Origin of the sequence: Bacillus pfraonensis (assembly GCF_050768835.1) — a bacterium.
GTDB lineage: Bacteria > Bacillota > Bacilli > Bacillales > Bacillaceae_G > Bacillus_A > Bacillus_A pfraonensis.
This window is the reverse complement of the sequence record NZ_JAHCDO010000015.1, coordinates 1-57,671: the sequence shown is the minus strand read 5'-3', so window position 1 is coordinate 57,671 and position 57,671 is coordinate 1. Positions and strand designations below refer to the sequence as shown.

At 34.9% G+C, this 57,671-nt stretch carries 61 protein-coding genes and 8 pseudogenes (1 of these 69 running past the window's edge); 31 read left to right on the top strand and 38 right to left on the bottom strand.

What is annotated here, in order from left to right; all coding sequences use genetic code 11:
- A protein-coding gene (hutP, locus tag KFD70_RS16355; protein ID WP_000926516.1) for a histidine utilization transcription antiterminator HutP crosses the window boundary here: on the bottom strand, positions 1-414 show its 5' portion. It extends 27 nt beyond the left edge of the window; 414 of the gene's 441 nt are visible here — the first part of the coding sequence; the start codon lies at positions 412-414; its stop codon lies off the left edge, out of view.
- Positions 415-611: 197 nt separating this feature from the next.
- Between hutP and KFD70_RS16350 the strand changes: the two genes are divergently transcribed.
- Positions 612-1,562 (top strand): class I SAM-dependent methyltransferase, encoded by a 951-nt coding sequence (locus tag KFD70_RS16350; RefSeq protein WP_336453068.1) that lies wholly within the window; start codon positions 612-614, stop codon positions 1,560-1,562.
- 131 nt (positions 1,563-1,693) lie between these two features.
- Positions 1,694-2,254 (top strand): class I SAM-dependent methyltransferase, encoded by a 561-nt coding sequence (locus KFD70_RS16345; protein ID WP_336453069.1) that lies wholly within the window; start codon positions 1,694-1,696, stop codon positions 2,252-2,254.
- Between the two features lie 111 nt (positions 2,255-2,365).
- Here the strand turns inward: KFD70_RS16345 and KFD70_RS16340 are convergent, their stop codons facing one another.
- Positions 2,366-2,959 carry an AAA family ATPase gene (locus tag KFD70_RS16340; protein WP_336453070.1) on the bottom strand — a complete coding sequence of 198 codons (594 nt, stop codon included), beginning with the start codon at positions 2,957-2,959 and terminating at the stop codon, positions 2,366-2,368.
- Between the two features lie 259 nt (positions 2,960-3,218).
- Here KFD70_RS16340 and KFD70_RS16335 point away from each other — a divergent pair, with 259 nt between their 5' ends.
- Entirely contained in the window at positions 3,219-3,515 is a 297-nt protein-coding gene (locus KFD70_RS16335) for a hypothetical protein (RefSeq protein WP_336453071.1), read from the top strand.
- A 104-nt stretch (positions 3,516-3,619) separates the two neighbouring features.
- The gene (locus KFD70_RS16330) at positions 3,620-4,051 is read left to right on the top strand and encodes a DUF2621 domain-containing protein (protein WP_336453072.1); all 432 of its coding nucleotides are present in this window, start codon (positions 3,620-3,622) and stop codon (positions 4,049-4,051) included.
- A 26-nt stretch (positions 4,052-4,077) separates the two neighbouring features.
- On the opposite strand, the gene KFD70_RS16325 is transcribed toward KFD70_RS16330, so the two are convergent.
- Both KFD70_RS16325 and KFD70_RS16320 read right to left on the bottom strand, forming a co-directional pair.
- Positions 4,078-4,584, bottom strand: a complete 507-nt coding sequence (locus KFD70_RS16325; protein WP_336453073.1) for a CcdC family protein — start codon at positions 4,582-4,584, stop codon at positions 4,078-4,080.
- An 89-nt stretch (positions 4,585-4,673) separates the two neighbouring features.
- A complete protein-coding gene (locus KFD70_RS16320) occupies positions 4,674-5,381 on the bottom strand; it encodes a cytochrome c biogenesis CcdA family protein (RefSeq protein ID WP_336453074.1) in 708 nt (235 codons plus the stop codon).
- Between the two features lie 657 nt (positions 5,382-6,038).
- Between KFD70_RS16320 and KFD70_RS16315 the strand changes: the two genes are divergently transcribed.
- Positions 6,039-6,947 (top strand): EamA family transporter, encoded by a 909-nt coding sequence (locus KFD70_RS16315; RefSeq protein ID WP_336453075.1) that lies wholly within the window; start codon positions 6,039-6,041, stop codon positions 6,945-6,947.
- Positions 6,948-6,962: 15 nt separating this feature from the next.
- On the opposite strand, the gene KFD70_RS16310 is transcribed toward KFD70_RS16315, so the two are convergent.
- Positions 6,963-7,124: a hypothetical protein gene (locus KFD70_RS16310; protein WP_336453076.1), complete on the bottom strand. Its 162-nt coding sequence runs from the start codon at positions 7,122-7,124 to the stop codon at positions 6,963-6,965.
- Positions 7,125-7,413: 289 nt separating this feature from the next.
- Between KFD70_RS16310 and KFD70_RS16305 the strand changes: the two genes are divergently transcribed.
- On the top strand, positions 7,414-8,559 hold the full coding sequence (locus tag KFD70_RS16305) for a M20 peptidase aminoacylase family protein (RefSeq protein ID WP_336453077.1): 1,146 nt from the start codon (positions 7,414-7,416) through the stop codon (positions 8,557-8,559).
- A 53-nt stretch (positions 8,560-8,612) separates the two neighbouring features.
- Here KFD70_RS16305 and KFD70_RS16300 read toward each other — a convergent pair whose 3' ends face one another.
- The 3 genes from KFD70_RS16300 to KFD70_RS16290 all read right to left on the bottom strand — a co-directional run bounded on the left by KFD70_RS16300 (position 8,613) and on the right by KFD70_RS16290 (position 11,129).
- Entirely contained in the window at positions 8,613-9,557 is a 945-nt protein-coding gene (locus KFD70_RS16300) for an ABC transporter permease (protein WP_336453078.1), read from the bottom strand.
- The gene (locus KFD70_RS16295; protein ID WP_336453079.1) at positions 9,550-10,461 is read right to left on the bottom strand and encodes an ABC transporter ATP-binding protein; all 912 of its coding nucleotides are present in this window, start codon (positions 10,459-10,461) and stop codon (positions 9,550-9,552) included. Before KFD70_RS16295 ends, KFD70_RS16300 begins: the two co-directional genes overlap by 8 nt.
- 92 nt (positions 10,462-10,553) lie before the next feature.
- On the bottom strand, positions 10,554-11,129 hold the full coding sequence (locus tag KFD70_RS16290; RefSeq protein ID WP_336453080.1) for an FtsX-like permease family protein: 576 nt from the start codon (positions 11,127-11,129) through the stop codon (positions 10,554-10,556).
- A gap of 195 nt (positions 11,130-11,324) precedes the next feature.
- Here KFD70_RS16290 and KFD70_RS16285 point away from each other — a divergent pair, with 195 nt between their 5' ends.
- Complete coding sequence (locus tag KFD70_RS16285) at positions 11,325-11,936, top strand: hypothetical protein (protein WP_336453081.1); 612 nt, start codon at positions 11,325-11,327, stop codon at positions 11,934-11,936.
- Positions 11,937-11,957: 21 nt separating this feature from the next.
- Here the strand turns inward: KFD70_RS16285 and alsR are convergent, their stop codons facing one another.
- Positions 11,958-12,860 carry an acetoin biosynthesis transcriptional regulator AlsR gene (alsR, locus tag KFD70_RS16280; RefSeq protein ID WP_336453082.1) on the bottom strand — a complete coding sequence of 301 codons (903 nt, stop codon included), beginning with the start codon at positions 12,858-12,860 and terminating at the stop codon, positions 11,958-11,960.
- A 149-nt stretch (positions 12,861-13,009) separates the two neighbouring features.
- Between alsR and KFD70_RS16275 the strand changes: the two genes are divergently transcribed.
- Together KFD70_RS16275 and KFD70_RS16270 are read left to right on the top strand one after the other, a co-directional pair.
- On the top strand, positions 13,010-13,375 hold the full coding sequence (locus KFD70_RS16275; RefSeq protein ID WP_016131827.1) for a CidA/LrgA family holin-like protein: 366 nt from the start codon (positions 13,010-13,012) through the stop codon (positions 13,373-13,375).
- Positions 13,372-14,049 carry an LrgB family protein gene (locus tag KFD70_RS16270; RefSeq protein WP_336453083.1) on the top strand — a complete coding sequence of 226 codons (678 nt, stop codon included), beginning with the start codon at positions 13,372-13,374 and terminating at the stop codon, positions 14,047-14,049. The genes KFD70_RS16275 and KFD70_RS16270 overlap by 4 nt, the downstream gene beginning before the upstream one ends.
- A 160-nt stretch (positions 14,050-14,209) precedes the next feature.
- Here KFD70_RS16270 and KFD70_RS16265 read toward each other — a convergent pair whose 3' ends face one another.
- On the bottom strand, positions 14,210-15,850 hold the full coding sequence (locus KFD70_RS16265; RefSeq protein WP_336453084.1) for a M20/M25/M40 family metallo-hydrolase: 1,641 nt from the start codon (positions 15,848-15,850) through the stop codon (positions 14,210-14,212).
- Between the two features lie 76 nt (positions 15,851-15,926).
- The gene (locus KFD70_RS16260; protein ID WP_431613244.1) at positions 15,927-16,676 is read right to left on the bottom strand and encodes an IclR family transcriptional regulator; all 750 of its coding nucleotides are present in this window, start codon (positions 16,674-16,676) and stop codon (positions 15,927-15,929) included.
- Between the two features lie 254 nt (positions 16,677-16,930).
- Between KFD70_RS16260 and KFD70_RS16255 the strand changes: the two genes are divergently transcribed.
- Positions 16,931-18,355 (top strand): amino acid permease, encoded by a 1,425-nt coding sequence (locus tag KFD70_RS16255; RefSeq protein WP_336453086.1) that lies wholly within the window; start codon positions 16,931-16,933, stop codon positions 18,353-18,355.
- A gap of 199 nt (positions 18,356-18,554) precedes the next feature.
- Positions 18,555-18,755: a DUF3903 domain-containing protein gene (locus KFD70_RS16250; RefSeq protein WP_336453087.1), complete on the top strand. Its 201-nt coding sequence runs from the start codon at positions 18,555-18,557 to the stop codon at positions 18,753-18,755.
- 304 nt (positions 18,756-19,059) lie between these two features.
- Here KFD70_RS16250 and KFD70_RS16245 read toward each other — a convergent pair whose 3' ends face one another.
- The 6 genes and pseudogenes from KFD70_RS16245 to KFD70_RS16220 all read right to left on the bottom strand — a co-directional run bounded on the left by KFD70_RS16245 (position 19,060) and on the right by KFD70_RS16220 (position 25,268).
- On the bottom strand, positions 19,060-19,650 hold the full coding sequence (locus KFD70_RS16245; protein ID WP_336453088.1) for a DUF2238 domain-containing protein: 591 nt from the start codon (positions 19,648-19,650) through the stop codon (positions 19,060-19,062).
- Between the two features lie 27 nt (positions 19,651-19,677).
- Complete coding sequence (locus tag KFD70_RS16240) at positions 19,678-20,433, bottom strand: sulfite exporter TauE/SafE family protein (protein WP_336453089.1); 756 nt, start codon at positions 20,431-20,433, stop codon at positions 19,678-19,680.
- 119 nt (positions 20,434-20,552) lie between these two features.
- Positions 20,553-20,699, bottom strand: a complete 147-nt coding sequence (locus KFD70_RS16235; protein WP_336453090.1) for a BC1881 family protein — start codon at positions 20,697-20,699, stop codon at positions 20,553-20,555.
- A gap of 705 nt (positions 20,700-21,404) precedes the next feature.
- Positions 21,405-21,968 carry a hypothetical protein gene (locus KFD70_RS16230; protein ID WP_336453091.1) on the bottom strand — a complete coding sequence of 188 codons (564 nt, stop codon included), beginning with the start codon at positions 21,966-21,968 and terminating at the stop codon, positions 21,405-21,407.
- A 30-nt stretch (positions 21,969-21,998) separates the two neighbouring features.
- Entirely contained in the window at positions 21,999-23,042 is a 1,044-nt protein-coding gene (locus KFD70_RS16225) for an NERD domain-containing protein (RefSeq protein ID WP_336453092.1), read from the bottom strand.
- A 618-nt stretch (positions 23,043-23,660) separates the two neighbouring features.
- Positions 23,661-25,268 (bottom strand): annotated as a pseudogene (locus tag KFD70_RS16220) (esterase/lipase family protein).
- A 373-nt stretch (positions 25,269-25,641) separates the two neighbouring features.
- Here KFD70_RS16220 and KFD70_RS16215 point away from each other — a divergent pair.
- A pseudogene (locus tag KFD70_RS16215) lies at positions 25,642-26,160 on the top strand (YxiF family protein).
- A 34-nt stretch (positions 26,161-26,194) separates the two neighbouring features.
- Here KFD70_RS16215 and KFD70_RS16210 read toward each other — a convergent pair.
- The 5 genes from KFD70_RS16210 to tkt form a co-directional block, all read right to left on the bottom strand.
- Complete coding sequence (locus KFD70_RS16210) at positions 26,195-27,958, bottom strand: ABC transporter ATP-binding protein (RefSeq protein WP_336453094.1); 1,764 nt, start codon at positions 27,956-27,958, stop codon at positions 26,195-26,197.
- Positions 27,958-29,709, bottom strand: coding sequence for an ABC transporter transmembrane domain-containing protein (locus KFD70_RS16205; RefSeq protein WP_336453095.1), 1,752 nt, complete (start codon positions 29,707-29,709; stop codon positions 27,958-27,960). The genes KFD70_RS16210 and KFD70_RS16205 overlap by 1 nt, the downstream gene beginning before the upstream one ends.
- Positions 29,710-29,832: 123 nt before the next feature.
- Entirely contained in the window at positions 29,833-30,054 is a 222-nt protein-coding gene (locus tag KFD70_RS16200) for a YneF family protein (RefSeq protein ID WP_003199214.1), read from the bottom strand.
- Positions 30,055-30,132: 78 nt separating this feature from the next.
- Positions 30,133-30,573 (bottom strand): sporulation inhibitor of replication protein SirA, encoded by a 441-nt coding sequence (gene sirA, locus KFD70_RS16195; RefSeq protein ID WP_336453096.1) that lies wholly within the window; start codon positions 30,571-30,573, stop codon positions 30,133-30,135.
- A 157-nt stretch (positions 30,574-30,730) separates the two neighbouring features.
- Entirely contained in the window at positions 30,731-32,731 is a 2,001-nt protein-coding gene (gene tkt, locus KFD70_RS16190) for a transketolase (RefSeq protein WP_336453097.1), read from the bottom strand.
- A 351-nt stretch (positions 32,732-33,082) separates the two neighbouring features.
- On the opposite strand from tkt, the gene KFD70_RS16185 reads away from it, so the two are divergent.
- A complete protein-coding gene (locus KFD70_RS16185) occupies positions 33,083-33,382 on the top strand; it encodes a hypothetical protein (protein ID WP_336453098.1) in 300 nt (99 codons plus the stop codon).
- Here the strand turns inward: KFD70_RS16185 and KFD70_RS16180 are convergent.
- Positions 33,379-33,860 (bottom strand): annotated as a pseudogene (locus KFD70_RS16180) (coproporphyrinogen III oxidase). The gene KFD70_RS16185 and the pseudogene KFD70_RS16180 sit on opposite strands and share 4 nt — an antisense overlap.
- A gap of 156 nt (positions 33,861-34,016) precedes the next feature.
- Between KFD70_RS16180 and KFD70_RS16175 the strand changes: the two are divergent.
- Entirely contained in the window at positions 34,017-35,600 is a 1,584-nt protein-coding gene (locus KFD70_RS16175) for a bifunctional metallophosphatase/5'-nucleotidase (RefSeq protein WP_431613243.1), read from the top strand.
- Positions 35,601-35,643: 43 nt separating this feature from the next.
- On the opposite strand, the gene KFD70_RS16170 is transcribed toward KFD70_RS16175, so the two are convergent.
- Positions 35,644-35,883, bottom strand: a complete 240-nt coding sequence (locus KFD70_RS16170) for a DUF896 domain-containing protein (protein WP_017151388.1) — start codon at positions 35,881-35,883, stop codon at positions 35,644-35,646.
- Between the two features lie 45 nt (positions 35,884-35,928).
- On the bottom strand, positions 35,929-36,585 hold the full coding sequence (locus KFD70_RS16165; RefSeq protein WP_336453100.1) for a YneB family resolvase-like protein: 657 nt from the start codon (positions 36,583-36,585) through the stop codon (positions 35,929-35,931).
- 142 nt (positions 36,586-36,727) lie between these two features.
- On the opposite strand from KFD70_RS16165, the gene lexA reads away from it, so the two are divergent.
- On the top strand, positions 36,728-37,348 hold the full coding sequence (gene lexA / locus KFD70_RS16160; protein ID WP_336453101.1) for a transcriptional repressor LexA: 621 nt from the start codon (positions 36,728-36,730) through the stop codon (positions 37,346-37,348).
- A gap of 29 nt (positions 37,349-37,377) precedes the next feature.
- Here the strand turns inward: lexA and KFD70_RS16155 are convergent, their stop codons facing one another.
- The 6 genes from KFD70_RS16155 to KFD70_RS16130 all read right to left on the bottom strand — a co-directional run bounded on the left by KFD70_RS16155 (position 37,378) and on the right by KFD70_RS16130 (position 41,488).
- Entirely contained in the window at positions 37,378-38,178 is an 801-nt protein-coding gene (locus KFD70_RS16155) for a DUF4097 family beta strand repeat-containing protein (protein ID WP_336453102.1), read from the bottom strand.
- A gap of 5 nt (positions 38,179-38,183) precedes the next feature.
- Positions 38,184-38,726: a DUF1700 domain-containing protein gene (locus KFD70_RS16150; protein WP_336453103.1), complete on the bottom strand. Its 543-nt coding sequence runs from the start codon at positions 38,724-38,726 to the stop codon at positions 38,184-38,186.
- Between the two features lie 4 nt (positions 38,727-38,730).
- Positions 38,731-39,042 (bottom strand): PadR family transcriptional regulator, encoded by a 312-nt coding sequence (locus KFD70_RS16145; protein ID WP_336453104.1) that lies wholly within the window; start codon positions 39,040-39,042, stop codon positions 38,731-38,733.
- A 325-nt stretch (positions 39,043-39,367) separates the two neighbouring features.
- A complete protein-coding gene (locus KFD70_RS16140; RefSeq protein ID WP_336453105.1) occupies positions 39,368-39,790 on the bottom strand; it encodes a YfmQ family protein in 423 nt (140 codons plus the stop codon).
- A gap of 281 nt (positions 39,791-40,071) precedes the next feature.
- Complete coding sequence (locus KFD70_RS16135) at positions 40,072-40,983, bottom strand: DUF2935 domain-containing protein (protein ID WP_336453106.1); 912 nt, start codon at positions 40,981-40,983, stop codon at positions 40,072-40,074.
- Positions 40,984-41,152: 169 nt separating this feature from the next.
- On the bottom strand, positions 41,153-41,488 hold the full coding sequence (locus KFD70_RS16130; protein ID WP_241816275.1) for a YmaF family protein: 336 nt from the start codon (positions 41,486-41,488) through the stop codon (positions 41,153-41,155).
- 164 nt (positions 41,489-41,652) lie between these two features.
- Here KFD70_RS16130 and KFD70_RS16125 point away from each other — a divergent pair, with 164 nt between their 5' ends.
- Positions 41,653-41,832 carry a small acid-soluble spore protein H gene (locus tag KFD70_RS16125; RefSeq protein ID WP_336453107.1) on the top strand — a complete coding sequence of 60 codons (180 nt, stop codon included), beginning with the start codon at positions 41,653-41,655 and terminating at the stop codon, positions 41,830-41,832.
- Between the two features lie 127 nt (positions 41,833-41,959).
- A pseudogene (locus KFD70_RS16120) lies at positions 41,960-42,061 on the top strand (IS3 family transposase); the annotation flags it as partial.
- Between the two features lie 50 nt (positions 42,062-42,111).
- Here the strand turns inward: KFD70_RS16120 and KFD70_RS16115 are convergent.
- Complete coding sequence (locus KFD70_RS16115; protein ID WP_336453108.1) at positions 42,112-43,083, bottom strand: glycoside hydrolase family 25 protein; 972 nt, start codon at positions 43,081-43,083, stop codon at positions 42,112-42,114.
- A 310-nt stretch (positions 43,084-43,393) separates the two neighbouring features.
- On the opposite strand from KFD70_RS16115, the pseudogene KFD70_RS16110 reads away from it, so the two are divergent.
- The 5 genes and pseudogenes from KFD70_RS16110 to cdiI all read left to right on the top strand — a co-directional run.
- Positions 43,394-44,155, top strand: a pseudogene (locus tag KFD70_RS16110) (cytoplasmic protein); the annotation flags it as partial.
- Between the two features lie 31 nt (positions 44,156-44,186).
- A complete protein-coding gene (locus KFD70_RS16105) occupies positions 44,187-44,549 on the top strand; it encodes a hypothetical protein (RefSeq protein WP_336453109.1) in 363 nt (120 codons plus the stop codon).
- Between the two features lie 268 nt (positions 44,550-44,817).
- The gene (locus KFD70_RS16100) at positions 44,818-45,117 is read left to right on the top strand and encodes a contact-dependent growth inhibition system immunity protein (RefSeq protein ID WP_336453110.1); all 300 of its coding nucleotides are present in this window, start codon (positions 44,818-44,820) and stop codon (positions 45,115-45,117) included.
- A 201-nt stretch (positions 45,118-45,318) separates the two neighbouring features.
- The gene (locus tag KFD70_RS16095) at positions 45,319-45,570 is read left to right on the top strand and encodes a CdiA family toxin C-terminal domain-containing protein (RefSeq protein ID WP_336453111.1); all 252 of its coding nucleotides are present in this window, start codon (positions 45,319-45,321) and stop codon (positions 45,568-45,570) included.
- Positions 45,571-45,597: 27 nt separating this feature from the next.
- Positions 45,598-45,978: a ribonuclease toxin immunity protein CdiI gene (cdiI, locus tag KFD70_RS16090; protein ID WP_431613242.1), complete on the top strand. Its 381-nt coding sequence runs from the start codon at positions 45,598-45,600 to the stop codon at positions 45,976-45,978.
- A 208-nt stretch (positions 45,979-46,186) separates the two neighbouring features.
- Here the strand turns inward: cdiI and KFD70_RS16085 are convergent.
- Positions 46,187-46,300: pseudogene (locus KFD70_RS16085) on the bottom strand (N-acetylmuramoyl-L-alanine amidase); the annotation flags it as partial.
- A 290-nt stretch (positions 46,301-46,590) separates the two neighbouring features.
- Here KFD70_RS16085 and KFD70_RS16080 point away from each other — a divergent pair.
- The 5 genes and pseudogenes from KFD70_RS16080 to KFD70_RS16060 all read left to right on the top strand — a co-directional run.
- Positions 46,591-46,677, top strand: a pseudogene (locus tag KFD70_RS16080) (TIGR04197 family type VII secretion effector); the annotation flags it as partial.
- Positions 46,670-46,852 carry a hypothetical protein gene (locus tag KFD70_RS16075; protein ID WP_431613241.1) on the top strand — a complete coding sequence of 61 codons (183 nt, stop codon included), beginning with the start codon at positions 46,670-46,672 and terminating at the stop codon, positions 46,850-46,852. The pseudogene KFD70_RS16080 and the gene KFD70_RS16075, both read left to right, overlap by 8 nt.
- Before the next feature lie 15 nt (positions 46,853-46,867).
- On the top strand, positions 46,868-47,176 hold the full coding sequence (locus tag KFD70_RS16070) for a hypothetical protein (RefSeq protein WP_431613240.1): 309 nt from the start codon (positions 46,868-46,870) through the stop codon (positions 47,174-47,176).
- A gap of 296 nt (positions 47,177-47,472) precedes the next feature.
- Entirely contained in the window at positions 47,473-48,171 is a 699-nt protein-coding gene (locus KFD70_RS16065) for an SMI1/KNR4 family protein (protein ID WP_431613239.1), read from the top strand.
- A gap of 196 nt (positions 48,172-48,367) precedes the next feature.
- Positions 48,368-48,724, top strand: a pseudogene (locus tag KFD70_RS16060) (tyrosine-type recombinase/integrase); the annotation flags it as partial.
- Between the two features lie 118 nt (positions 48,725-48,842).
- Here KFD70_RS16060 and glnA read toward each other — a convergent pair.
- From glnA to hflX, 4 genes are all read right to left on the bottom strand, one after another.
- Positions 48,843-50,177 (bottom strand): type I glutamate--ammonia ligase, encoded by a 1,335-nt coding sequence (glnA, locus tag KFD70_RS16055; RefSeq protein WP_336453114.1) that lies wholly within the window; start codon positions 50,175-50,177, stop codon positions 48,843-48,845.
- A 48-nt stretch (positions 50,178-50,225) separates the two neighbouring features.
- Positions 50,226-50,615, bottom strand: coding sequence for a transcriptional repressor GlnR (gene glnR, locus KFD70_RS16050; RefSeq protein WP_002014475.1), 390 nt, complete (start codon positions 50,613-50,615; stop codon positions 50,226-50,228).
- 174 nt (positions 50,616-50,789) lie between these two features.
- Positions 50,790-52,061, bottom strand: a complete 1,272-nt coding sequence (locus tag KFD70_RS16045) for a methionine gamma-lyase family protein (RefSeq protein WP_336453115.1) — start codon at positions 52,059-52,061, stop codon at positions 50,790-50,792.
- Entirely contained in the window at positions 52,054-53,331 is a 1,278-nt protein-coding gene (gene hflX / locus KFD70_RS16040) for a GTPase HflX (protein WP_336453116.1), read from the bottom strand. The genes KFD70_RS16045 and hflX overlap by 8 nt, the downstream gene beginning before the upstream one ends.
- Before the next feature lie 92 nt (positions 53,332-53,423).
- On the opposite strand from hflX, the gene KFD70_RS16035 reads away from it, so the two are divergent.
- Both KFD70_RS16035 and KFD70_RS16030 read left to right on the top strand, forming a co-directional pair.
- Entirely contained in the window at positions 53,424-54,047 is a 624-nt protein-coding gene (locus KFD70_RS16035; RefSeq protein WP_336453117.1) for a trimeric intracellular cation channel family protein, read from the top strand.
- 248 nt (positions 54,048-54,295) lie between these two features.
- Positions 54,296-54,430, top strand: coding sequence for a hypothetical protein (locus KFD70_RS16030; RefSeq protein WP_001051869.1), 135 nt, complete (start codon positions 54,296-54,298; stop codon positions 54,428-54,430).
- A gap of 42 nt (positions 54,431-54,472) precedes the next feature.
- Here the strand turns inward: KFD70_RS16030 and spoVK are convergent, their stop codons facing one another.
- Complete coding sequence (spoVK, locus tag KFD70_RS16025; protein WP_336453118.1) at positions 54,473-55,429, bottom strand: stage V sporulation protein K; 957 nt, start codon at positions 55,427-55,429, stop codon at positions 54,473-54,475.
- Between the two features lie 119 nt (positions 55,430-55,548).
- Here spoVK and KFD70_RS16020 point away from each other — a divergent pair, with 119 nt between their 5' ends.
- Both KFD70_RS16020 and KFD70_RS16015 read left to right on the top strand, forming a co-directional pair.
- Complete coding sequence (locus KFD70_RS16020; protein WP_336453119.1) at positions 55,549-56,511, top strand: tyrosine-type recombinase/integrase; 963 nt, start codon at positions 55,549-55,551, stop codon at positions 56,509-56,511.
- A 115-nt stretch (positions 56,512-56,626) separates the two neighbouring features.
- Positions 56,627-57,671: collagen-like repeat preface domain-containing protein (locus tag KFD70_RS16015; RefSeq protein WP_431613238.1), on the top strand; the 1,045-nt coding region annotated here is incomplete at its 3' end.

Sequence of the window (57,671 nt, the reverse complement as noted above, 5' to 3'; positions counted from 1 at the left end):
GGCCTCATGCTCAGATCCTTTTACAGGCGCACCTATCGTTCCATAAAGTGCAACAGCAACCCATTCGCCTTCCTTTTTTCCGTCGTATGGTGTACCGCGCACGATTGCAAACCGAAGACCTACTGTACGAAGAACGTCTGCTAACTGAATTTGACCTCTCGTCACTCCGTACAACGCTTCCATGATTGCATGATAAAGTGCATGCGTTTCTCTGTAAACGTCTGTTTCAATAACTTGGTTACTTTTAGCCGCTGTTTCCATTGCTGCGACAACCTTTTGCGAATTCATCGAACCCACTTTCCCCGTACAATATTTCCAACCTTTTGGAATGGATAATACAGGGCTTTCATTCTCGTCCGCAAGTGCGAGCAACATGGCCATACGACCAATTCGATGTGTTCCTTGAAGAAGCATGTGACTCTCTCATTTCTTGTGAATTATTTGAATATTACTTAATTTAAGAATATATGAAAACGGTTTAATCGTCAATAGTCTAAATGATGATTAAATGAATTTTTTTAATACTCTGTTACCATTGTGTACACAATCCATTTACAGAAAATTCCCAAACATGCTATAGTCTCACTAACAGCTGTAAGGGGGACCCGAAATTGGTTAAGAGAAAAGATATTCACTTTCGAATTGACGAAAGATTACTAGGAAGATTTGAAGCCGCACTTCATTATGAAAGTCTAAATAAAACAAATGTGTTAACACATGCTATTCAGCAATTTTGTGTAAAGGTGGAATCAGACAAGTTGAATGATGTAAAAAGGCAATACGCTGTAAGTAACCATTTGCAAACACGGATTAATACTCATAAAAAATATGAGGAAAAACGAATAGACTTAGATAAGATTGTAATAGATCATCTACAATTACAAGGAACAGAAAAAATATTAGAAGTTGGATGCGCTAACGGAAATTTCCTAGCATTGCTACAAAAAGACGGTCATAAGGGACATCTCACTGGTCTAGATCAATCTACAACTATGCTACGAGAAGCTGCTATGAATGGGGTGCAGCAAAATGGAAATATTGAATGGAAATTGGGAGACGCTACCAAACTACCTTTCTCAGCTAATTCTTATGATTGGATCATCGCAAGACATATGCTGTATCACATGACGGATGTTGAAAAAACCATTCAAGAATTCCATAAAGTAATTTCTCCTGGAGGCAGGTTCCTTGCTACAACAAATTCCAAAATCTCGTTATCCCGTATGGATGAGATGTGTAACAAAATGTTAGTCGCATTCGATTTACCTGAAAAATCACCATCAGCTTCTCCATTTTGTTTAGAAAATGGAAAACAACTATTACAATCTGTTTTTGAAACTGTGGAGGAAACGGTTATCCATAATGCACTTTTATTTCATCATGCTACACCTATCATTAACTATATCTCTAGTATGTTTCCATCTTTAAACATACCTGACGACATTCATCTTCATTCAGAAATGAAAGAATGGCTAACCATTGAAATAGAAAATGAATTATCTCTTCATGGAGGAGTATGGCGTGATCCAAAAACACTTGCTATTTATAGATGTACAAAATGAGCTTGAATCTACTTTATAACAAATTCTTTAAATTTATCTTAGGTTGATGATGATATGGTGATACCCTATGAAAGAAAATTTATATAATAAACATAATATAACAATAATAAAAAATATAAGAGGTGAAACTGTTGGCTATCAAACAAGAGGAAATTAAACTGGTAATTGGTGCAGGGGGATATAATAATAACCCTGGCTGGTTACATACGAATGAGGAAGAATTAAATTTATTAAAAAAGGAAGATTGGATAAAAAGGTTTGATCCTAATTCTTTAGCGGCAATTTTAGCGGAGCATGTATGGGAACATTTATCATTTGAAGAAGGCATAGAAGCGGCGAAAGTATGTTATGAGTTTTTAAAGCATGGTGGTTACGTTCGATGTGCCGTTCCTGATGGATTTTTTCCAGATAAAGATTATCAAAAAGGGGTACAAGTTGGGGGCCCTGGACCTAAAGACCACCCCGCAGCTAGTCATAAAATTGTTCATAATTATAAAACCTTAAGAAAAATGTTTGCAGCTGCTGGATTCGAGGTGAAATTACTTGAATATTTTGATGAAGATGGGCATTTTCATTACAATGAATGGAATGGAACCGATGGAGTTATTTTTCGTTCCAAGAAATATGACCCACGAAATCAAGGGGATAAACTCGTTTTTCCATCGCTAATTATAGATGCAGTAAAACTTTAGTTATTAAGCTAAATAGGTATTACTCTTAAAGAAATCCTACCTATAGTAATGAAACAAATTTATTCTTCTTACATATAAAAGCTAGCAAATTGCTAGCTTTTATATGTATTTTCAGTCTATGAATTTTCTCCCCCTCTTTGCATTGAGCCACTTTATAAAATAATACTCTGTTTCTCCTACTGTCACTTCATCAGCATTCACATATGTAACCGGCAAATGTTTATACCACTCCCTTTCCACTTCCACCAATTCTAACTGTTCTTCAAATGTACTGCGTCTTCTCGACGTATCACTCTCCTTTCTCTCCTGCAATTTCTTTTTAGAAATATCCAAATAAAAAATTGCATTCGAACGACATTTTCTTAAATGATACAATTCCTCTTTTAGTTCGTTTTCAATATCCCAATCCACCCCTATCAATTTTGGAAAATGTAGTGTATAAAACTCAATATCTTCCGGACCACGATCAAATATCACAATACTTCCTCGTGCATTTTGAAATTCTATTATTTTTGCTTCCATAAACATTTTTTGATTTGTAATAAACCCCTCTTTTGTGTAAATATCCAAGTTTAATTTTTTTCTCTTCTCTACAATTTCATAAGGATTTTCATATATAATTTGAAAACCTCTTTGCTCTAATCTCCCTGCTAACGTTGTTTTCCCGCTTGCCATTGGTCCTTGAAGTGAAATGATATACGTCATTTTCCCCATCCTTTTTCACTAAAATAAACCTCTTTTTTACAATAAACGGAATTTTACAAACTATCAACAAAATACTTCCCACCTTGTTTCCTATTTCCATCTAGCTTATAATAAAAATAGAGACGATTATGGACGCCTTTTATGTAAGCTTGGAAAGCCAAGCTTACATTATTTTTTGCTTTCCCTTTCATTCAAAACAGGGTATACTAGATTAGAACATATGTTCTTAATGATTACATATAGTAAGGAGATAGAACAAATGGTATACGATACAAAAGTAATTTCTTGGAATGAATCTTTAAAACAACTGCAACGTCGCTATACAAATCAACCAGTGGATCGAAAACAATTTGAAGATGTTGAACTCATGGAGTTCTTCCGCAATAACGACTACATTTCTCTTCCTACACATATTAGCGGCCTATCAACAAAACGTTTTACTTCTTACTCTATTTTCACAACTGAAGATAAAGACCGTAAAGTTGGTACACTTATCATTGAATATTTAGAAGATGATAATGATATATTACGTGTCGAACAACTATACTTCGTTTAATTCATAACGCTTGGTCAAAATGGCCAAGCGTTCTTGCTTTCTATCAATCCCACTGCTTATAATACTAGTAAAAGGAAAACTGCTATCGCAAAGGGGGTATATTCTTGCTCGAAGGATGGTTTAGTTGGTTTATTGTGACTTGGACTGTTATTTTACTAGGCCTTATGTCTATCGGTGGATACTTTATGTTCCGAAAATTCTTAAAACGCCTACCGAAAGAAGACGGCATGTCTATTTTAGATTGGGAGCAGCACTATATTGACCAAACAAGACACTTATGGGATGATGAGCAAAAACAATTATTAGAAGAACTTGTAAGCCCTGTTCCCGAACTGTTCCGTGACGTCGCTCGTTCCAAAATTGCTGGTAAAATCGGAGAACTAGCGTTAAAAGAAAAAGCAAAAAAAATAACTGAAGATTTAATCATTAAAGGATATATTGTAGCAACCCCAAAACGAGATCATAAGTTTTTAATTAAAAAATTACAAGAAAAGCAAATTGACTATTCCCGTTATCAATCACTTTTGGCAAAATAAAAAACCTCAAGGAGTCTTGAGGTTTTTTACGTTAACTTCATATCTTTCTCATTATAAAAACCATCTTCTTTTTCCATTTCCTTTTGCAATTTCGTAAACGAGCGATACATTGCAATTCTCCAAGAGACAATCATTGCAAAAGCAAGTAAGAAGAACATTCCACTTAGTTGTCCTAAATCAAGCGATTGACTTAAATATGTTTTAAAGACAATACGTACCACGAGCAAACCAATTAAAATAAATACGAAAGCTTTGGAACGCTTTAAATAAATATCTTGTCCACGCACTTCAAATTTAGATGTTTTAATCAGAAAAATTGAGAAAAACAAACCGACACAGATTGCTTCTAGCATTTCTGCTGGTGTGAGACGAAATTCCGGAAAAATGTACATCAGTGCTCCCGTACTCATAAAAAACGGAGGGAGAATGATTTTTTTCAATGTTGCTGGTTTCTTTGCTGCTTTTAAACGAATAAACATCGCACCTACAGCCATACAAACAGCAATAATACTTGATAAAAGAACTAAGTTCATACTTTCTCATCCTTTTTTGTGGCAATATGAAAATATAGTTTCATTATATGCTTTTCTGTTAGTATTTCCAACATTTTCACAGAATAATACTAAAAACCGGTAAAACCACCAAATAGGCTTGAAAAATATGCAATAATTTTTGTCATCCAATTAAAGTATAAGAAAATCCCCATAACAATCATGATATATCCGCCTACTTTCACAAACGTCCCACTATGTCGTTTAATCCAAGACATTTTCGTAATAAAAAATGAAAGTATAAAAAACGGTATTGCAAATCCAAGTATATAAGCAATCATATACATCATTGCTGATTCTGGATTCGTGGTAGCTAATCCAATTACAGCTACTAAAATTGGTCCGGTACATGGCGTCCAACCAGCCGCAAATGCTAAACCAATTAAAGTAGATCCTATATAACCACTTGGACGGTTTTTAAATGTAAACTTACGATCTTGCATTAAAAACTTTGGTTTGAATACTCCCACAATTACAAGTCCGAATACAATGATGAATATTGCTCCTAACTGCCTAATTAAGTCTTTGTAATCTTGGAAGAACGATCCAATAAAACTTGTACCAAATCCAATCGCAATAAACACGATAGAAAATCCAAATAAGAAAAACGCTGTATGTATCATACTTCTTTTACGAAGCATTGCATTTTCTTCTTTTAATTCAGAAATCGACATTCCCGTTATGTACGATAAAAATGCTGGATAAAGCGGTAAACAACAAGGGGAAATAAATGATAAAAAACCGGCCCCAAATGCTAAAAAAATATTAATATCTTGCATCCTTTCACTCCTCTCCTCTTCAATTATTGTAGCAAAAACAACAGAAAATACTATGAACAATTCATGAATTCACTATTTACAACTTTTTAATAAGAAAAAAGCTGCACACTGCTATACAAATTTGAAACCGAAATACCCCCCTTCTTTTCAGGAGAAAGAGCATCCCGCCATGCATAGAAGCGGTCAGATCCTTTTCCTGCCCCATGCTAGGTGAAAACAAAGAGAGAAAACAAGTAGCAGTCACCTTTTGTTATCCATAGCCACAGCTTATCTGTCGAAAAATCAAAGTGGATTTATATATTTTTCTGAAGCGTTTTCATTTTTCTTCTATTATAAATAATATGCTGTTACTCATTAACATATCAAAGCTTCTTCCAAACAACAAATGATTTGTATATCACATCTCTGTGTACTATACATTTCCTGTAAAAAAATATTTTTTTCAAATGATAACTTTATACAATCCACTCCTTGTCTTACAATACTTCTATAATTATAAGTTTCAAGATTATGCATAAATATCATACTTTTATTATTATTCTATAAAATGTCACACTTTTCTTTCATTTGACCCTTCATTTTTAATTTTGTATACTTCCATCTAGTTATATATGTCCGTTTTGGAACAACTAAATATATAGGATGGGAGGAATTTTCATGCTTCGTTATTCTCTATTAGTTTTATTAGGAGCATGTAGCTATGGAATTTTAGCTATTTTTGTTAAACTTGCATACGCAGAAGGGTTTTCACTTGGAGAAGTAATTGGTAGTCAATATTTGTTCGGTTGGTTTATTTTGCTTGGAATTACTCTCCTATTTTCTAGACACCGCGTTCCACTTAAACAAATGCTTATTTTATTTGTCGCTGGAACATCTGCAAGTTTCACAGGAATTTTTTATTACGCTTCATTGAAAACTGTACCGGCATCTATTGCCATTATCCTTTTATTCCAATTCGTTTGGGTGGGAATTATCATTGAAGCTGTTGCGACAAAAACATTACCGTCAAGAGAAAAAGTCATTTCCGTTATCTTTTTACTTGCTGGTACATTCTTATCGAGCGGATTATTAGAAAAGTCAGCGGGTGACTTCGATACAACTGGAATCATATTAGGTTTACTATCTGCTGTTACATTTGCAACATACATTTTTGTCAGTGGTAAGGTTGCTGTTGAAGTACCATCCTTACCACGGGGCGTTCTCTTAATGGCGGGTGCTTTAACTTTAGTAATGATAGTATTCCCACCAACATTTATTTTTAACGGAGCTATTTCACAAGGACTTTGGAAATACGGTTTAGGGCTAGGGACGTTTAGTATCGTAATTCCATCCATTGCCTTTACAATCGGAATTCCAAAAATCGGTTCCGGCTTAGCAACTATTCTTGGGGCAGCTGAACTACCTGTTACAACAATTATGTCTGTATTTATTTTAAAAGAAGCCGTACTTTCTTCTCAATGGCTTGGTGTGGCGCTTATTTTGGTTGGAATTGCAATTCCGCAAATTGCGTATACGATGCGCGGGCGTTATCAAAAACATCATACACATAAGAAAGTTGCTGCTTAAACAAAAAGAGGTTTCTCAAGATGAGAAGCCTCTTTTTAATTGTTTCATATTACTTTTAGCTCGATTCGCAATTTCTAACGCACGGTCTGTTTCTTTAGCTGCTTGATTTAATGCCTGTTTAACATTTGTTTCTTCTATTTTCTCCCCTTTTTCATACAAAAAGACCATAAATAACAATAGCGATTTCCAAACATTCCCCGCTGCGTTATACTATGGTCTCTACACGAATTTTGTATGTATTTGTATTTACATGTTTTAGTATATCTTGCTTTTATGAATTTCTTGTAAATAACGATCTTAAAATGTAAAAGATACAATATTTATATGTAAAAAATTATAAAATTAACTCAAAAGATATTTTTATCGATTCGTTCAAAAGAACTAAGTTCCTATATACTTACTAATAAATACATTTTACGAAAACCACCAATTGAAATTTACCTTGAGAAAGAAGGCACATAATATAATGAAACCTATCACAAATCAATTAACAGAAAAACTAATCTCTATCCACCGTCATTTACATCAATATCCAGAACTATCTTACGAAGAATTCGAAACAACAAAAGCGATACGTAACTGGTTAAACGAAGCTGACATAACAATCATTAATTCTGATTTAAAAACTGGCGTGATTGCTGAGGTTTCTGGTAATAAAAACGGGCCCACTGTTGCGCTCCGTGCCGATATTGACGCTCTTCCTATACACGAAGAAACGAATTTATCTTACGCTTCTAAAAACCCTGGAAAAATGCATGCATGTGGTCACGATTTTCACGCGGCATCCATTCTCGGTGCTGCCTACTTATTAAAGGCGAATGAATCTTCACTTAACGGTACTGTTAGGTTCATATTCCAAGCTGCAGAAGAAAGCGGTGACGGGGCACGTAAAGTAATAGAATCGGGCCATTTACAAGATGTCCAAGCAATCTTTGGTATGCACAATAAACCCGATCTACCAGTTGGAACAATCGGTATTAAAGACGGTCCACTAATGGCAGGAGTCGACCGTTTTGAAATCGAAATTAAAGGGATTGGAACACATGCGGCTGTACCTGACGCTGGTGTTGATCCGATTGTCGCTTCTTCCCAAATTGTTATGGCACTGCAAACGATTGTAAGTCGAAATATTAGTTCTTTTCATAACGCTGTCATAAGTGTAACGAATATCCATTCAGGAAATACATGGAACGTTATTCCTGAAAATGCAACTTTAGAAGGAACTGTCCGTACATTTCAGGCAGAAACACGTACAAAAATCCCCAAATTGATGAAGCGTGTTATTAAAGGCGTCGCTGATGCACTTGGTGTCCAAGCTAAATTCCATTGGTATCCAGGTCCTCCTGCTGTTCATAATGATGTAACACTTACAGAATTATCTACTCATATTGCTCAAAGAATGGGACTTCAAATTATTTCACCAAAACCGTCTATGGCAGGAGAAGATTTTTCGTTCTACCAACAAGAAATACCTGGTTCATTCGTCTTTATGGGGACAAATGGTACGCAAGAGTGGCACCATCCTGCCTTTACATTAGATGAAGGTGCGTTACCTATTAGTGCACAATTTTTTGCTTTACTAGCTGAGGAAGCGATTAACAAATTAAGATAAAGAAAAACCGTTAAGATTATTCTTCTTAACGGCTTTTTCATCTTATCCTATCATTAGGTTAAATCGCGTTTTAAAAATACAGTATAGGAAATGCCTAAAAATACAAGTAAATATATAAGAAGCATACAAGACGCAAATGGGAATGTTACACCTTGAATGAAACTACCACCATTTAAGATTCCATATAAATCTGTATTTGCTGGTAATAAAAATTTCATCCATTCGTACCTAGACGCTGGTATTAAAATAACCCCCCCAGATAACGCCACGAATAAGGAAATACCAATAGCCCCTCCACTTGATCTCGTTAAAACAGAAATCATAAAAGCAAATGCTGCGTACACAAGAGTTGGCAACCATTCTAATATATAATACTTACTCACATCAACAAATATATTTTGCTGAACGATATTTCCATTTTGTACGATAAACTCTACCCATGCAGGCTGTTGAAATTTATAAATAATAAACCCACATAAAAGTGAGAAAACCATATTAAATATAAATAATAATGCAGAGAAAATAACAATTGCGATATACTTTGCTGTTAAAATTTTAAATCGACTTGCCGGACGAATCATTAAAAATTTATAAGTTCCCCAATTGTACTCGTTCGCAAAAATTGTACTTGCATATACAAGAATAAATGGTAATAAAATTGGAAACACAATTAAACCTGTATCTCTCATAAAAGTTAGCGGTGAATCGCCTGCTGGTGGAGTATTTGTATCTAAATGCTTCATTTTTAACTGATACTCTTTAACAAGCTCATCTCCCGATCTTTGATTGATAATATCCTGTTTTGTACTCCCAAGTTTTTTTTCAATTTCTGTCGTTCGATCTTGATATTCTACTTTCCAATCTCCTGATGAAGATGGAAAATATTTAACTGACACCCACCCTAAACCGATAACTAGAATTGTAATAACAGCAAACGGAATGATCGTTCGCTTTCGCTTAAAGATTTTATACAACTCATTATAGATTAAATTAAACAATATCCTTTCCCCCTGTTAATTCTAAAAACTTCTCTTCCAATGTCTTTCTTTCTTCATACACACGATAAATACGAATCCCTCGTTCTGTTAATGTACGAATCACATTTGGAATTTCTTTATTTTCCATAGTCATAATCAATTCATTATCTTGAATCGTGACATCATATTCTAAAAGTTCTGCTGCTTGTTTCACATCATCAACACGTATATGTATTGTCTCCAGCTCCATGCTTTCATCTTGCTGAATATTTTGTGTTGCCACATATTCTCCATGCTGAATAATAATAACTCGGTCACACATTAATTCAACTTCAGATAATAAATGACTTGAAACAAGCACAGCCTTCCCTTGTTCATGTGCAATTTTCTTTATGTACATTCGCATTTCATGAATACCATTTGGATCTAATCCATTTGTCGGTTCATCTAAAATGAGTACATCTGGATTATGTACAAGCGCTTGCGCAATTCCTAATCGTTGTCTCATACCAAGCGAATATGCTTTTACTTTACGATTAATGACTTGTCCCATACCCAGTAGTTGAACGACTTCATCAATGCGTTCTTCTGTAACATTGCCATTCATACGTCCAAAGTATGTTAAATTTTCATAACCACTTAAAAAAGGATAGAATTCTGGATTTTCAATTACAGCACCAATTTTTGCTGCTGTACTTTCAAACTCCCGTTTTACAGATTGACCATCTATCCATACTTCCCCTTCCGTCATGCGAATCATACCGACCATCATTCGCATTAATGTTGTTTTCCCAGCACCATTTGGCCCTAACAAACCAACCACTTCACCTTTTTTCACTTCAAAGCTTATATTTTCTACTAATGTCTTTGAACCGATTCGCTTTGTTAACCGATCAACTTTTACTATCGACTGCTCATTTGTCATTCCATACAACCTTTCTTTTTCACACTTATTAAGTTCTTTTCACTGTATCACGATTATTTCCTCATGTAAAACAGAGAAAAAGACATGATGTTTCATGCCTTTTTCTCTGTTTTATGTGAACTTTTCTTTTTTAAACCTTGTATATATTGATAACATTGCCACATCGATAATACAATTAAAATAATAATAAATAATGTCGTTACTAATAGTGAAGAAATTGTAATTGGCGCACTACATCCCCCATAAATCCTCGCTATTTTCATGAAAATAATTGTACATAACTTTAAAAATAGCATACCATGAATCAATCCAAAAAAACCAGCCCCACCAAAAATCACTAACTGTTCCTGCCACAACAAACACACCATTGTTCTTTTTTTCATATCACTGCCTTCATACAATTGAAATTCTCGTTTTCTTGTCTTTAAAAAACTATTTATCATTTTGTATGTAATAAAACTACATACAAACAACAAAAAAATAGACACATAATAAAAAAGCGCCACAAATAACGGAATATGTTGCAGCTTTTCTACTATCATTTCGTTTGATTGAATAGATACAATAAAAAAACAAATTGTTGTACTCGTTGCAATCCATATAAATTGCTTTAATCTTTGGGCAGCATAGTTCTGTATATTTTTCCTTGCTAACCGAAATAAAGACATAATTGATTCCCCTACCTTACTTTATAACGTCCAATCTTCTATACTACCAGTGTATAAAAATATGATTTTTTTAACATCGAACTACAACCGGAATCTTTACTAGGTCTTAAGTCGGAGAAAAATGACTTTATGTCTACGGTTATACTGAACAGAAAAACCCCTATAAGAGCAAATATATTAATATGGAGGGATTAAATGAGAAAACTGTTTCTTCTCAGCATCATTTTATTGATTACTTTTCTTAGTAGTTGTGTTGTCGAGCAAAATACAGACTCATACACAATTGTAAAACCATATAAATTATCAGAAAAGGAAACTGCTCTTTTACAATTATTACCCTTACAACAAGAACATGTTTCTTTTTATGAAGTTACCATTCCTCATAAACAAGCTAAAATATTTACAACTATTGAATATTACCAAAATGGAGAAAAAATAAAAGATATAGTTAGGCTTTCTTCTTCCGACTTTATAGATAAAAAAATAAAATTAGCCGTTGGTCAGCAAATATTTCAACATACGAATAATGAAACTTGGCAATGGTTCATAGGTATTGATGGTGGTTCCATGACTGCTTCTGAAAATGGCTTACCTAATATTAATGGATCTGCATTTGAAGAAATTAACAATCCTCAAAACATAGAATATAACAAAAGAGCAGTCCTTGCTGCTTGGATAAAAACAAATAAAAACCATATATCCGCACTCTCTATAGAAGATGAAGAATCACGCCAACGATTGCTCCGAGAAAATGAACATGTCTACTTAGTCAGTATTGAAATAAAAAGAGGAGATGCCTCAGAATAGCATCTCCTCTTTTTTGTCATTTTACTTATCGTTTTCTACTTCTATTCGTTTCTTTTCCCTAGCAATTTTTAAAAACTCTAACAGCTCAGGGTTACTATTTGTTTTCCGATATGCAACTGACATCTCTGCTACAAAATTAGAATCATATATAGCCTTATATACAACTTCTGTTTTGTACAACTTATTCGCAGAAACCGGAATCACTGTTAATCCAATTCCCGCTGCTACAAGCCCCATAACAGTTTGGTACTCTGTTGCCTCCTGTACAATATGTGGACTGAATCCAGCGTTCCTACATAATGATAAAATCGTATCATATAACGCAGGCCAAACCGGTCTCGTTATGAATACAAATGGCTCATCTTGCAAATCTTCAATATGAATTTCTTCTTTCTCTGCTAGCGGATGCGCTTTTGGTAAACATAGTGTACACGAAAGCTTTTGAATTGGTTCTAACTCTAGTAATTGCGTATTAATTGGCGGACGTAAAAATCCAATATCAATTCGATTATCATGAAGCGCGTGAACTTGATCTGGTGTTGATAATTCATGTAGTGCAACAGATACTCTTGGAAACTTCTTTCGATATTCTCTAACAATAGACGGTAAAATATCGTATATAGCTGCCCCTACAAATCCAATTGAAAGCGAACCAACCTCTCCTCTTTGTGCACTTTGTGCAACCTCAACTGCTTTTTCAATTTGATCAAATGCTTTTTTTACTTCTTTTAAAAACATTTCTCCTGCTTCTGTTAGCTCAACTTTCCGCTTTGTTCTTGAAAATAACGTAACCCCCATTTCTTTTTCTAATTGCTGAATTTGTTGACTAAGTGGGGGCTGTGTCATTTGTAAACGAGCGGCTGCTCGACCAAAATGCAGCTCTTCTGCCACCACAACAAAATATTGCAAATGCCGTAATTCCATTTCGGACACCCTTTTCCATTAATATGTATAATAAATTAATAACATATAATTTATATATTAGACAAATTTTTTGAAAGAACGTATAGTAGAAATTGTTAATTCTTTTTACAATTTTTATGTAACAAACGAAACGAAAGAGGTGTTACTGTATGAAATGGTGGAAATTAAGCGGACAAATTTTACTATTATTTTGTTTCGCTTGGACAGGTGAATGGATCGCAAAACAGGCACACCTCCCTATTCCAGGAAGTATTATCGGTATTTTCTTATTATTAATTTCATTAAAATTTAACCTAGTGAAAAAAGAATGGATTCAAGACGGAGCAGACTTTTTACTAAAAGAACTTATTTTATTTTTTATTCCTTCTGCTGTCGCTGTTATCCGCTACAAAGATACATTATCGCAATATGGTATCGATCTCATTTTAATTATCATGATTAGTACTCTTTGCGTAACACTCGTAACTGGGATCTTAACAGAATTGCTTTTAAAGCGGAAAGGATCAGCACAATGATTGCCTTTTTATGTTTATTATTAACACTATTCACATATTGGATATCTAAAAAACTATATCAGCGCTGGAACTGGAGTATACTTTCTCCCCTTCTCGTTTGTCCAATTGTGTTAATCGCATTATTACTCGGGTTAGATACATCTTATGAAACATACGATTCTGGTGGTCACTGGCTAACTGAACTATTAAAGCCAGCAACAGTTGCTTTTGCATGGCCGATCTATAAATACTTTGATCTGTTTAAAAAACATGCAAGTGCTATTTTAATTAATGTTGTTGTCGGCTCTTTTTTATCCGTTATCACTTCAGCTTTACTAGCAAATGCCTTTCAAATTGATTCATCGCTAGAACATAGCCTAGCACCACACATCGTAACAACACCAATTGCCATGGCAATTTCAGAAATGATTGGTGGTATGTCTCAATTAACAGCAGTATTTGTTGTATTAACCGCATTAACAGGAGCACTCTTAGGTCCTTCTCTCATTCGCATATGCCGTATTAAAACAGCTATCGCAAAAGGTATTATGTTAGGTACTAGCGCAAATGGAACTGGCACTTCAAAAGCATTTGAAATTGGGCCAGTTGAAGGTACAATTGCAAGTTTATCTATGCTTTTGACAGCTGGCGCAAGTTTAGTCATTGTTCCACTTTTCTTATCTTGGTTACATTAAACAACACTATACTCTTATTTTATTTATCCCGATCAATCAGGTTTACTACCCACAAATAACAAGATAGAAATAAATCATTACAAGAAAAAGGATAGAAACTGTAATATAACGCTACATTTTCTATCCTTTTCTTAATCCGCTTCTCTCCTATATAAACTAACTACGACTGTGTAATTTTATTAGAAACAAGTAATTTTTCAATACATATAGGTAACATATCTAATAGCGTTTCAAATGCGTAATTTACGTCCAGGCGTTCTGTCCATTGATGTGCATCTTTTCCTACTGGTCCCATATTTAATACCGGAACATCAAACTCTTCTAATTCCCCAAGTGGAATCGAATAACCTTTATTCCATAATGGCATATTGTCTACGAGTGAACTCATCGAATCAGCTGGGTACTGTAAGCCCACATAACTCAAATCTGAAATTCCCCCAAAATAATTTTGATTTTTAAATGTAATTCCATGATTGTAGTGAGCATATCTTTCCATTTCTACAACCACCTCTTTAATTAAAGAGTTATGCCGTGAACTCACAGCCGGATAATACGGTGGGGCAAAGAAAGTTACAATCATCGGTGCCTTTTCTTTACATAAGATAGCTAATTTATCAACTAAATCAATTGTGACTGCACGATCATCTTTATTCCCTCTATTTTTTATAACAGCAGATTGAACCCTATCTATTTTTTCTTTCCCATGCTGCTCAATTGCATAAGCGGTAAGCTCTTCATACGTTAATACATTTACTTGAAGATTAGGCGGTATGAAAGGATTATACTTAGAAAACCGATATGCTCGCTTCTCATACGACTCTTCGATTTTCTCTGCTACTTTTATTACTTTTTGATGTAACAACGCCATGACATCCGTCATCGTTTTTTCTAATAAAAACAAATTAAATAATGTGACTGCACGATGAGGAATTTGTACAGAATAATCCTCTTTTAAGTCTCTTTGTAACAAGTTAGTTGGTGGGGGGCTCGCCTCACCTTCTACAATATCACAAAATTCCGTATTTAATTCTAATTCAGCTGTCAATAATGAAGCCATATAATTCGCATTTAATCCTGCAAATGGTTCGCCTACATGTGTTTCTTTTCCATAACAAAGAAAACCAGGTAACACCTTACCAATAGAACCAGTATAAATATACTTATTTTGATCACCAGGGTGTCGCGAAAACATAGGTTCTGAATTTAGGACTGTTTTATATTCTAAGTTATATTCTTCTGCTAAATCTAATAATCTTGGAACAGCAGTCCTCATCCCTACGGAGTTCACTTCTTCATCTGGAACAGCCAATAAGAGGATATTCCCATCAAATCTTCCTTCACAAGCTTGCTCAATCATCGCCATTTGCAAAGCTAGACCGCATTTCATATCCATTGTTCCTCTACCAAATAACCAGTCCCCCTGTTCTATATCTTCACGTACATGATCTGGTAATTCATCTTTATGAGAATAAAACATAGATGTTAATTTTTGAGCGTTAAATGCATCTTCTTTCCATACTCCATAATCTTGTACATCTACAACATCAAAGTGACTAACAAGAATTACTGTATTTTTTGTACTATTATTTTTCTTTACTAGAGCCGTAACAAAATATCTTCCATCCCCTGTCGGATTCTTTTGCAAATGATGTGGATTTTGTTTGAAATAGTGTAAGTCAGATAATTGTTCCATAACAAAATCTGGCAATATAACTTCAGCTTCCGAGCCAGTAATACTAGGAATTTCAACAAGATTGCTTAATAATTGCACCAATTGTTCCTTTGATTGCCACTTTGACATATAAATCCCCCTATTTTTCCACATTATGAAATTCATTTCCGATATACGGACAAAAAATGACGACAGGCTATCAAAATTATGATTCTGATGTTCTGCCGATTTTTATTGATATTTCACTAGCTGCTTGTTTTACCTTACTAATAAGAAAAGATAGTCGATCATCGTTAATGCGATGACTAATTAACCCAATACTTAATGCTCCTACTACTTTATGATTAAACCCTATAATAGGTGCAGCTACTGAGGCTGTCCCCTCTGTTTTTTCACCATAACTCACAGCATATCCTTCATTTCTTATCTGTTCGATTTGATCAAAAAGAACTTGCTTTTGTTCTGGTAAAGAAGAAAGTAAATGTTCTACAATGTGTTCCATTTCATTTGTTTTCATATTGGCAAGCATCGTTTTATTTGCGGCGCCAATGGATAGAGGAATCTGTTCCCCTAAGTTATCAATAACTCGAATTTTTAAAGGGCTATCAATTCTTTCAATAATGATAGAATGTGTTCCATTTGGAATGTTCAAGTAAACACTTTCTTCAATTTCAGAGGCCAAACGCTTCATCACTTCTCTTGCAACAGATCTGTAGTCTATCTTCTCTAATTGACGTAATCCTATTTCCATCCACATCGGTCCAGTTGTGTACTGTTTTGTTTCTGAAATTTGCGTAACTAATCTATGCTCCATTAGAGAGTTAAGTAACCTATGTACCGTACTAACCGGGAGATGTGTCCTATCAGCTATATCAGAAATAGCCCAATACTTTTTTTCATTTGTAGAATTCAATAACTTAATAATACCTATCGCTCGATCAATGGACTGTACCATAACTCGCCTCAACTTTACTTGTAATATGTTAGTAACCTTAATTAACTATCAATTTAGCAAAAATCCAAACTGAAATCAATTAAATTTTCTAAAAATAAAAACAAAAATAATAATTTGAAAACGGAAACAAAAAAATATTGACTTTTCTTTTTAATTATCTGAAAATTATAACAAGATTCTGCATCACGGAATATATTCCATAATACGGAAAAATATCGATTTTCACCCCATCAATTATGAAAGCGAGGAAAACAATGACGCAATTAGGTAATACAAATAATGAACTAAAACGTACGATGAAAAGTAGGCATTTATTCATGATTGCACTCGGTGGTGTAATTGGAACGGGACTATTTAATGGATCTGGCTTTATTATAAGACAAGCTGGGCCTGGTGGATCCGTACTTGCCTTTATTGCCGGTGGATTATTAATGTACTTCGTTATGCTATGTCTTGGTGAGCTTGCTGTAGCAATGCCTGTTTCAGGCTCCTTCCAGGAATATGCCACCAAATTCATAAATCCCGCAACTGGGTTTACCATTGGATGGTTATATTGGCTAAGCTGGGCAAATACTACTGGTCTTGAATTTACAACTGCAGGTATTACAATGCAACGTTGGTTTCCTGATATTCCCGTCTGGGTTTGGTGTTTAATATTTGGTGTTACAATATTCACCATTAACGCCTTATCTGCTCGTAGTTATGCAGAAACAGAATTTTGGTTTTCAAGTATTAAAGTATCTGCCATCATCGCTTTCATTATTCTTGGCGGCGCCGCTATGTTCGGTTTGATTGATTTAAAAGGAAACGAACCAGCTCCGCTTTTTTCAAATTTCATTAATCATGGTGGTTTATTCCCAAATGGAATTGCAGCTATCTTACTAACAATGGTTACAGTTAATTATTCCTTCCAAGGTACAGAACTTGTCGGAATCGCAGCAGGCGAAAGTGAAAATCCAGCCAAAACTTTACCACGTTCTATTAGAAATATTATATGGCGCACGATGTTTTTCTTCGTCTTAGCAATCTTTGTCCTCGTGGCCTTGATTCCTTGGGAAGAAGCAGGATTAACAAAGAGCCCATTTGTTGCTGTTTTTGATAATATAGGTATTCCATATGCAGCTGATATTATGAACTTTGTCATTCTTACTGCCGTTCTTTCTGTTGCAAATTCAGGGCTATACGCCGCGACTCGTATGCTTTGGTCGTTATCAAAAAATGATATGGCTCCAGCCTTTTTAAAGAAATTATCATCACGCGGGATACCCCTATACGCTTTAATCATGACAATATCTATTTCAGCTTTCTCTCTTTTAACAAGTGTTGTAGCTGCTGAAACTGTTTACTTATGGCTAATTTCAATTTCCGGAGTCATTACAATTATTGTTTGGATGTCAATTTGTGTTTCTCAATTCTTTTTTCGCAAACATTATTTAACTGAAGGTGGAAAATTAGAAGACTTAAAATTCAGAACTCCACTTTATCCTCTTGTACCAATTCTTGGTTTTGGATTGTATGGTATTATATTAATAAGTCTTATCTTTATCCCAGAGCAAAGACTAGGAATCTATTGCACTGTACCATTTATCATCTTTTGTTATAGCTACTATTACATCAAGATAAAGAAAAAAGCTACTCAAAACACTCATACAGAAACTAAAATTAGCAAAACTTTGTAATACTATAATAATCCCTATACATAAAAGACCGCACATTACTCTTAGTTAATGTGCGGTCTTTTATCATTGACGCTAGTTCTACTCTCTCTCCCCCTACTCTTCTCCTTGAAAATAGAGGAAAATGCTGAATTTGTAACGAAAGATTATATCAACTTCAACGACAACTCATTCGTAGAAATTCAGTCGGAAGGATGAGAAGATGATTTCTAAATATGTTGTAGAATGTGTCTTTTGTGAAGAAAATCGAAAATCTCGCCAAGCAACTGTCACCGTGTCTGCCACTTCTCATGCACTTGCCATTCAAAAAGTAAGAGATGAATGCAAACGCCGCTTTGGAAGAACACTGCTATTACAAACCGAAATTACCGAAGAATTGTTTTTACACAAAAAAGAAAGCTGACCATACATTGGTCAGCTTTCTTCATCCGATCATATTTTCACATGAAGATTAGGGGCATCCTCTTTAAGGATCGGGATTTCTCCATTATGTACGTTCCATAATGGACATCGAACAATATATTTCTATACAATTAATATTGAATAGAATAGGGCAAAACTTGTTCGCATTTTTAGAAAAGGGATAGGGATATAATACTAGTAGTACGTCGAATACTCGAACGTTACACTCATTATATTATAGTAAATCCTTTTATATGGGAAATATGAATTACTTACATAATTCATACGTAAAACATATTAATATATCATTTTATATTTTTAACATTACGAAATAAGCTCATTGCCAACATTGCTCCAATTAATGCAAGTGTCATATCCCATTGCGTATCCCAAACATCTCCTTGCGTTCCAAGAAACGCTTCCGCCCCTGTCCCTGTTAGTTTTGCAACCGTAAACTCTAGCAACTCATATAACGCACTAAATGCTAAACAAACTGATATTACAAGTAGTTCTAGCCATCCTTTTTTTTGAATTTCAACTACCTTTATAAGCACTTCCCTTGTTAATAATGCCGGCACGAATCCTTGCATAAAATGTCCAACACGATCGTAGTAATTTCTTTCTAAATCAAAAGCATCACGAAAATAATTGAATAGCGGTACTTCTGCGTATGTATAATGTCCTCCAATGAGCAATATTAACATATGAATAAAAACCCATACATATGTGATCGTTGTAAATCGAAACCGTCGATATGTAATCATTAAAATGAGTACTAAAATAATTGCAGGTACAACTTCTAAAAACCATGTAAAAAGATCTTTTGGATATATTCCCGATATAAGTAATGCAATCCAGAAACTTACACATAACAATTTATGAAAATGAACAGTCACACCTCTCTCCCCCCAGAATTCTATTTCTTATTCCATTAATAACATACATCCAGCTAAAACAGGTGTCATAATCATCGAAAACTTCAAAATAATACGAGGAGCATAATTAGTAAACCTCGCCCCTATATATGCTCCGAGCATTGTTCCAGCTAATACTTGCACTAATAACATGTAATCTAAATATCCTGCCGAAGTATATCCAATTCCTCCACCAATTGCAATTGGTAAAATAACAAGCATTGTAGTCCCTACAGATTGACGAATTGATAAACCAAGTAATACCATTAACCCTATCTGAATAAAAGGTGCTGAACCAATTCCAAATGCTCCTGCTAACATCCCAGTTACAACTCCTAACAGAGCACCTTTCCCTAGTACAGATGGCGTTAACTGATCCGACAAACCAGCAGACAACTCCCTATGATTTTGCACAAAAAACAAACGAATTAACATGAATATTGCTGATAAAAATAGCATTCCAGCTGTAAACCAATGAAGAAGATGCGCAGGAATCACAGCACCAAGTTTAGATCCAATATATGATCCAATTGCACCACATCCCCCTACAATACAGCCAATTCTCACGACAACATTTCTTTCTCGGTAATGACTTATAACTCCAGAAAGTGTGGTAAATGCCATTGCTGTTAATGATGTTGCAACCGCTATATGAATCGGCACATGAAATACGAGTGTGAGCACGGCAATAATAAAGCCTGCTCCGCCTGCCCCAACAAAACCTAATAAAACACCCATTAGAAACATTGTAATAATAATAGCCACTTTCTTTCCCCTCCAATAGCTCTATTATCCAATATATTTCTTTTTTTAAGCAAATAAAAAAGCATCCACACAGGATGCTTTTATTATTTTTCTATATTCATCATATGTACTATACTCAGTTAATCTTGATTAATTAAAATTATAGCTGGTCCAGATACCACTACTCCACCTACTTCAATTTTCTCAAATTCTTTAACTGTAATAGATATAACCCCTTCTCTTTCCATCAATTCCTTACTCAGGACCTCAGTCGGTATTTTCTTCACCGTCTTACCTCCTTTTCATTCTTATTACTTAAAACTCCTACCTTTTATCAGTAATATTTCGTCATGGAACTGGGATGTAAAATTATGAAATTCTTCCAATGCATCTATATATACACTTCACCTGCCATTTTCATTCCTTATTCCATAAAGAATATACGATTCCTTTTTGTAGCATATTGAAAAAAAGCATCCTGTACGGATGCTTTCATCATTTTGATTCACGTGAAAATTTTGTATACACACCAATACCTGCAAGCAGTACCCCTAATCCTGCGAACATTGTACCTAGGCCTAAAAAAAATGAACCGAGTGTTTGTAAATCTTCCATATGTACACCCCCTTTTGTTTTATCCTTATATTCAATAAATTAATTATATATTGTTTTCCATTTCTTTTTATAAAATTTTAACTTTATAGCATCCCGCTGACCAATAAGGTGAAACTTTAATCAGTGTTTTTTTCTTCATCCCTCATCAATCAGATTTTTACGTGCAGTTGATTTCCCATCTAACTTCTTAGCTTTTACTGAATTTTAAGGTGGAGGTCTTACTGCCCATAAACTTCTAGATTACTAAACTAGTTTAAAGTATAACGAAATTTCTCCAATTCGTATAGACAGAAATTTCTATTATTTTACTTTTTTTTACATAGACTACAAAAAAACAGAAGACCATAACTCATAACGGTCTCCTGTTTTTTTTTATTTCAATCTTTATATACCTTATACTCTACTACCTTATTATCATTGTCAAATTGAAGAATGAGCCATTCACTATCTATCGAAATAAACCCTCTTTCATCTCCAAGGTAATACACCGCTTGATTCATTTCCTTCAAACGCCCTGTTTCACTTGGTTTTCCTAACAATTGTATAATCTCTTTCTTAGGTTTTCCTACTAGTTTATGTTTAGCTAGAAGATCATCTACCATATATACACGTTTCCCTTCATCTTTTAGCCATCTATCTGTGTGAAACTTTGAATTATACTCATTTACACCTAGTTGTACAATACAAATACTAAAGAATACTGTTCCTACAATTGTAATCCCTTTACATTTCCCCTTATTATTACCACTAGAGAAATATAAAACAATTCGCTGAAGGGTTAGTAAAAAAATAAAAGGAAGTGATACCGCTAAAACACTCACAATAGTATAAGACGAATGAGCCATGCTAATGATGAATATGAAAACGATATATATAAACAAATATAAAAAGATATAAACATACAATGTTCCCCACAATAAAGTATCTCTATACGTCCCCAATGAAAAATCACCTTTATCCCATCAGATTTTTTACAACTTCACTTCTTCTATACATTCAAGCATTTCTTTTATCCCTTGTAACTCTTGCACTGTATATCGTACTTTCCCTTCCAATCTTTCATTTCTAAAATACGTAACCAGTTGCTCTCTGTCCTTCAATCTTGGCAGTACTTCATTGGAAAGATCGATTATTTCATTTCCACTTCCACTTGTCTCATTTCCGAAATAAACCATCGGCTTCACTTCTTCTTTTAGCGTTTGAGGATTAACCTTTTTCAAATAATCATATAAAATTGTTGAAAGATATCTTGCTTTATAAGCAGGATTCTCTATGTTTTCTACCGTTAGAGTCATTGAATCTCCCTTTTTTATAAAAACAAATGTCTCTTCCTTCTCATAATCATTTTGATACATACCAATCTCATCAATCATAAATGAATATATCCCTGCATTTTCTTTCGTCAATCCGTGAATCATTCTTCCTTGCCACTCTGTAGTCTCAATTACATATATTCCTGTTATCGATAACAATATATGATCAACTCGAGCATACTCCATTTTATTCCCGTTTCTACTCTTTATCTGGGGAAGAAATACACTTGGGATAATATGTAATTCATCTTCAGTTATGATTCCTTGCTGAACAAAACCTCGTTTCATATAATGTAATATTTCATGCGTATTCATTTCCTCACTATTTTTAGCATACGTTCGTAACTCTGTAATTAGATTTTGCAGCACATGTATCTCGTTGTTATATTTCTGTTGCATTTCACTGCGTTCTTTATTATGTTGCACCGCTAATTGATTTTTCATCATTCTCATGTTCTCTACTTCTCTAGCTGCACTCTCTTTTAAATTATTGTATTTTTTACGCTCTATGTTTTTTAATGTCTCCTGCTTTTCTTCATAATCCGCTACAGTTGCAGCCATCTCACTTTGATAGTGTTCTATGGACTTTGTCTTTTCAAATTCTACTTGTTGGTTCTCTGATTCTAGTTGTTTGTTTTTATAAAACAATACAAACACTCCGGCTAATAATGCTAAAATGACACATATAAGTACGTATTCCATCTTTTTTCTCCTTTATGGCTTAATCAAATATTATCTAAACTTTTAATATCATTTTTAATCCATTATACTACGTATTATAATAACGCTCTGTAAATTTGGATATATTTTGCATACTTTATTTACTATAAAAAATGAACAAGTTATCCTTCAGATGATTCACGACAGGAGGAAAGTATACAAAATATTTAGCCTGTGTAGAAAGAATTGACGAACTAATTGAAGAAGAAATTACATTAAATATTAATGGTGTAATAATTCATAGCCTTTCCCACCATTTATCTATATAAATTTGAAGAAAGAAAATGTTATCCAATTATTCTAGGGATTACAATACTTAATGACACTGTAATAAATAAGAGAAAAGAAGGAGTCAACAACTTAAAAAAAATCAATCATAAAAAAAGAAGCCCTCGAAACCTCAATATTACAAGAGTTTCCGAAAGCTTCTTCTATTATAAAGTAAAAACATCCCATCCTGTAGGAGATTTTTCATAAACCTTTGTTACGCTGTACTTAGACCAAAGCGTTTACAGTCTTCTTACCATTATCTCCACACCTTTTTAAAAAGAATAGCAGCATATAACAAGCCTTAAAACATACTGTTTTTGCAAATACAGTTTATTTTTCAATATACACAGAACGCACAATCGTACGAGTGTAAGCTTTCCCTTCTGGGTTAATACCTTTAATATCAATCGTCACATTATATACACCTGATTTTTCAATATGATACAAAGAGCCTGTGAATGTATTTTCATCTAACTTTTGCAGCTGATTCGATTGGGATACTAAATTCCCTTCTCGATCAACAACTCGTACATTGAGAGAAAGATTCTCTTGTTTTATTGATTCTTTAGTAGATGATTTCAATTGAAATTCAGCCTTATTAGCTTTAATTTTCCCTGGCATTTTCAAAGTAAACGGTGCTTCTTGTTTGTAATCACTAACAACCATATATGCATCTTTTTCATGTGCTGTCATTATTTTAACATGCCATTCCCCGATTTCCATTTGATTAATTTTAAATGTTCGAATGGACGCCCCCTCAAAATAGGAAGTTTCATCTCCTACCGTAAACTTACTATCTTCATTCATATATACTTTGCCCGACGGAGAAATAAGTTGTATTTTCACTTCTGAAGATGCTGTTAACACAGAGATAACGCCTTCCGTTTTTGCATCTATCGCAATCGTTTGATCAATCCATTTATTCGGCTCCAGTTCTCCACCTAAAATGGTTTGATTAGATGTAGTATTTAAATTATCAACAAATTCCCTATTATGATTTAAAGTATAAGAAGGAACGGATGTAGCAGTAGAAGTACGTAAATACGATTCAATTCGAGAAAAGACAGCTGACCCTTTTCTTATATTATCATGATCAAATCTAGAATCGGTAAATAAATGTGTTCCATACGGTAATTTTGTACTCCATTCATTTACTAAACCATCATTAGAGCCATACGCGGAAAGATATAACCCACCTAAAGATAAAGCAGAGAAAATCGGCCCCCAGCTTGTACCTGCAACTGTATAGTAACGATTTAATTTAGCGTTCGGATTGTTATCTATTACAGAACGAAATTGTGCCATTTCACCTGTTTGTAAAGAATACGTGCCATCGTCTCTTTATCCGAGTAATGAAGCCAGCCATCCCGCCCACCAACTATAGGATAAGTCTGCTAAATTTGACCCATAATGTGGCGAAGCTAGTGTAATAACTTTTCCTACAAAACGATTCGCACCGTATTGAACGAGCGCTGCTTGGGTATCAATTCCACCTTTACTGTGAGCCACAATATTCACTTTTTTACCAAAATGATTATAAATCTCCTCTAACTTTGCAGCCAACAATTTACCATTGTCCCACTGACTAGCAGATCCCTTTCCAGCTGCATCGTATAGTTGAACAAACACAGTTTGATATCCCGCACGATAAGCATAATCATACATGTCGTTTACATCGTGATAAACTGTTTTTCCATACCAACTATCTGCACTTCCATTTCTCCCTTGTACAAAAACAATCGGTGGCCTATTTTCATCATAATTTAAAGGCTTCTCACCTAAAAACCAATCTCCTGGATTAAATGCTTCTTTTGGTGGAAGCATCCCACTATAAATTGGCTTAATATTTGTCTCAGCAGTTGTAATTCCACTAAAAGAAGTAATTAGTAAAATGAAGGCAGCAATCAATACCATACATCTTTTAAACGACGCTTGCATAATAAATACCCTCCTTTTTTTAAAAGATGACGCAGAGTTTATAGGTTGCTATACTATTACAATAACTGCTATAATTTCCAAGTCTCATATTCTTCTAAAATTTCTAAGGGTCATATTTATTCAATTAATGAGTAGGATAGTTTGACCGCATCGCCTTATTCTTTATAAACGATATTCTTCCTATGCGCCTTAATTCCTTTCATTCATCCATAGTACAAATGTTTCTCAACAAAAACTCACAGATTTTATCGATATTAATATGAATTAAAAAGTACTACTAGAAAAAGAAGTTATAATCAGTATGCTGGAGATTCTCTTAAAAATTCTATTAGATTCAATAAGAAATAAAATCATTTAAAAAGAGGTGAAAAAATTGAGTAATGCAAGAAAACAAAGGATTGAAGTACTGAGAAGAAAACTTTGGAGAAACACGCAAAGAAAAGACCTTATAGACGAAGTCTCTAAATTCATTCCTATTTCTATAGATTCATTTATGGATCCGGAAGCTAACTCTATTTTTTGTAAAGAATTATTTAGTAAGTTAGACAACTTGTCAGATAAAACAATTTTTGGAAATACGAATTATGAAGAAAACAGAAAGTTATCGTTAGATTTATTAGCAGAAGTAGCTAAAATCATCAAATTCCCAGCTAATCAAGGTAGATTATTTTTCTTTAGAGAACATGGAATTGAAGCTATTAACCTGGATATAAACGAACTATTCCAAAACTTAGCATAAATATCAATCATTACAAATTTCCTAAATGGCTATGGAGATTTTATATTAGTCGGAGATAATTTAGAATTTGGTGTATGTATTGAGCGAACAGAGTATCACTACGAATTCAGTATGTGGGGTGTAACAGAAATTACAGAGATAGAGGCATTTTAAAAAAATAAAAAAAGAGGCCTTCAAAACCTCAATACTACAAGGCTTTCTGAAGGCTTCCTTTATTCTGAAGTAAATACATATTGTAATACAATCCTTGCTTACTCAGTAATTCTTGATGTGTGCCTCTCTCTACGATTTCACCATCATGCATTACAAAGATTTGATCAGACTCTTGAATAGTAGATAAACGGTGCGCAATCGCAATTGTTGTTCTCCCTTTTCGCATGCGCTGCAGTGCTGTTTGAATGGCTTCTTCTGTTTCTGTATCAATATTTGCTGTTGCTTCATCTAATACTAACACTTTCGGATTCGTCGCAATTGTTCTCGCAAAAGCAATGAGCTGCCTTTGTCCACTTGAGAATGCAGCTCCACGTTCTACTACTTCTGTATCATACTGCTCTGGTAGCTTTTCAATAAACGTATTCGCTTGCACAAATCGTGCTGCTTCTTCTACTTCTTCATCGGTAATGCTTTCATTATACATACGAATGTTTTGTTTTACATTTCCAGCAAATAAGAATGCATCTTGAAGTACAAGTCCCATTCTCTTTCGAATTTCCTGCTCTTCAAATTCTTCTAAGTTTACACTGTCTATTAAAATATTACCCGATTTAATATCATAAAAACGCATCAATAAGTTCATAATTGTACTTTTCCCGCTTCCAGTATGCCCAACAAAAGCTACTGTTTGCCCAGGTTTCACATGGAAAGATACATTTTTTAAAACATTACGTTTTCCATCATATGAAAATGTAACATTTTTAAATTCAATTTCTCCTTCATGTACTTTCGGCTCTCCAACTCCTTGTTGAACAGGCGCTAAATCTTTTTCATCCATCAAATGAAAAACACGTGATGAAGAAACAAGGGCTTGCTGGAAGAAAGAGAGCTTCATCATCATTTCATTTACAGGTTGGAAAAAGCGATGAATATAATTAACAAAAGCATATAATACACCGACTTCAACTGGACTATTTAAGGCGTTAATACCAAATAATGCAAGCACGAAAGCGATAGCCATAATATGAACAAGATCTGTTGCTGGACGTAAAAATAACGCATCTAATTTTAACGTACGACGCCCAGCACCGTAATGCTTATCGTTCACTTCTTCAAATTCTTTTCGCATCCGCTTTTCTTGGCGAAACACTTGCACAATATTCATCCCTTGAATCGATTCATTGAGCTTCGCATTTAAAATGCTTAATTGATTCCGAAGTTCCAAATAAAAAACAGAGCTTTTCTTACGATACATCGCCATAATTGTAAACATAATTGGAATTAATATAAGAGAACATAAAGCAAGCTTCACATCAAGTAAAAACATTGCCACTAAAATCCCGATTAAAAACACAACATTTTTTACAAAGGTCGATAACACGCTTACATAAAAATCTTTAATTGCTTCTGTGTCATTTGTTATACGAGAAACAAGAGTACCAATTGGTGTACGGTCAAAAAAGCTTAATGATAACCTTTGTACATGTTCATACACTTCAACTCGCATATCTTGCACAATTTTGAAAGCAATGTTTTGGAAATATAGTAAATTTAAATACGTAAATACAACCTTTAATAAATGAGCAATCATATATACAACAAATAGGGTTACAAGCGCTGACTGCTCAAAGTCACGCGGAACTAAATGTTCATCCAGAAACTGTTTAATTAAAAACGGTCCCATCATTTCTGTAACAGTTGCCCCAACTAAAAATAGAAATGCCAGAGACAATAAACCTTTATATGGTTTCATATAAGAAAGTAATCGCCATAAATCGCTTCTTTTTTTCTCAGCCATTATATGCCTCCCTTCTCAACTAACGCTTCTAACTGCTGGCTTTCATACATCTCTTTATACCAACCTTCTTGCCCCATTAGTTGTTCATGTGTACCACGCTCTACAATTTTCCCTTCATCAACAACAAGAATAAGATTTGCATGTTGGATTGCACTTAATCTATGCGCTGTAATAATCGTTGTTTTTTGCTCTCTTTCTCGTTTCAGCGCTGTTAAAATCGTTTCCTCTGTCTTTGCATCGACTGCGGATAAACAATCGTCTAAAATTAAAATTTCAGCATTCGTTAGTAATGCACGCGCGATAGAAATCCGTTGTTTTTGTCCACCTGATAATGATACCCCTCGTTCGCCTACTACCGTATCATACCCTTCTGGAAATTGAACAATATCATCATGAATACAAGCTATATCAGCAGCACGTGCAATTTCTTTATATGTAGCATCGGTCTTTCCAAATGCAATATTTTCACCTATACTTGCTGAAAATAAGAAATGGTCTTGAGGAACATACGAAATAGCAGATCGAATGCCATGAAGCGTCATATCACGAATATCTTTTCCTCCAACTTGCAGTGCTCCATTAAAATGATCATATTCCCTGATTAAACATTTTAACAAAGTCGTTTTCCCTGCACCTGTGCGGCCAACAATACCTAATGTTTCACCTTTATTCAGGGTAAAATGAATATCTTCTAAATTAAGTGTTTCATTTTTCTTATAAGAAAATGTATCAATTGCAAACGTAATATCACCGCTTGCTACATTATGTACCGCACTCTCCTTATTCACAACATCTGAAGTTTGCGATAATATTTTTTCCACACGATCATACGAAGCACGACCACGTTCCATAATATTAAATAACCAACCAAATGCAAGCATCGGCCAAACGAGCGTCCCTAAATATGTTGTAAATGTAATTAACTCACCCACCGTAAGTTCACCACGAACAACTAATAACGAGCCATAACATACAGCAATTAGGAATGAAAAACCGACAATAAGAGAAATTGTTGGATCAAATAATGAATCGATGCGAGCAACTAACATATTTTTATGGACCACATCTTCTGACTTCTTTCGAAATGCTTGTAAATCTTCCTTTTCTTGACCGAGTGAGCGGATTACTTTCATCCCACTCATACTTTCTTGTACTTTATCGTTGATTTCAGAAAACGCTTGCTGTGCTTTATGAAAACGTTTGTGCAGTAAAGTACCATAATAATTAGTCGAGAACGCTACAATCGGCATTGGGATTAGGCTTAATAACGTTAACTTCCAACTAATTGTAAACCCCATAGCCAAGAGTACACATCCACCTACGGCTAACGAATCAACAAGCGTCAAAACACCCGCTCCAGCAGTTTGTTGAATTGCTTGAATATCATTCGTTGCATGTGCCATTAAGTCCCCTGTACGATGTGATTGATAAAAAGATGGACTCATATTTGTAAAATGTTCATATAACTTCTTTCGTAATTGACGCGCGAGCTTTAAAGAAGACCCAAAAATCATAATACGCCATATGTAACGTAGTATATACATTGTAATCCCGACAACCACTAAAAGAACAACCCACTGTAACAGCTTTTCAGATGTTAGCGTTTGGTTGTTAATTTCGTCTACGACAATTCCAATTACTTTTGGTGCAACAAGTTCAAGAAGTGCTACACCAAATAACAAAATAATTCCCGTTATGTACGCCCGTTTTTCTTGTTTAAAAAACCAAGCTAAATTAAAAAATACCTTCATTATATCCCCCTCCCTTGAAATGAGCGATGTTTTCAGTTTATCAAAAATACAGAATTTTTAAAAGTTTTAAACACTAAAGTTTTCCAAAAGGAAAGGACACTCTCAGCGAGTGCCCTTTGGCGCTTATTTCATTTGTTGTTTGTTCATTGCGCTCATCATTTGATTGATTTTCTTTTGGGATGGTTTTTGTCCCATTTGCATCATCATCATTTTTAACATTTGCTCATTGATTGGTGGATTTTTTTGCAAGTAATTCATCATATATTTGCGGGCGATGAAAAATCCTAACGCCACGCCTGCTACTAGTGCTAATACGCCCACTAGAACAACTACCCAAATTGACATATATTTTCCTCCTTCATGTTGTCTACCTTACAGTGTACTAAAACCTTTTCAATAAGACAAGATTGTATTCGACATTTTTTACACATATGTTCGTGCTTGTTTCAGAGGATTGAGCCAGCCATACTTTTTATTTTCATAATCCATTGCTAAAAATGTCAATTCGCATTTCCTAAGTACTTCAAAGAAAGTCGTTTCCATCGATACATTTCCAGATGTACTCATTTGAATATATTGTGATTTCACCGTTATTTCGCCATATTCTGCCCCAGTATAAAGCATGTGTGTATGATGTGTTCGATCATACTTCCCAAAGCCGCGTAAAACTTGTTCTAATTTATGGTGAATTTTCATTACTTGTAATGGCATCGTAATATACATCATCTGCTTATATAACACTTTCTTTTCCGAAAGGGAACCAGATTCTGAAAATCGAGCAAATAAATCGAAAAACAAATACTCACGACCAAAGTATGCCTTCGCAATATCTTCTTGAATTAAATACAATTCATACGTTTTCATGCTTTCCCTCCCGCTCTGGACAACCTTTTTCTCTACATTATATAGAAGAAAATGTGCAATGATTGTCTGACTGCGGAGAAAGAAAAAACTTTTTCTGTCGAATAAACTCATTTACATAGAAAAATCTCTCCATGCCGGAGAGATTTTTCACAAATCATTAAAGCATTTCTTTTACTTTACGAACAACATTTTCTACAGTAAATCCATACTCTTCCATGATCTTTTCACCAGGAGCAGAAGCACCGAATGTATCGATACCTAATACATCTCCTTCAAGACCAACATAGCGATGCCATCCGAAAGTAGCACCCATTTCGATTGCGAAACGTTTTGTTACTGCTTTTGGTAATACAGATTCTTTGTACTCAGAAGATTGTGCTTCAAAGCGATCCATAGATGGCATGCTGACAACAGCTGCGTCAACTCCATCTGCTGCTAATACTTTTTGTGCTTCAACTGCTAAGCTTACCTCAGAACCAGTTGCAAGTAAGATTACATCAGCAGTTTCTTTTTTGCTTGCAGAAATTACATACGCACCTTTTGCAACTTTTTCATACGTATCGTCTTTTGCGCCTTCTAATGTTGGAAGATCTTGACGAGTTAAAATTAATGCAGTTGGTTTATTTGTAGATTCTAAAGCTAATTTCCAAGCTGCAACAGACTCGTTACCATCAGCAGGACGAATAACAGATACATTTGGCATTGCACGAAGCGCCGCTAATTGTTCGATTGGTTCATGTGTTGGGCCATCTTCACCAACAGCAATACTGTCATGTGTAAACACATATGTTACAGGCAATTGCATTAATGCTGCCAAACGGATTGCTGGGCGTAAGTAATCAGAGAATACGAAGAACGTACCACCGTAAGTTTTTAAACCGCCATGAAGTGCAATACCGTTCATTGCTGCACCCATTGCAAATTCACGTACACCGTACCAAATATTTTTACCGCTGTAGTCAGCTCTTGTGAAGTCTTTTTCGTTATTCATGTATGTTTTGTTAGAACCAGCAAGGTCAGCAGATCCACCAAAGAATGATGGTACAGCTTCAGCAATTGCATTAATTACAGCACCTGAAGAAGAACGCGTTGCTGTTTTTGATCCTAATTCATAAGTTGGTAAGTTTTTATCCCAACCTTCTGGAAGAAGACCTTTCATTGCTGCTTGTAATTCATTTGCTAATTCTGGATATGCTTGTGCATATTCACCAAGCATTGTGTTCCACTCAGCTTGTGCTGTTTCACCAGCATCTTGTACCGTTTTACGGAAGTTATCATATACTTCTTCTGGTACATGGAAGTCTTGTTCAGCTGTCCAAGCATACGCTTCTTTTGTTAATTTTGTTTCATCTACACCAAGCGGAGAACCATGTGAAGCAGATTTTCCTGATTTGTTTGGAGAACCGAAACCGATTGTTGTTCTTACTTCGATTAGCGCCGGGCGTTTTTCGTCAGCTTTTGCTTCTTCAATTGCTTTTGCAATTGCTTCAACATCGTTTCCATCCTCAACACGGATTACTTGCCAACCATATGCTTTATAACGATCTTCTACACTTTCAGAGAATGAGCGATTTAAATCACCATCTAATGAAATATCATTAGAATCGTATAAAACAACAAGTCGACCTAATCCTAAGTGAGCTGCTAGTGAAGACGCTTCAGCAGAAACACCTTCCATTAAATCGCCATCACCGCAAATTGCGTATGTATAATGATCAACCACGTTGTATGCATCACGGTTATATTTCGCTGCTAAATGTCGCTCAGCCATTGCCATACCTACAGCTGTTGAAATACCTTGTCCAAGTGGGCCAGTTGTTGCATCTACGCCTGCTGTATGACCATACTCAGGATGTCCTGGAGTTTTACTTCCCCATTGACGGAAATTCTTTAAATCATCCATTGTTACGTCGTAACCAGATAAATGAAGTAGGCTGTATAATAACATTGAACCATGACCTGCAGATAATACGAAACGATCGCGGTTAAACCACGTTGGGTTATTTGGATTATGTTTCATAAATTGAGTCCATAATGTATAAGCCATTGGTGCTGCACCCATTGGCATTCCTGGGTGACCAGAGTTTGCTTTTTCAATCGCATCGATGGATAATGTGCGAATCGTGTTGATAGAAAGTTGTTCGATTGAATGTGACATGCTATTCTTCCCTTCGCTTATATTAGTAAACGTTTTACACATTTATATGATATCTTCCCACGCAAGATTATACAACATGTATCGACAAATATGTTGATGTTTTTTCGATTTTTTATAAAAAAAACTGTAATTTTCGGAATGTATGGGCATTCAATATGTTATACTTTTTCTTTATTTTTTTATTAAAAATAAAGGGAATTATCTGTATCTTAATGCACGAACACTAAAAATTTTTAGCCACCTTCCTAACCCCTATTCTATTTTCCATTTAATCACAACATGTATAATAGAAATGAATATATATTAATTTTCATCGTATAGATTAAATAAAAAACGGAAGAAGGCGAAATAATGAGTGAAGAAGCAGCTTCCTACACCTTTATTATTGTTATGACTCTCATTTCAACTCTTTCTATTTACTTTTCAGTCAAATTAAAATCCCACCACAAATACATCCCAGGTGTTGTCATGCTTATTCTTTCCATTAGTACGTTTGGCATACTGTATTTTGATCGGGACGTAATGATAACAAGTGAAGGATTAGGATATCTATATAGTTTCATGGCCATTCTCTTGTTTCTTATTGCCGTTATTTCTTTATTTATTGCAAATGCTAGTTCTTTTATTTCAGCTTTATTTAGAAAAAATTAAACTCCAAAATGCAAAAGATATCCTTCTCCTTCTTTCACTTTATGAAGTAGTTTGACTAAAGATTTTAAATCTGCACAGAGACTATCTCGATTAAAAATAAGTTGTTCATACTCTCCATCCGTATCACAATCTACCGTCCATTGAAATGAGCCTGTGAGTTCTACTTTTTCAGGTCCCAATGAAAATAGATTGATTAATGAGCGAAATAAATCAATCGCTATTTCCGCTCCTTCATTCTCAATTTTTGTAATGCCATAATAATGAAGGCCAAATCCTTTTTCTTTCCGAAAAGGATTATAAGTCGGAATCCACTGCAAAAAATCTGACACATACAAAACTATTTCATCACTTAATATCACACAATCTTCAACAACCGATCCATCTTTATAAAAAACTCCCTGTTATGCCAAGAAAAATCTTCAGAACTTAGCTCTCCTTTTTCATTTGAAACAAATACAAATTCATGTTGCAAAGCCATAATATTCTCCTCCTTCTCCTGTCATCATACGATAATCCGAAAACACTTTCATTTTCTTCTTTATAAATTTTAGCTTTTCTAAACATTCAATAAAAAACAAATATATATTATCTGTTATGATTTATCATAAGATAACAAAAAAGAAGGTTGATAAGCTTGAATAAGAACAACATTGTTCATATACACATTCTACTAACAAGCGATGTACATGGTACGGTCTATCCGATTCACTATCAAAATAATGAAAATGCAGAAATAGGATTAGCCAAACTTGCAACACGTATCACACAAGAGCGTAGCCAGCACGAACATGTAATTGTGATCGATAACGGCGATTTTATACAGGGAACTCCATTCACCTATCACTACGCTAAATATATACCGCATACAAACAACCCAATGTCACTTATCGCTAATTACATTGGTTATGATGCTGCCGTTATCGGAAATCACGAGTTCAACTATGGAATGGATGTATTAAACAAAGCTGTATTAAATGCGAATATGCCTTATCTATCCGCAAATATTTTAAATAAACATACAAAGGATCCTTACTTCGGCAAACCCTATGTCATTAAACACATACACCCTAATATAAAAGTCGCTATCTTGGGAGTTACAACACATTACATCCCGAATTGGGAGCAGCCACACCATATTAAAGATTTACTATTTGAAGATGCGCTAGAGTCAACAAAAAAATGTGTTTCCTACATTCGTGAACAGGAACAACCACATTTACTAATCGTAGCATATCATGGTGGCTTTGAAAGGGATTTACAATCTGGAGAACCAACAGAAATTTTAACTGGTGAGAATCAAGGATATGCGATGTGTCAAGAAATAGATGGTATTGATATATTACTAACAGGTCACCAACATCGCTCTATTGCAAATACGAAAGTAAATGGTGTAACAATTGTACAACCCGGATCTAATGGGCATTCATTAGGAAAAGTTCGGGTAGAATTAGAACAAAATAAGGATCGATGGATAATTAAAAAATGTCATTCGGAACTGTTGTCTGTTAAAGGCGTTCAAGCAGACGAAAAAGTACTTTCACTTGTATCTAACTACGAAAATCAAACGCAACAATGGCTAGATCAACCAATCGGCACCATTATTGGTGACATGCAAATTCACACTGCGATGCAAACACGTTTACAAGACCATCCTTTTATCGAATTTATAAATAAAGTGCAGATGGAAGTAGCTGAAGTCAATATCTCTTGTACAAGCCTATTTCATAATGAATCTTCTGGCTTTCCAAAACATATTACAATGAGAGATATTGTTTCAAATTATATTTATCCAAATACATTAAAGGTCATAAGGATTACAGGAAAAGATATAAAAGAAGCCCTTGAGCTATCTGCTGAATATTTCACGTTACATACAGATGGGAATATTATTGTAAATCCTGCTTATACCGAACCAAAACCACAGCATTATAATTACGATATGTGGGAAGGAATTTCGTACACATTAAATATTTCAAAGCCCATTGGTGAAAGAGTCGTTTCCCTACAATATGATGGATCTCCCATTCACCTTGATCAAGAATATGACGTAGTCATGAATAATTATCGCGCAAGTGGTGGCGGAAATTATTCTATGTACCAAAATAAACCCATCATAAAAGACATACCAATTGATATGTCTGAACTTATTGCGAATTACATATTAGAACGGGGAACAATTGAAGCGACAATCAACCGTAATTGGAAAGTTATCAAATAAACAATTCTACTAAAATCAAAAAAAGATGGGCTTCGCCCATCTTTTAATTTAACTTTGCATTATCTTGTTTTTTTAATGCTTTTAATTTCGCTGGTGTAATATCTTTACCTTCTTCGTTAACGACTTTAATGCCTTTTAATTCGTTTAACATATTTTGACGAAATCCTTTTAAATATTGTTCACGGAGCGATTGGCGCTCACGTTGTTCTTCTTCAGTTAATCCTTCAGCTTTTGCTTTTTTCGCTAAGAAATTGATGCGTTCAATGAGTTCGTGACTTAGCATCTCGAATCCCCTTTCTACTTAAAACTGATTATTATCATACAATAGTTAGTCTTGTTTATCAAGCAATTGCTTCGTATATTCCACGTATCTGCGATGTACTGTTGCTTTTGATACATCATGTCCAAAACCACGAAGCGTCGCAGCAATTTCCTCAAATGTTAATTCATTACGACGAAGACGTACAATTTCTTCAATCGGCACTTCTTTCTTTTCACGTCCTGTACTCAAATGACGATTTTTTAAATTTTTTTCTGGACGAAACCCTCTTTCTACCGCTCTCTGCATTCCACGTTTAATCTTCAAATTATGAATCTTCCTCTGATACTCTTCAACTATACCAATAATATCTAATACCATAGAATCTGAATCAGAAAGCTGTAATTCCCCATTATGCGTATGTGTATATACTTTGATCCCTTCTTTATGTAAACAGTGCATTAACGCAATCTTTGCATTCCCTCTTCCAAGCCGCGTTTCATCTTGAATGAGAAGCACATCAATCTCTTCATCTCGAATCATGTCCAGCACTTCTAATATACCGTCTCTTTCAATCGTATAACCGCTTGCCTTCTCCTCAATCACCTTTATAACATTCATTTGATACCGCTCAGCTAAATGCAATAATTCATCTTTTTGGCGTGATAATGATGTTTCCTGCGCTTCTTTCGTTGTGCTTACACGGGCATAAATGATTGCATTCATTTTAAAACCCTCTTTCTCATTTCGATTTTTCCTTTAGTGTATCACAAATCGTCTTTTTGTTCGAACTTATGTTTGTAGAATGTTTTTTCGCATGTTATACTTATAAGTAAGAAAATTGAAAGAAAACGAGGTGTTAAAAAACATGGAAAAGTTAACAAAACGCCAGCAAGACATTCTCGACTTCATCAAACTAAAAGTACAAGAAAAAGGTTATCCACCTTCCGTACGCGAAATTGGTCAAGCGGTTGGCCTTGCTTCTAGTTCTACTGTGCACGGACATTTATCACGTCTAGAAGAAAAAGGTTATATTCGACGTGATCCAACAAAACCGAGAGCCATTGAAATTTTAGGAGAAGTGAAAATCGAAACAGAAACACAATCAGTTGTTCAAGTTCCTATCGTCGGGAAAGTTACAGCAGGCTTACCGATTACAGCAGTTGAAAGTGTAGAGGAACACTTCCCACTTCCTGCAAGTGTTGTTGCTGGAGCAGACCAAGTATTTATGTTACGAATCTCTGGAGATAGTATGATTGAAGCGGGTATTCTGGACGGAGATTTAGTTGTTGTTCGCCAACAACATTCTGCATACAACGGGGAAATCGTTGTTGCTTTAACAGAAGATAACGAAGCAACTGTAAAGCGTTTTTACAAAGAAAAAGATCATTTCCGCTTACAACCAGAAAACTCTTCTTTAGAACCGATCCTTTTAGATAAAGTTTCTGTTATTGGAAAAGTAATCGGTGTATACCGCGATTTACATTAAAAAATAGACCAGTTAAACTGGTCTATTTTTTAATTCGCTTCAATTGTAACGTCTCCTGCAGATGTTTGTCCGCTAATTTTTACACTACCATTTCCTAATGTTACATTTTTCGTTTCTTCTTTGAAAATCTCCACTTCTCCTGCAAATGTTTTCCCACTTATAGTCGCATCTTGAGGCTTCTGAAGTAATCGAATATCAACTTCTCCTGCAGTTGAACTTGCCTCTAAATCATATTTAGGATCATGATCTACAATATCTACATCTCCACTTGTTGTTTTCGCTACAACTTTTCCACTTACTTTTTTCATTTTAACTTCTCCTGCTTTTGAAGACCCTTCTACTTTCTTCGCTATCACCCGCTCCATTTCTACATCTCCACCAAACGTCGTTGCTTCTACACGTTCACTTTTTATATCATTTACTGTTATCTCACCCGCAGAAGAACTTACTTTTATATCTTGGTAAGAACGTTCCGGAACAACGATTATTATCCCTGGCGCTTTAAACCCGAAAGATAAAAATGAAAAATCGAATGAAACCCCTTTTTTTATCTTACCTTGAACCTTTAGCGTATCCCCTTGTTCATCAACACTCACTTTTTGTTTTGCAATATTTCCTATTTGTTTTATATAAAAAGAAGAATCATTTCCTTTTTGAATCGTAACATCTCCAGCATCTAAATCAATTTCCAAATTTCGGATTTCTTCATTTTTAATAACCTTTTCTTTATTCCCCCTTTCTGCCGCATCTACTGCTTTTGTATATGTTTGTGATATACCAATAATTCCAATAATGATACAAGCGACAGCTACTAACAATATCTTTTTCATCTCATCTATTCCCCTTTAATCATTTTGAGATTCCAATTGACATAGCCCACACAAAAATTTTTAAACCCTTTTGTACAGTAGTAAGCAACTATACATAACAATAATCCAACTCCAACAAATGTAATAGAAACAAATATATCAAGCCATAAGAATGTACCCGTTAGTATCTTAATCACTACTAGCAATGGCGCCACAATCGAGACCGCGCCTCCAACCCAAAGGGAAAATATAAAACTTACGATTGCAATTAAAGGTCCTAATACAATAATAAAGTTTAATAAACTAAGACCAATTGCCGCCATTACAGCTCTTGTTATATTCGAAGCAGACGGATCTTTCTTCATCTCATCAAAACGATATAATGCCAACATCTCTTTCGCAATTGCTTTTGGTGAACCAAGTCCTTTTATAATTTCAGCCTCTGTCTTCCCTTCCTCTAATCCAAATTGGAAGTGCTCCTCATAATCATATAAAATATCACGTCTTTCTTCTTCTGGTACCTTTCTAAGATGTCCCGATAATTCTCGAAGAAACTGTTCTTTGTTCATCTCATTACACCTCTTCAATAATTTCTTGTACCCCTTTAGCAAAATCACGCCACTCCGTTACAAGTAAATGAAGTTGCGCTTCTCCTTGAGTCGTTAATTGATAATATTTACGTGGTGGTCCTTCTGTTGATTCTTTTAAATACGTTTGAAAATATCCCTCTTTTGTTAAACGACGTAATAATGGGTATACTGACCCTTCCGATATTAAAAATTTATTGGAGATTTGCTGAACGAGTTCATAACCGTAGCAATCTTTTCGTTTGACAAGCGCCAGTACACACAGCTCTAGCACACCTTTTTTAAACTGGACGTTCAAAGACAATCCTCCTTTCCAATCAGTACCACTCAATACAAGGTACTTGCGTTACCCATAATATACCATTTACTATTGTTTATTGCAAGGTACTGTTGTCTATTAAAAACCATTTTATACCCAACTAATTAAAAAATCACGATCCCCCCTAACTACAGGAAAAACCGTGATCAATCATATTTTTTATAGATTGTTATGTCCTAACATAACTACATCAGAGATATATCCCTAATTCTCCTCCTAAATATACCGTTTCATATGTAATATCATTTTAAAATTAACTTATCAGTATTTATAATATGTTTAAACAGTTTCTTTAATGATCTCTTTAAGCTAAATTTCCCGTTACTAAAAGAGAATAGTTTTGAAGGCTTTTGGAACGCAGACTATACGCGACTACTTTCTTCTTATACTGCTTGACTACATCAACGTGATCATCGTAACTGTACACAGAAAACCTAACATCGTTTTTTCCCCTCTTAGTATCGATGATCAATGGCGTCCCACTGCTTTGTGGAGGAAAATAATATTTTTCTAAAAATATCGCTTCGTTAAAATAATCAACAATTTGAATTTTCTCTTCACCTTCTAAGCGTTTTCCATCGACAGTTACAGTAACAGCCTCATTATTAAGTTGCGGATGCAGTTCAAATCTACTAATAATAGACTCTACAACAGAAGTTGGTATACTCGCCACTATTATTTTAAAAGCACCGAAAAGAATTAACATAACTACAAACCACGTCGTCATATTTTATCATCTCCGTTACGTTCTAAATTCATATTATTCCATTACTAATATTATCACAGTGTAATTAGTTATTTTTTGTATATTGTGTGAAACTTGATACGAAGTTGGATCATCCACTTTCGTACAGTCTATATTTATGAAGAAAGGCGAGCATACAGAAAAGGCCGATAATTCCTTAGAATAGAAATTACCGACCTTCTCATGATAAAAAAATAAACTATTAAATAGAATTCTTCGAAATCTATAGGCTCTATTATGTATCTACCATGATAATAAAGCACTTATCCCATCGACTGTTGCATCTGTTTTTGTTTCAACCTTTCTTCCAACACATGAATCATAAATAAGAAATGCTCAGCTTCTCTTACAACATGGTCAGCTAATAACGGATTAATTACACTTTTAATTTGACATGTTTGGATAAGCTCTAATCCAGCTTTTTTGAAATTCCTCAATTCAACTGTAGCATTTTCACTATCTTTATTTAATTTTCCAATAATCGGATATGTCGGCTGTTTCTGATATAACATAGATTCAACATCCCTCGCTTGACCAAGAAGAACCTCAAAATCATCACCAAATTTCGAAGCAGTATGAACTAAATTTCGCTCTGATTGATCAAGCAGCGAGGCAATAAAACGAGAGTGCTCCATCATAATTCTTAGCCAAAACACATTTTCACTAATTATCGCATCTTGAATTGGATCCATTTTTCCTTCATTAAATTTCTGAAGTGTTCTTATAAAATATTCCGCTTCTCGTGCAATATGATCTACTAATAACGGAAAATTGAAACCACTTACCTTACAATTAATAATTAAAATTAAAAGGTTTCTTTTATAATTACGAAAAGCATAAACGAGCTGAATACTTTCTTCGTTTAATTGCCTGACTGCTTGAACAGTTTGAGGAATAGAGAATGCTTTTTGTAAATGTCGATCAAAAAGCTGAAAAAACTGCTCTACTTGCTGAATTAGATTTTTATCTTTCCGATTAAACCCTTCACTAAGAAAGAGCGCATGCTCCTTCATAATCCGTAACCAAAATCGATTTTCAGTTAAGGACCTTTCAATAAATAATTGTTCTGTTAATGATTCAGAAGGTGCAGCTTTCAATTCCGGCGGAAGCAACATAGCCCGCTGTGTATCCATAACAAAGTGACCAGGAATAGGTTGTTGTTGCCCGTTAGTCATTAAAATCCCCCCTAATGCCCTTAAGAGCATTCATACTATATTATGTATATGAATTAGTAATATTTACTATACCAAAAAACAACAACTCAAATTCCATATATACTGTTTTTAAAAACAGTATATATAATAAAAAAGCTCACATTCTGCTGACATGTGAACTTTCCTTTACCTATTTATTACCTGGAGCAGGCTGATCCACTCCTCTTATACGATGCTTATGTCCATTATCTTCTGTTGTATAAAAATCGTAATAATGCACATGCATTCCATCTCCAACTGGAATAGCTGGTCCTGAGTATGCCTTATAATAATGAGTATGTCCATCTTCAAATACTACATATCCTTCTGTATAGTGTATATGCCCATCCTGCGTTTGAATTGGTGGAGAGGTTACATCTAAACATTGATGTACATGGCCCGCATCGACAGATGTATAATCAACTGATCCATGATTATGATTCGGTACAAACCCTGAAACAAAATCAGCTTTCCCTACCCTGTTCATTCTACTCACTCCTTGTCCATACAGATAAACTTTATACACTTATATGTTTAAAATCAAAATTAATACCTATTAATTCTCTATTCACTTACCATTAAATAATAAGAATAATTAAGTAGTTCAAAGTAAATATTATGATTGTTATAAGTCAAAAGGAGGTCATTATCATGAATACACAACGAGCACAAGAGATTGCGGCTTCACCTGTTATGGCTAATGTAACCTATAATGGAATTCCAATCTACATTCAAAATGTAGATGAAAATAACGAAACAGCTAGAATTTATCCTCTTAGCGAGCCGCAAAATGAACAGGAAATTCCTTTATCCAATTTAATAGAACATTAAACAAACAATAAAGTGAAACTTTAATCAGTGGGGGTTTTCCTCATCCCCCACTGATTATTAGCTCTCACCAATCGGGCCGTTACGGGCAGTCTATCTCCCACCTAACTTCTTTAGAAAAAAGGTAGAATTAGAGAATTATATTCATTATTACAACCACAAAAGAATTAAAGCAAAGTTAAACGGAATGAGTCCAGTTCAATACCGGACTCATATCCAATCAGCCGCTTAATTTTTCTGTCTAACTTTTTGGGGTCACTTCATAAGAGCCGGCTTTTTCTTTTATCTAATATCAAAATGTTCTTCTTTCACAAATGTACTTTGTCCAAGATCAATCCATCCATCTTTACGGGAATAAATATCATACGGAATTGATCCATCGACATTTCCAGTGAAATCACCATTTGGCGCATTATACGTATTAATACCGTATCCAGGGGGATATTTTGAGTATGCCTTAAACCATTGAACGTTAACATGTTCCTGTGGAACCCATTGTTCCCAACCTAAGCAAAGCATGTTTTTATCTCCACCATACCAAGCACCTTCAAGAATTAAATATGGTGTTTTATCTTTAATTGATTCACCAGTAAAATGACCATCCGGTGCGTTATAAAGATTAACTCCATAACCAACAGGATACTTAGAAACTGCGATACCAATACCATTTTGTTGGTTATTACTTGTATTCTCTCCTGTAAACCAAGAAAGCGGTTTATCTCCAACTAATTGATTCAAATCACATTTACCAATGCCAGGAACATGTCCTGTTTCAGTGTATTGCCAAATATCACATGGATACGCGGGTTTGTTTCCACCGTAGCGAGGGATCCATACAAAGTCTACATTCACTTTATCCATGCCAAATGGCTTGTACATATGATGGCCGACATATAACCCAACCTTCTTAGCGCCTAAGCGACGTAACTCATCGATGAAAGCTTGTGTTCCCGCTCTCATATCAGTCATTGTTTTCACTTCTACATCAGCAACCCAAACCGTAGCAGATTTATCACCGCGGTTCCAAAAGTCCCTTGCCTCTACTTTCGCATCTTCTACAGAAACGAAGCGGCAGAACGCGTAATTCCCAAATGGCACACCATGATTCTTCATAGAAGCTACATACGACTTGTACATTGGGTCTACATAGGTTGAACCATCTTGTACACGGGCAATAACCCAATCAAGCTGTGGAGCCGCAACTGACCAGTTAATATTGCCATTCCATTTAGAAATGTCTACAATATAACCCATTATTCAACACCTCCTTTTTTATTAGTATATTCAGATTTCATTTTATAGTCTGATCAAATGCCTAATGTGATACCAACTGATAACAAATAAGGCGCTAATTCATCTAAAAAACTCTTTGCTTCTGGCATACCAAATCTCGTAAATAAGAATCCAACCAATAAAAAAAACCGCAACCCATGTTTTCCAGTTGCGGAATCTTTTTTTGATATTCTCTTTTGACATATTACATTCCACCCTTCAGTAATAATCCAATTAAACCAGTGACAATTGCCCAATAATAATCCGGAGAATTCAAGTCGTATTAGCACTGACTTTTTCAAGTACTACGAAACGAGATATATTAGATGGAGATGCAGAGAGCCGTACGCAATGGACTACTTATGGATTAACACAAATAGCTATCGGTCTAATTCTCGATAAGGGACTAGGTAAAGCAGGCCTCGTCACAAAAGGAGCAGGTGGAGCAAGTACATTATCTAAAGGAGTAGCGCTAATAAAAGACTTGAAGCAAGCAAACGATATTTTACAATCTTTTAAGAAAGATGTTTCTTTTGCTTTCTCTGGTGGAAATATCATAACCAAGATACCTCAAAGCGAACTAAATCAAGCCTATTATAATTTTGCAAAGACTAATAACGCTACTAATACTACCGGTTCTACTAAACCTAATATCTCAAAAAAGCATGATGAAATAGCTCATGATAGTTACTATGGTAGAAAAGATTTTAGAACCAAGATAAATAATGCAAATTACTCTCCTCATGATAATAAACATCTAAAGGCTAGAACTTCTGAAGAAGCAAAAAAATTTAGTGAAACAGGTAAAAGGCATGCTCAATATTTACCGAGTGCAAATAATAAGGTAATAGAAAAAGAAGCACTGATAAAAGGGCATATAATTGATAATGGTAATAATAATTACTATTTCATTTATGATACGGGAAAAGTTATCGGTTATGATAATGGTAATCCAACTAGTTGGATTAGAGCAGAACTTACAAGTGGAAATGTGTATCATGGACATCCAATCGCTGGAGAAAGGTTAAATAAATATTTAAGAAAATTAGATTAAGTGACTAGAAATTGTGAAAGAGGTTATGATTATGAGAAAATCTGTTAAGTTAGATGTTCCTAAAGTAAATATTCATCCCTTGAGGATAACAGAAGGATGGAAAGTGAACTATAACAATTTTGTTGAAATAGATCCGCGAAATTTGGAACCCGATGACGATTGCTGGTTTATGTTTACTGAAAGTTTGTTGCAGCTTTATCATGAGAAATCATCGATTACATTGGATCTCGGTTGGAACCCTGATATTTCCCCCGATGGTAATTACCTAGTTTTAATTATGAAAAACATGGATTGCGAAAACCCAATTCACGAATTTACATCTGATAATTATAAAGAAGTTATTGAATATATTGAATTTCATTTAAAACAAATTACCTCTACATTGTGGAAATAAAATTATTATTAGTTGAAACTAGATAAGATAAGATAAGAAAATAAATAATTCTTAAATAACCTTGATTGGATAAATGTCTTTCAAACTTTCTGGATAAATGAGTATAGTAACTTAAATAGAATCAATGAGGAAACTGTAAAGAATATATTATACAAAAGAGCATCCTTTAAGTGGATGCTCTTTTGCAACTCTTCCTTTGCAGAAAAGACGGCAATAGAAATTTTATTTTAACAGGTTATCCAGTTGACTAATAGGAGGAAAGAAATATATGCTATTAAAAAAAAATCTAGAAGATCCGGTTTATCAGTTCTTAGCAGCAACATTTCATCAAGATACATTTTATGAAGAAGCACTCCAAGAGTTACTTCAAGAAGAAAGTACGGAATATTTACAAGACGCTATTATTTTTCTAGCTGAATTTATTCAAAGTGATTATAGTGATAAAGAAAAAAATGAGTACATACAGTTTTCTGCAGATGGAATATATTTTGAAGGATTAGAAATAACACCATTAGAATGGCTTGAACAAATAGGTAAAACGCTAAAACAAGCATTAAAAAACACTTAATAAGAAAAATCGACCGCCCGTAAAAGGCGGTCTTTTTTGTTAAATTAACGAACATTCACATTAAAAACATAGTCCCAGCTGTTCCAAGAAGGAGAGGTATTGGTGGAGCACACAACAGTGAAGAGTTCTTTAAAAACGATATAAAAAATAGTCCGTGAGTCACCTTCAAAAATTCCAGGTGTAAAAACAGTAGAATACAATATGCCTAAGCTAAATATGGATAGCACTCCTACAGGAGAGTATGGAAATAAAGTATTCACAAAAACCATTTATGATCCTAAAATTATAAGTGATAAGGAATTTGTCAGCCGTGGAATTGAAGCAGCTAATGACGCTAAATTAAAAACTAGTGATGGAGTTCTTTCAAGAGAATGGACAGGTGTTGACAGTAAAGGGATAACTTGGAGAGGATACCATAAAGATAGAGAAATCTCTTCTTTTTTTCCAGAATAAATTAAAGAGATACGAGGATAAATATGTATGCAAAGAGAATTTAGATTAAAAGATGAGGATTTACTAGATTCAACTCATTTCCCTATACAAGCAGTGTTTAATATGGTGGATGATGAAAGATTTTTAAGAGTAATAAATTCAGTTTGTGAAGGAGTAGGATTTGGAGAGGAATATGGCGCATGTACTTTTCCAGGAGATTTGGATGAGTATGATATTGCCAATGGAGATTCATTTGAAGGTGTAGAATTTGCATTATACAGTGGTGATGAGATAATAATTGATTATCAAACACTTTATCATTATTTGAAAAAAATGTGTGAGGGTTATTCAAAAAAGTATCCAAACACAATTAAAAGATTAGAAGACAGTCTTAACAAATTTATTGAATTATACAATATTAATAGGTAGAGACTATTTATAACTTCCACCAAAATCATTGTAAAATGTTATAAAAGCCAAACCATAATAAACAGCATGAAGTGAACCAAAAAAATTAGACACGAATAAGAGAACGTTACAAATGGAGAATAATCCACAAAAGAGACCTCACATTCGAGATCTCTTTTGTGGATTTAAATTAAAAATTATTATTTAAGTGGATACTCTTTTGCAACTCTTACTTCACATATACATAAGCTTCATTTGCAGTAATATAGTATGTTTTGCCCTTAATGTTGTGTACTTTGTATTGCGATGATCCATTTACAGTTACTTTTGCATCGATTATAAATACTATACTCATCTCTACTATTCAAGCCATATCTAATCTCTTTATCTATCATTTCATTCCTGGCAAAGCCCTTTCTCTCATTATGAACTCTCCGCTCTCAACTGAAGATTGTAAATACACACATGTTATAAAAAGGAATTTTTTAAGGAAAACATATCCAATTATTGTTATAATTAAATCCGTAATATTTTTCCAGGAGGATTCCTATGAAGAACAGTAGGATAATGGACATACATACTAGGCACTCCCCTCCTTAATACGTTCATAGAAATATAGAAAGGGTTTATGCGATGGGACAATTTCAAAGTAATTTTCAAGCGGCACAACAAATCGCTACGCAGATGAGAAATGCTTCGGATACAATCCAAATTGCAACAATTACTTAAACATGAATACTTTGAATCTCGATTTGAAGGAATTTTTAAAACTGATTATGTAACAGCACATCGTAAGACAGTTGATTCAGGACGTCCATGGGATTCACCTGAAGTCGAACCAATGATACCTTTTGATGAGCATTTAAAAATTCCTCTTGATAAAGTTTTTGATTAAGGAGTGCTGAGAAAAATGGGGAGATATCCACTAATAGCAATAATGAAAGAGAATGAGGATAAAGAAAATGTAATTTACAGTTTCGGTCCAGATACGGAATCTTGTATGTTAAATCCAGAGCTTTATAGTAGATGGAATTTTAAAGTTGTAAAGAATGCAACTAGCCGTAATGAAGCATTTATTTTACTAGATGATATGCCTGAGAAACATATTTCCTTATTATATAAATGCATTCACAAAATATATGTTCACATAGAAGAAAATGGTGGTATAGAAAACATGAATAACATTTACTTTTCGGAATATTTTGAGTTTATCGTGTAATATTTATCATCATTAAACATTTGACATAATAATTCTAAGAAACCGACTCTTTAGTAGGAATCGGTTTCTTTTTCATGCTGTTGCTAGGTTAATAGACGTTTACATAGGCTTCATTCGAAGTTACATAATATGTTTTACCTTTTATAAGAAAGAAAATATTGAATTTGACCCTAAGTTTAGAGAAGAAATGATAAGGAAAGAAAAAGAATTAGAAATGAAATTACAAAAACAAATTGATGATTTTGCTGAAGAAAATAAAAAAGGATATAGATAAATAAAGGAGATGACATAGTAGTATGGAACAAAAACTTGAATATTTAAGAAAATATGAAAGAAACCCACAACTTATATCATGCCATGAAATTAATAAACTTGATTGTGGGAAAATACCAAATTCATGGTATGAATTGTTTCAAGAAGAAAACGTAGACAAGAGAATTGAGATTATTTTATCGATATGGAAAGAGCACGTAGGAGTGGAATTAAGAAACACTATTTCTTATTTGTCTAAGCATCTTGAAGAAGTAGAGCTCATGGATATAAACGGTAGATATTCGATTTTATACACTATTAAAACAGATAATGGTGAAATTCGATATTATGAGGGAAGAAATCCCAAAGATGAGTTTAATAATGAAGAATTAGAAAAATCCTGGGATAAGTTTCCTTCAACAATACGAAATTTTTATCAAGCTGTTCATAATGGTTTCTATTATTATGCGAGCCAATCTATGGGTTTAGTTCCTTTAGAAAATGTAACTTTTTTTGATGATGATGAATGGGGTATTATCGAAGAGTTAGAAGAGCCTTTACAAATTGACTTACAAACTACTTTTGGTTTCTTCACAAATGGTATGGGTGGTTATGTTGCAGTAGATTATAAGAATTCTAATAATGATAATGCGACTTTATGGTGGACGAATAAAGAGCCTAGATATAATATTAATTTTTGGGACCTAGTTGATGAATGGATAGTAATTGGATTTGAGGCTTAGTTTAAATAAGGATAATATAGATTTTCTAGAACAACTTGAATTTATTGTGTAATCTTTTTAAACATAAGTCATCCTACTCAATAATGAATAAACTAGTTTAAACTAAAAACGCCAGCTCCTCTGAACTGTACCTCCGATTGTTAGGCTGTGTCTAACAACCGGAGGTGCAGTTCATTTTAAGAGGTAGCTTTTTCCTTTGGCACATAAAAAGTGGCAGAATGCCAATAAGCTTGTTTTACAAGAAGCATATGAACATGAATTAGACTTAGTATTTTCAAGAGTTGATGGAAAGTTCTTACCGAAGTCAACATTGTTCAATGCATTTTCACGCATACTAAAAAAAGCAAATCTGCCTAGATTAGAAATCCATTCACTCCGACACACCCACGCGGTTCTTTTATTAGACTCCGGTGCAAGTATGAAATTCATTCAAGATAGATTAGGACACAAAAGTATCGAGATTACTTCTAATGTGTATTCTCATATTAGCGATAAGATACACAAGGATTCTATTTCTGAATTCGAAGAATATATGAATGATGTATTAGGATAAAATTTTTTTGGATTTTTTGTGGCTGTTTTGCGGCTGCTTTTCATTTTATAATGAACTCGTTGTTTTTTACACTAAAATAAAAAAGCCTTGATACCAGTAGTATCAAGGCTTTACACTCTTAGTAAAGAGTCATATATTGATCGCGTTCCCATTGGTGAACTTGCGTGCGGAACATATCCCACTCAATTTCTTTCGCTTCGATGAAGTGCTCAAGTAAGTGTTCGCCTAATGCGCCACATACCACTTCATCAGATTGTAATGTAACTAATGCTTGCGCTAACGTTGCTGGTAAGTCAACAATACCTGCTTCTTCACGCTCTTCTTTTGTCATTACATAGATGTTACGATCTACTGCAGCTGGCGGAGTTAATTTATTTTTAATTCCGTCAAGACCTGCTGCTAATAATGTTGCCATTACTAAATATGGGTTTGCAGCTGGGTCAACACTACGTACTTCTACACGTGTACTAATACCGCGAGATGCTGGAATACGTACTAACGGGCTACGGTTTTGTGCAGACCACGCTACATAACAAGGTGCTTCGTATCCAGGTACTAAACGTTTGTAAGAGTTTACAGTTGGGTTAGCTACCGCTGTAAATGCTGGTGCGTGGTTTAGGATACCAGCGATGAAGTGGCGTGCATCATCACTTAATTGTAATTCACCGTTTTGATCATAGAATACGTTTTCTCCATTTTTAAATAATGACAAGTTACAGTGCATACCAGAACCGTTCACACCGAATAATGGTTTTGGCATAAACGTTGCATGTAAGCCGTGTTTACGAGCAATTGTTTTAACAACAAGCTTAAATGTTTGAATATCATCACATGAACGAAGTGCATTTGCATATTTGAAATCAATTTCGTGTTGCCCTGGAGCAACTTCATGGTGAGATGCTTCAATTTCAAAGCCCATTTCTTCAAGTTCAAGAACGATATCACGACGACAGTTTTCCCCTAGATCCATCGGCGCAAGGTCGAAGTATCCACCGTTATCGTTTAGTTCTAATGTTGGATTTCCTTTTTCGTCAACTTTGAATAAGAAGAATTCTGGTTCCGGTCCAAGGTTGAATTCTGTAAACCCTAGTGCTTCCATTTCTTTTAACATACGTTTTAAGTTATTACGTGGGTCACCTTCAAACGGAGTACCATCAGCATTGTAGATATCGCAAATCAAGCGAGCTACTTTACCTTTTTCAGCAGTCCAAGGGAATACTACCCAAGTATCTAAGTCTGGATATAGGTACATGTCAGACTCTTCAATACGAACAAATCCTTCAATTGAAGATCCATCAAACATCATTTTGTTATCTAGAGCTTTTGTTAACTGACTAACTGGAATCTCTACGTTTTTAATAATCCCTAAAAGGTCCGTAAATTGTAAACGGATATACTTTACATTCTCTTCTTTCGCTAAACGGAAAATATCTTCTTTTGTGTACTTTGCCATTATAAATTCCTCCTTAGTCCCTCTAAACACCTTCAGAATCAGTTATCCCTAGTGAAAAAATCTTGAAATATCACCTTGTCGTAATGAAGTTCGATTAAATCTGCCTGTATGTTGCAGTTCATCACGAAGAATTTTACGAAGCTCAGATTTTGAAATTTCTTTTGTTTCTTCTTTTACTTTCACTGCTTCTGTTTGATTTTCTTTCATTTGCAATACTTGTTTAATACCAGCCATATTTAAGCCTTGATCTAACAAATCTTTAATTTCTAACAACTTATCTACATCGTTAAATGAAAACAATCTACGATTTCCCTTTGTACGGGTTGGGAAAATTAAATTGTGCTCTTCATAATAGCGAATTTGACGAGCAGATAGTTGTGTTAAATCCATTACAATACCAATAGGAAACAGCGGGGCAGAACGTCTATCTTCTTTCATTGTTTCAGTTCCTCCTTCGCCTTAACTGTCTCTCATTCTATATCATGTTATGTTTAATGTCAACAGATGTTAGCTTTTCTTACATGATTTTTTTATAATTTTTTCATTCCTTCTTAAAATGGTATAAATACCTTCTTCCATACAAAAAAGCTGCCGAAATCGACAGCTTCCCTTTTACGAAATTGTTAATAGATTTTTTTCAATCAGCGCATCAATTGCAGAACAAATTGCAATCTTCACATGAGAATACGTTAATCCACCTTGTACATAAGCAACATACGGCGGACGAATTGGACCGTCTGCTGATAGCTCAATACTTGCACCTTGAATAAAAGTACCCGCAGCCATGATGACATCATCTTCATAACCTGGCATATAGTTTGGATACGGTGTAAAGTGTGAATTAATCGGAGACGCATATTGAATCGCTTGACAAAACGCAACCATGCGCTCCTTGTCATCAAATTGGACAGACTGAATTAAATCTGTTCGTGCAGCATTCCAAGTTGGCGATGTATTCATTCCTAACTTTTCTAAAAATGCAGCTGTAAAGACCGCTCCTTTTAAGGCTTGACCAGCAACATGAGGGGCTAAGAAAAAACCTTGATACATTTCTTGTAAGCTATATAAAGACGCACCTGCTTCTGCTCCAATACCCGGAGACGTTAAACGATACGCACAAGCTTCTACAAACTGCTCTTTCCCAACAATATAACCACCTGTTTTCACAATTCCGCCGCCTGGATTTTTAATAAGCGATCCTGCCATTAAATCTGCTCCAACGTGACACGGCTCTAATTCTTCCACAAACTCTCCGTAGCAGTTATCAACAAACACAACAACATCTGACTTAATCTCTTTTACAAACGAGATCATCTCTTTAATTTCTGTAATTGTAAATGACGGACGAGTCGCATACCCTTTTGAACGCTGAATCCCAATCATTTTCGTATTTTCATGAATTGCCGCTTCTACAGCTTTAAAATCAACTCGTCCTTCTACTGTTAACGGTACAGCATTGTAACCAATGTTATATTCTTTAAAAGAACCAACACCTTTACCACGCACACCAACAATCTCTTCTAACGTGTCATACGGTTTTCCTGTTATATATAACAACTCGTCACCAGGTCGCAAAATACCAAATAAAGCTGTCGAAATCGCATGTGTACCTGAAATAATTTGTGGACGAACAAGTCCTGTCTCCGCTCCAAATACGTCAGCATACACTTTTTCTAATGTGTCACGACCGATATCATCATAGCCATACCCTGTCGTTGGGATAAAGTGTGAATCACTAATTTTATGCTCACGAAAACTTTCTAATACGCGAAATTGATTACTTTCAATCACTGCATCAATGCGGTTATGTACACCTGTAATTTGTTCTTCTACTTCTTCTACAATAGGAGCGATTCTTTCTCCATTTTTCAAACGATCAAACATTTTTATTCTCTTCTCCTTTTTCCAGTAAAAATCTTTTTAACTGCCCATTCAACGGTGAATGAGCAAATATATAACCTGTACATTCATACAAAAATTCATTTTCTTTGAATTCCATCCTAGTTAATACTGTTTCTGTTTTTAAAAGTGTTAGTAATCTACCTTCACTTGGAGGAATCATAGCCTTATACGCTTCCATCTCTTCCATCATCTTCATCTCTACCGATTCTTTCAAGTGTAATAAATCTACTTCCTCAAAAGCACTTGTCATAAGAAAATCACTTTTTGGAAATGGGATAAAATTTTGATGTAATTGATCCTTCTTATTGTAGACCGTAATAATTGGAATATGATCAATTTCAAGATCTTGTAGTAATTTTTTCACCGTCTGTTCATGACCTACATAATTCGGATCTGCAGAATCAACGACATGCAAGATCACATCCGCTTCACCTGCTTCTTCCAATGTAGAGCGAAATGCTGCGATCAATGATGTCGGCAAGTCTTGAATAAATCCTACCGTATCAGTTAGCAATACAGTATATCCACAAGGCAATTGCATCTTTCTTGTCGTTGGATCTAACGTCGCAAACAGCAAATTTTCTTCAAACGTATCGGCTTCTGTTAATCTGTTAAACAACGTTGATTTCCCAGCATTCGTATATCCGATTAATGCAACTTGAAATACTTGGTTATCTTTTCGGCGCTCTCGATACCTTTTCCGGTGCTCCACAACAACCGCTAGCTGTTTCTTAATTTCATCAATACGAGAGCGAATATGACGACGATCTGTTTCCAACTTCGTTTCACCAGGACCTCTCGTACCAATCCCGCCACCAAGACGCGATAACGCTAGCCCCTGTCCCATAAGACGCGGCATTGTATATTGTAGCTGGGCTAATTCAACTTGAAGCTTCCCCTCTCTTGATTTCGCACGTTGAGCAAAAATATCCAATATCAGTTGCGTTCGATCAATTACCCTTGCATCTAATACAGAAGATAAATTACGAATTTGACTAGGTGTTAACTCATTATTAAATATAATAACTGCCGGTTCTAATTCTTCCGTCAGCGCTGCAAGTTCTTCTAATTTCCCCTTACCTATGTATGTAGCAGGATGAAACTTAGGACGTTTTTGCGTTGTAGATACCAAAACCTCCGCACGAGCTGTCTTCGCAAGCGACGCAAGCTCTTTCATGGAATGCATAAACCGCTCATCATCATCTTGCGGCAATTGACAGCCAACTAATATGACTTTTTCTTTTTCTTCCATCAAATATATTCACTCATCCTTTTCGAAATTTAAACCTTCTAATATAATAGCAGAGGAAGCACATTTCATCTAGTTAGCGGGGGAGAAAATTCATGGCATGGGAGATTTTTAGCATCATTGGTACAATTGCCTTCGCACTTAGCGGAGCGATTGTTGCAATGGAAGAAGATTACGATATTTTTGGGGTATATATTTTAGGAATGGCAACCGCATTTGGGGGAGGTGCCCTTCGCAACTTATTAATCGGTTATCCAATCGTCGCTTTTTGGCAACAAGACATGTTATTTCAAATCGCACTCTTGTCAATGACGATTATCTTTCTATTTCCAAATAAATTAATTACACATTGGAAACGCTGGGAGAACATTACGGATGCCATCGGCTTATCGGCATTCGCTGTACAAGGAGCGCTTTATGCACAAAAGCTCAACTTACCTATTAGCGCTACCATTGTCGCATCTGTTTTAACAGGAATTGGAGGCGGTATCATTCGTGATTTATTAGCACGCCGTAAACCTCTTGTCCTTCGCGCCGAAGTATATGCATTTTGGACGATTTTAGCAGGATTTTTAATCGGTGCCAAAATCGTTGTTAGCGATTGGGCTTTGTACAGTTTATTCATTTTAATTGTTTGCTTCCGTATGATCTCTATTCATTACAAATGGCATTTACCACACAGACGCTTAGATAACAAGGAGCGTTCTCTTCATAAATAGCAACTTCATCCCTTTACAGGTCGTAAAGGGTTTTTTCTTTTCTAACGTGTTTTTCTGTCTATAGTGTCCATACTAAATCTTAAAGAGAGGTGAACATAGTGACAAACCACGTAAATAAAGGAGCTCAAAAAAGTTCAATCAACCAAATTAGCTTCGATCCAAAATCCGCCCATGAAAAAAGCAAAAAGATGGAGCGATATCATAGGGCATATCAACAAAAAGCTAAAGAAGAATAGAGGTGATAAAGAATGGCAAAAGGAAATAATAACCGCAACCGCGGACAAAGTAGTAGCGTTAATCCACAAGGACTTGCATCAGATGTAGCTGATACAAGCCCCAAAAGCAAATTAGAACAACGAGCAAAAACAAAAAATACAAAATAAAACATGATGCATTACATTTTCCATACAAAATAAACGCACAGTTTATGAACTGTGCGTCTCTTCTTCAAGCGTTAAATCACTGCTTGATATCCCAATTAAATCATACTTATCGTATGCATCCTCTTGCAATAAGCGCATCGCTTGTGTCCGAATAGATTTCTCAACAATATTTCGGACATAGCGCCCATTACTAAATGATGTAATTTGCGAAGAGTATTTCACCGCATGTAAATGATCACGGAATTTCCACTCCGCCTCTTTTGATAACTGATATTCTCTTTCATCATACATTCTCTTTCCAATTTCGAGTAACTCATTCACTGTATAATCCGTAAATTCAATAATAAACGGAAAACGCGATTGTAAACCTGGATTTAAAGAAAGAAAATGATTCATCTCTCTTGAATATCCAGCTAAAATCAACACAAATCCATGTTGCTTATCTTCCATATGTTTGACAAGCGTATCAATCGCTTCTTTTCCAAAGTCTTTCTCTCCACCACGTGCTAGTGAATACGCTTCATCAATGAACAATATTCCTCCCATAGCTTTTTTAATTAAATCTCTTGTTTTTTGTGCTGTATGCCCAATATATTCTCCCACGAGATCTGCACGTTCCGCCTCGACCAAATGCCCTTTTGATAAAATGTTCATTTCAAATAATAATTTCCCAATCATTCTTGCAACAGTTGTTTTTCCCGTTCCTGGATTCCCCTTAAATAACATATGAAGCACTTGCTTTTCTGATTTTAAACCAATTTCTTGTCTTTTCTTATTCACATAAATCCATGCATAAATTTCTTTTATTATTTTTTTTATATCGTCCATTCCAACAAGTTTACCCATTTCCTCTTCGATTCGCTGTAGCATCTCATGCTTCGTAGACGTTTCCTGTGAAATTACCGATTTATTTTCTGTAGCAGGTACTGAAATTTTTTTTCGGTGATTTAACACGATATTAATTTGATTATTATTTTTCTTTCGCATCGATTGTTCCATACAATCACCTCTTTTTATCAACTCACCAAATAATATTATTAATATTTCCACTTCCCCTACAAATAACTATTTTCAGAAAAAATTTGCTATAATATAAGAAAAAACAGGGTGGTGGGAATATGGAAACACGGGAACTTCACGATACAGTACAAGCTTTTTCTTCCTTTTTATTAAATCAAGGTCGAAAACCTTCAACTATCAAACGTTACGTCTATGATATTGAAGATTTCGGGCATTGGTTAGAAAAAAACAAAAAACTTTCCTCTAGTAATATATGGGATACACTTTGTACAAAAGACTACGAAGATTATTTTTCCGACTTAAAAAAGAAACGACATTACTCTGAAAAAACAATGCACCGTGTATTTATTGTCTTAAATAGACTATACCAGTTTTTAAATCTCCCAAACCCATTAAAAGACATGGAACTCGTCATCCAACCTAATCGCGCGTTACGTGATGAGGACTTCATTTCAAAAGATGATGAAAAACGCTTAAAACATATTCTAACCTCATTAGAGGGATTATCAGAGAAACAACGCCCTGTCCGTCCATTACTAATGGATCGTAATATTTCTATTGTTAATTTACTCATCGATTACGGCCTATCCCTACAAGAACTTGTATCATTAAATATGCATCACGTTCATTTTGAAACGAATACAATTTCCATTCCAGCAGTAGCAGGTGTTGAAAGAACCATTCAATTGACTGACGAAGACAAAAAGCAACTATATAATTATTACAAAACAATTCCTGAGCCAGTTCGTCCCAAATACCATAGTGATGACCCGCTGTTTGTAGCATTCGATTTCAATCGTAATACATATCGGTGGGTGTACGAAAATGATGCTCCAAAAGCATTAACAGAAATAGCAGTCCAAAAAATGATTCGCCTTGAGGTAGCTAGAGCAAATTTACGTAAAGGAATTTCCAGTCAACATTTTCGAAATACCTTTATTTTACGATTAATTGAACAACACACCCCAGAACAAGAAATTATGAAACGTGTTGGTTTTAAATCGAAAATTTCCTTAAAAAGGTATTATCAATATGCAAAACAAAAAGAAAACGCCTCATAAATAGGCGTTTTTACTATTTTTTATATAAACAGCCCGTTTCCCTATTCCTTTTTACATTTAACTTGCATCTACTATGATAGGTTTTTAACCATCCCCATTAGAAAGGAGCATTTTAATGTCACACTTTAACGATACTTCGAAAAAGAGTTCAAAACCTTATTTCCCAACACAACCTCGCCGTATTCCAGCTGTCCATTATACCCCTATCCCTGAATTATACGCGAATCTTTTTTCTGATACCTTAAGCGATTTAACTGATATTATTCCGATTGTATTTTCTAATCCAACACATTCTAACATAAAAGAACTTACTAACCTATTAGAAATAATAAAAGGGTTCCTGGAACGTTTAAACTTATCACTAACACAACGAGAAACTGGTATTGCAATTGCCGAAAATTTAATGACGATTTTAGATAATGAACCTTTTGTAGCAAATGCAACTTATATTGAATTACAAAACTTACTCAACTTTTCACTGTATATCACTAAGTTATTTAGACTTAATCATCATATGTCCCAAAAAATCATCGAACAAATAAAGAATTTACAAATTACCTTACTACAAATTGCACCAGTTGGAATGATTGGGCCTCAAGGTGAACAAGGAATTCAAGGCGAACGTGGACCTCAAGGCGAATATGGGCCTCAAGGTGAGCAAGGGCCCCAAGGCGAACGTGGACCTCAAGGCGAATATGGGCCTCAAGGTGAGCAAGGGCCCCAAGGCGAACGTGGACCTCAAGGCGAACAAGGACCTCAAGGCGAGCAAGGACCTCAAGGCGAGCAAGGACCTCAGGGCGAGCAAGGACCTCAAGGCGAGCAAGGACCTCAGGGCGAACAAGGAATTCAAGGCGAACAAGGAATTCAAGGCGAACAAGGAATTCAAGGCGAACAAGGAATTCAAGGCGAACGTGGACCTCAAGGCGAACAAGGACCTCAAGGCGAACAAGGAATTCAAGGCGAACGTGGACCTCAAGGCGAACAAGGCTCTCAGGGCGAACAAGGAATTCAAGGCGAACAAGGACCTCAAGGCGAACAAGGACCTCAAGGCGAACAAGGAATTCAAGGTGAACGTGGACCTCAAGGCGAACAAGGAATTCAGGGGGAGCGTGGACCTCAAGGCGAACAAGGAATTCAAGGCGAGCGTGGACCTCAAGGCG

What these genes read in the sequence shown, in the direction of transcription:
- KFD70_RS16340 (WP_336453070.1), bottom strand. Translation starts at nt 2,959, where the DNA reads ATGACGTATATCATTTCACTTCAAGGACCAATGGCAAGCGGGAAAACA.
- KFD70_RS16335 (WP_336453071.1), top strand. Translation starts at nt 3,219, where the DNA reads ATGGTATACGATACAAAAGTAATTTCTTGGAATGAATCTTTAAAACAA.
- KFD70_RS16325 (WP_336453073.1), bottom strand. Translation starts at nt 4,584, where the DNA reads ATGAACTTAGTTCTTTTATCAAGTATTATTGCTGTTTGTATGGCTGTA.
- KFD70_RS16320 (WP_336453074.1), bottom strand. Translation starts at nt 5,381, where the DNA reads ATGCAAGATATTAATATTTTTTTAGCATTTGGGGCCGGTTTTTTATCA.
- KFD70_RS16315 (WP_336453075.1), top strand. Translation starts at nt 6,039, where the DNA reads ATGCTTCGTTATTCTCTATTAGTTTTATTAGGAGCATGTAGCTATGGA.
- KFD70_RS16305 (WP_336453077.1), top strand. Translation starts at nt 7,414, where the DNA reads ATGAAACCTATCACAAATCAATTAACAGAAAAACTAATCTCTATCCAC.
- KFD70_RS16295 (WP_336453079.1), bottom strand. Translation starts at nt 10,461, where the DNA reads ATGACAAATGAGCAGTCGATAGTAAAAGTTGATCGGTTAACAAAGCGA.
- KFD70_RS16290 (WP_336453080.1), bottom strand. Translation starts at nt 11,129, where the DNA reads ATGTCTTTATTTCGGTTAGCAAGGAAAAATATACAGAACTATGCTGCC.
- KFD70_RS16285 (WP_336453081.1), top strand. Translation starts at nt 11,325, where the DNA reads ATGAGAAAACTGTTTCTTCTCAGCATCATTTTATTGATTACTTTTCTT.
- alsR (WP_336453082.1), bottom strand. Translation starts at nt 12,860, where the DNA reads ATGGAATTACGGCATTTGCAATATTTTGTTGTGGTGGCAGAAGAGCTG.
- KFD70_RS16275 (WP_016131827.1), top strand. Translation starts at nt 13,010, where the DNA reads ATGAAATGGTGGAAATTAAGCGGACAAATTTTACTATTATTTTGTTTC.
- KFD70_RS16270 (WP_336453083.1), top strand. Translation starts at nt 13,372, where the DNA reads ATGATTGCCTTTTTATGTTTATTATTAACACTATTCACATATTGGATA.
- KFD70_RS16265 (WP_336453084.1), bottom strand. Translation starts at nt 15,850, where the DNA reads ATGTCAAAGTGGCAATCAAAGGAACAATTGGTGCAATTATTAAGCAAT.
- KFD70_RS16260 (WP_431613244.1), bottom strand. Translation starts at nt 16,676, where the DNA reads ATGGTACAGTCCATTGATCGAGCGATAGGTATTATTAAGTTATTGAAT.
- KFD70_RS16255 (WP_336453086.1), top strand. Translation starts at nt 16,931, where the DNA reads ATGACGCAATTAGGTAATACAAATAATGAACTAAAACGTACGATGAAA.
- KFD70_RS16250 (WP_336453087.1), top strand. Translation starts at nt 18,555, where the DNA reads ATGATTTCTAAATATGTTGTAGAATGTGTCTTTTGTGAAGAAAATCGA.
- KFD70_RS16225 (WP_336453092.1), bottom strand. Translation starts at nt 23,042, where the DNA reads ATGGAATACGTACTTATATGTGTCATTTTAGCATTATTAGCCGGAGTG.
- KFD70_RS16210 (WP_336453094.1), bottom strand. Translation starts at nt 27,958, where the DNA reads ATGGCTGAGAAAAAAAGAAGCGATTTATGGCGATTACTTTCTTATATG.
- KFD70_RS16205 (WP_336453095.1), bottom strand. Translation starts at nt 29,709, where the DNA reads ATGAAGGTATTTTTTAATTTAGCTTGGTTTTTTAAACAAGAAAAACGG.
- KFD70_RS16200 (WP_003199214.1), bottom strand. Translation starts at nt 30,054, where the DNA reads ATGTCAATTTGGGTAGTTGTTCTAGTGGGCGTATTAGCACTAGTAGCA.
- sirA (WP_336453096.1), bottom strand. Translation starts at nt 30,573, where the DNA reads ATGAAAACGTATGAATTGTATTTAATTCAAGAAGATATTGCGAAGGCA.
- tkt (WP_336453097.1), bottom strand. Translation starts at nt 32,731, where the DNA reads ATGTCACATTCAATCGAACAACTTTCTATCAACACGATTCGCACATTA.
- KFD70_RS16185 (WP_336453098.1), top strand. Translation starts at nt 33,083, where the DNA reads ATGAGTGAAGAAGCAGCTTCCTACACCTTTATTATTGTTATGACTCTC.
- KFD70_RS16170 (WP_017151388.1), bottom strand. Translation starts at nt 35,883, where the DNA reads ATGCTAAGTCACGAACTCATTGAACGCATCAATTTCTTAGCGAAAAAA.
- KFD70_RS16165 (WP_336453100.1), bottom strand. Translation starts at nt 36,585, where the DNA reads ATGAATGCAATCATTTATGCCCGTGTAAGCACAACGAAAGAAGCGCAG.
- lexA (WP_336453101.1), top strand. Translation starts at nt 36,728, where the DNA reads ATGGAAAAGTTAACAAAACGCCAGCAAGACATTCTCGACTTCATCAAA.
- KFD70_RS16155 (WP_336453102.1), bottom strand. Translation starts at nt 38,178, where the DNA reads ATGAAAAAGATATTGTTAGTAGCTGTCGCTTGTATCATTATTGGAATT.
- KFD70_RS16150 (WP_336453103.1), bottom strand. Translation starts at nt 38,726, where the DNA reads ATGAACAAAGAACAGTTTCTTCGAGAATTATCGGGACATCTTAGAAAG.
- KFD70_RS16140 (WP_336453105.1), bottom strand. Translation starts at nt 39,790, where the DNA reads ATGACGACGTGGTTTGTAGTTATGTTAATTCTTTTCGGTGCTTTTAAA.
- KFD70_RS16135 (WP_336453106.1), bottom strand. Translation starts at nt 40,983, where the DNA reads ATGACTAACGGGCAACAACAACCTATTCCTGGTCACTTTGTTATGGAT.
- KFD70_RS16130 (WP_241816275.1), bottom strand. Translation starts at nt 41,488, where the DNA reads ATGAACAGGGTAGGGAAAGCTGATTTTGTTTCAGGGTTTGTACCGAAT.
- KFD70_RS16125 (WP_336453107.1), top strand. Translation starts at nt 41,653, where the DNA reads ATGAATACACAACGAGCACAAGAGATTGCGGCTTCACCTGTTATGGCT.
- KFD70_RS16115 (WP_336453108.1), bottom strand. Translation starts at nt 43,083, where the DNA reads ATGGGTTATATTGTAGACATTTCTAAATGGAATGGCAATATTAACTGG.
- KFD70_RS16105 (WP_336453109.1), top strand. Translation starts at nt 44,187, where the DNA reads ATGAGAAAATCTGTTAAGTTAGATGTTCCTAAAGTAAATATTCATCCC.
- KFD70_RS16100 (WP_336453110.1), top strand. Translation starts at nt 44,818, where the DNA reads ATGCTATTAAAAAAAAATCTAGAAGATCCGGTTTATCAGTTCTTAGCA.
- KFD70_RS16095 (WP_336453111.1), top strand. Translation starts at nt 45,319, where the DNA reads ATGCCTAAGCTAAATATGGATAGCACTCCTACAGGAGAGTATGGAAAT.
- cdiI (WP_431613242.1), top strand. Translation starts at nt 45,598, where the DNA reads ATGCAAAGAGAATTTAGATTAAAAGATGAGGATTTACTAGATTCAACT.
- KFD70_RS16070 (WP_431613240.1), top strand. Translation starts at nt 46,868, where the DNA reads ATGGGGAGATATCCACTAATAGCAATAATGAAAGAGAATGAGGATAAA.
- KFD70_RS16065 (WP_431613239.1), top strand. Translation starts at nt 47,473, where the DNA reads ATGGAACAAAAACTTGAATATTTAAGAAAATATGAAAGAAACCCACAA.
- glnA (WP_336453114.1), bottom strand. Translation starts at nt 50,177, where the DNA reads ATGGCAAAGTACACAAAAGAAGATATTTTCCGTTTAGCGAAAGAAGAG.
- glnR (WP_002014475.1), bottom strand. Translation starts at nt 50,615, where the DNA reads ATGAAAGAAGATAGACGTTCTGCCCCGCTGTTTCCTATTGGTATTGTA.
- KFD70_RS16045 (WP_336453115.1), bottom strand. Translation starts at nt 52,061, where the DNA reads ATGTTTGATCGTTTGAAAAATGGAGAAAGAATCGCTCCTATTGTAGAA.
- hflX (WP_336453116.1), bottom strand. Translation starts at nt 53,331, where the DNA reads ATGGAAGAAAAAGAAAAAGTCATATTAGTTGGCTGTCAATTGCCGCAA.
- KFD70_RS16035 (WP_336453117.1), top strand. Translation starts at nt 53,424, where the DNA reads ATGGCATGGGAGATTTTTAGCATCATTGGTACAATTGCCTTCGCACTT.
- KFD70_RS16030 (WP_001051869.1), top strand. Translation starts at nt 54,296, where the DNA reads ATGGCAAAAGGAAATAATAACCGCAACCGCGGACAAAGTAGTAGCGTT.
- spoVK (WP_336453118.1), bottom strand. Translation starts at nt 55,429, where the DNA reads ATGGAACAATCGATGCGAAAGAAAAATAATAATCAAATTAATATCGTG.
- KFD70_RS16020 (WP_336453119.1), top strand. Translation starts at nt 55,549, where the DNA reads ATGGAAACACGGGAACTTCACGATACAGTACAAGCTTTTTCTTCCTTT.